The organism is Actinocatenispora comari (assembly GCF_017312725.1).
In the GTDB taxonomy this organism is placed as follows: domain Bacteria; phylum Actinomycetota; class Actinomycetes; order Mycobacteriales; family Micromonosporaceae; genus Actinocatenispora; species Actinocatenispora comari.
The window spans coordinates 1-57,671 of the sequence record NZ_BOPO01000146.1 but is presented as its reverse complement, the minus strand read 5'-3'; the positions used below and the strand labels follow the sequence as shown (position 1 = coordinate 57,671).

The 57,671-nt window shown below is 74.3% G+C and carries 46 protein-coding genes (1 of these 46 running past the window's edge); 18 read left to right on the top strand and 28 right to left on the bottom strand.

The window, feature by feature from the left end:
• Together NUM_RS34015 and arfB are read left to right on the top strand one after the other, a co-directional pair.
• Positions 1-503, top strand: partial view of a DUF6642 family protein gene (locus NUM_RS34015; protein WP_207129043.1) — the 3' portion only. It extends 79 nt beyond the left edge of the window; 503 of the gene's 582 nt are visible here — the last part of the coding sequence; its start codon lies beyond the left edge, outside the window; its stop codon occupies positions 501-503.
• A 52-nt stretch (positions 504-555) separates the two neighbouring features.
• Positions 556-981 carry an alternative ribosome rescue aminoacyl-tRNA hydrolase ArfB gene (arfB, locus tag NUM_RS34010; RefSeq protein WP_207129042.1) on the top strand — a complete coding sequence of 142 codons (426 nt, stop codon included), beginning with the start codon at positions 556-558 and terminating at the stop codon, positions 979-981.
• On the opposite strand, the gene cydC is transcribed toward arfB, so the two are convergent.
• From cydC to NUM_RS33990, 4 genes are read right to left on the bottom strand one after another with little or no spacing between them, the layout of a single operon-like run.
• Positions 950-2,617 (bottom strand): thiol reductant ABC exporter subunit CydC, encoded by a 1,668-nt coding sequence (gene cydC, locus NUM_RS34005; protein ID WP_207129041.1) that lies wholly within the window; start codon positions 2,615-2,617, stop codon positions 950-952. The genes arfB and cydC overlap by 32 nt on opposite strands.
• Entirely contained in the window at positions 2,614-4,452 is a 1,839-nt protein-coding gene (gene cydD / locus NUM_RS34000; RefSeq protein WP_207129040.1) for a thiol reductant ABC exporter subunit CydD, read from the bottom strand. The genes cydC and cydD overlap by 4 nt, the downstream gene beginning before the upstream one ends.
• Positions 4,452-5,387 carry a cytochrome d ubiquinol oxidase subunit II gene (locus NUM_RS33995; RefSeq protein ID WP_207129039.1) on the bottom strand — a complete coding sequence of 312 codons (936 nt, stop codon included), beginning with the start codon at positions 5,385-5,387 and terminating at the stop codon, positions 4,452-4,454. Before NUM_RS33995 ends, cydD begins: the two co-directional genes overlap by 1 nt.
• 13 nt (positions 5,388-5,400) lie before the next feature.
• Positions 5,401-6,627: a cytochrome ubiquinol oxidase subunit I gene (locus tag NUM_RS33990; RefSeq protein WP_207129038.1), complete on the bottom strand. Its 1,227-nt coding sequence runs from the start codon at positions 6,625-6,627 to the stop codon at positions 5,401-5,403.
• A 121-nt stretch (positions 6,628-6,748) separates the two neighbouring features.
• Here NUM_RS33990 and NUM_RS33985 point away from each other — a divergent pair, with 121 nt between their 5' ends.
• Complete coding sequence (locus tag NUM_RS33985) at positions 6,749-7,069, top strand: PadR family transcriptional regulator (protein WP_207129037.1); 321 nt, start codon at positions 6,749-6,751, stop codon at positions 7,067-7,069.
• Between the two features lie 22 nt (positions 7,070-7,091).
• On the opposite strand, the gene NUM_RS33980 is transcribed toward NUM_RS33985, so the two are convergent.
• From NUM_RS33980 to NUM_RS33960, 5 genes are all read right to left on the bottom strand, one after another.
• Positions 7,092-7,766, bottom strand: a complete 675-nt coding sequence (locus NUM_RS33980) for a permease prefix domain 1-containing protein (RefSeq protein WP_207129036.1) — start codon at positions 7,764-7,766, stop codon at positions 7,092-7,094.
• 168 nt (positions 7,767-7,934) lie between these two features.
• Positions 7,935-12,956, bottom strand: a complete 5,022-nt coding sequence (locus NUM_RS33975; RefSeq protein WP_207129035.1) for an NAD-glutamate dehydrogenase — start codon at positions 12,954-12,956, stop codon at positions 7,935-7,937.
• A gap of 254 nt (positions 12,957-13,210) precedes the next feature.
• The gene (locus tag NUM_RS33970; RefSeq protein ID WP_207129034.1) at positions 13,211-14,368 is read right to left on the bottom strand and encodes an arginase family protein; all 1,158 of its coding nucleotides are present in this window, start codon (positions 14,366-14,368) and stop codon (positions 13,211-13,213) included.
• A gap of 3 nt (positions 14,369-14,371) precedes the next feature.
• Entirely contained in the window at positions 14,372-15,298 is a 927-nt protein-coding gene (locus tag NUM_RS33965; RefSeq protein ID WP_207129033.1) for a tetratricopeptide repeat protein, read from the bottom strand.
• Between the two features lie 139 nt (positions 15,299-15,437).
• Positions 15,438-15,683, bottom strand: coding sequence for a winged helix-turn-helix domain-containing protein (locus NUM_RS33960; RefSeq protein ID WP_225919032.1), 246 nt, complete (start codon positions 15,681-15,683; stop codon positions 15,438-15,440).
• A gap of 153 nt (positions 15,684-15,836) precedes the next feature.
• On the opposite strand from NUM_RS33960, the gene NUM_RS33955 reads away from it, so the two are divergent.
• On the top strand, positions 15,837-16,082 hold the full coding sequence (locus tag NUM_RS33955; protein ID WP_207129031.1) for a hypothetical protein: 246 nt from the start codon (positions 15,837-15,839) through the stop codon (positions 16,080-16,082).
• A 4-nt stretch (positions 16,083-16,086) separates the two neighbouring features.
• On the opposite strand, the gene NUM_RS33950 is transcribed toward NUM_RS33955, so the two are convergent.
• The 3 genes from NUM_RS33950 to NUM_RS37800 form a co-directional block, all read right to left on the bottom strand.
• A complete protein-coding gene (locus NUM_RS33950; protein ID WP_207129030.1) occupies positions 16,087-17,175 on the bottom strand; it encodes a hypothetical protein in 1,089 nt (362 codons plus the stop codon).
• Positions 17,176-17,251: 76 nt separating this feature from the next.
• Positions 17,252-18,436, bottom strand: a complete 1,185-nt coding sequence (locus tag NUM_RS33945; protein WP_207129029.1) for an SPFH domain-containing protein — start codon at positions 18,434-18,436, stop codon at positions 17,252-17,254.
• A gap of 157 nt (positions 18,437-18,593) precedes the next feature.
• Positions 18,594-22,877 (bottom strand): S8 family serine peptidase, encoded by a 4,284-nt coding sequence (locus tag NUM_RS37800; protein WP_207129028.1) that lies wholly within the window; start codon positions 22,875-22,877, stop codon positions 18,594-18,596.
• A 131-nt stretch (positions 22,878-23,008) separates the two neighbouring features.
• Here NUM_RS37800 and NUM_RS33935 point away from each other — a divergent pair, with 131 nt between their 5' ends.
• Positions 23,009-24,055, top strand: coding sequence for a helix-turn-helix domain-containing protein (locus NUM_RS33935; protein ID WP_225919031.1), 1,047 nt, complete (start codon positions 23,009-23,011; stop codon positions 24,053-24,055).
• A gap of 135 nt (positions 24,056-24,190) precedes the next feature.
• Positions 24,191-25,132: a pyridoxal-phosphate dependent enzyme gene (locus NUM_RS33930; RefSeq protein ID WP_207129026.1), complete on the top strand. Its 942-nt coding sequence runs from the start codon at positions 24,191-24,193 to the stop codon at positions 25,130-25,132.
• Positions 25,133-25,149: 17 nt separating this feature from the next.
• Here NUM_RS33930 and NUM_RS33925 read toward each other — a convergent pair whose 3' ends face one another.
• Together NUM_RS33925 and NUM_RS33920 are read right to left on the bottom strand one after the other, a co-directional pair.
• Positions 25,150-26,844 (bottom strand): acyl-CoA mutase large subunit family protein, encoded by a 1,695-nt coding sequence (locus NUM_RS33925; RefSeq protein WP_207129025.1) that lies wholly within the window; start codon positions 26,842-26,844, stop codon positions 25,150-25,152.
• Positions 26,845-27,052: 208 nt separating this feature from the next.
• Positions 27,053-28,063, bottom strand: coding sequence for a potassium channel family protein (locus tag NUM_RS33920; RefSeq protein WP_207129024.1), 1,011 nt, complete (start codon positions 28,061-28,063; stop codon positions 27,053-27,055).
• Positions 28,064-28,143: 80 nt separating this feature from the next.
• Here NUM_RS33920 and NUM_RS33915 point away from each other — a divergent pair, with 80 nt between their 5' ends.
• Complete coding sequence (locus NUM_RS33915) at positions 28,144-28,878, top strand: nucleotidyltransferase domain-containing protein (protein WP_207129023.1); 735 nt, start codon at positions 28,144-28,146, stop codon at positions 28,876-28,878.
• 8 nt (positions 28,879-28,886) lie between these two features.
• Here NUM_RS33915 and NUM_RS33910 read toward each other — a convergent pair whose 3' ends face one another.
• The 9 genes from NUM_RS33910 to NUM_RS33870 form a co-directional block, all read right to left on the bottom strand.
• Positions 28,887-29,441, bottom strand: a complete 555-nt coding sequence (locus tag NUM_RS33910) for a MarR family winged helix-turn-helix transcriptional regulator (RefSeq protein WP_207129022.1) — start codon at positions 29,439-29,441, stop codon at positions 28,887-28,889.
• 23 nt (positions 29,442-29,464) lie between these two features.
• Positions 29,465-29,770: an MTH1187 family thiamine-binding protein gene (locus NUM_RS33905; RefSeq protein WP_207129021.1), complete on the bottom strand. Its 306-nt coding sequence runs from the start codon at positions 29,768-29,770 to the stop codon at positions 29,465-29,467.
• 10 nt (positions 29,771-29,780) lie between these two features.
• Positions 29,781-30,341 carry an Asp23/Gls24 family envelope stress response protein gene (locus NUM_RS33900; RefSeq protein ID WP_207129020.1) on the bottom strand — a complete coding sequence of 187 codons (561 nt, stop codon included), beginning with the start codon at positions 30,339-30,341 and terminating at the stop codon, positions 29,781-29,783.
• Positions 30,342-30,691: 350 nt separating this feature from the next.
• Complete coding sequence (locus NUM_RS37870) at positions 30,692-31,816, bottom strand: ATP-binding cassette domain-containing protein (RefSeq protein WP_308440608.1); 1,125 nt, start codon at positions 31,814-31,816, stop codon at positions 30,692-30,694.
• Positions 31,813-32,688: an ABC transporter ATP-binding protein gene (locus tag NUM_RS33890; RefSeq protein ID WP_225919030.1), complete on the bottom strand. Its 876-nt coding sequence runs from the start codon at positions 32,686-32,688 to the stop codon at positions 31,813-31,815. The genes NUM_RS37870 and NUM_RS33890 overlap by 4 nt, the downstream gene beginning before the upstream one ends.
• 166 nt (positions 32,689-32,854) lie before the next feature.
• The gene (locus NUM_RS33885; protein ID WP_207129019.1) at positions 32,855-35,962 is read right to left on the bottom strand and encodes an FtsX-like permease family protein; all 3,108 of its coding nucleotides are present in this window, start codon (positions 35,960-35,962) and stop codon (positions 32,855-32,857) included.
• The gene (locus NUM_RS33880) at positions 35,963-38,998 is read right to left on the bottom strand and encodes a hypothetical protein (RefSeq protein WP_207129018.1); all 3,036 of its coding nucleotides are present in this window, start codon (positions 38,996-38,998) and stop codon (positions 35,963-35,965) included. It abuts the gene before it with no gap.
• 273 nt (positions 38,999-39,271) lie between these two features.
• Complete coding sequence (gene meaB, locus NUM_RS33875) at positions 39,272-40,249, bottom strand: methylmalonyl Co-A mutase-associated GTPase MeaB (RefSeq protein ID WP_207129017.1); 978 nt, start codon at positions 40,247-40,249, stop codon at positions 39,272-39,274.
• Positions 40,250-40,252: 3 nt separating this feature from the next.
• On the bottom strand, positions 40,253-41,434 hold the full coding sequence (locus tag NUM_RS33870; protein WP_207129016.1) for an acetyl-CoA C-acetyltransferase: 1,182 nt from the start codon (positions 41,432-41,434) through the stop codon (positions 40,253-40,255).
• Positions 41,435-41,545: 111 nt separating this feature from the next.
• Here NUM_RS33870 and mce point away from each other — a divergent pair, with 111 nt between their 5' ends.
• The 4 genes from mce to NUM_RS33850 all read left to right on the top strand — a co-directional run bounded on the left by mce (position 41,546) and on the right by NUM_RS33850 (position 46,425).
• Positions 41,546-42,049 carry a methylmalonyl-CoA epimerase gene (mce, locus tag NUM_RS33865; protein ID WP_207129015.1) on the top strand — a complete coding sequence of 168 codons (504 nt, stop codon included), beginning with the start codon at positions 41,546-41,548 and terminating at the stop codon, positions 42,047-42,049.
• A gap of 549 nt (positions 42,050-42,598) precedes the next feature.
• Entirely contained in the window at positions 42,599-43,918 is a 1,320-nt protein-coding gene (locus tag NUM_RS33860) for a DivIVA domain-containing protein (protein ID WP_207129014.1), read from the top strand.
• A 205-nt stretch (positions 43,919-44,123) separates the two neighbouring features.
• Positions 44,124-45,623, top strand: coding sequence for a DivIVA domain-containing protein (locus NUM_RS33855; RefSeq protein ID WP_207129013.1), 1,500 nt, complete (start codon positions 44,124-44,126; stop codon positions 45,621-45,623).
• A gap of 28 nt (positions 45,624-45,651) precedes the next feature.
• On the top strand, positions 45,652-46,425 hold the full coding sequence (locus tag NUM_RS33850) for a trimeric intracellular cation channel family protein (RefSeq protein ID WP_207129012.1): 774 nt from the start codon (positions 45,652-45,654) through the stop codon (positions 46,423-46,425).
• A 181-nt stretch (positions 46,426-46,606) separates the two neighbouring features.
• Here NUM_RS33850 and NUM_RS33845 read toward each other — a convergent pair whose 3' ends face one another.
• Complete coding sequence (locus NUM_RS33845) at positions 46,607-47,473, bottom strand: sulfurtransferase (RefSeq protein ID WP_207129050.1); 867 nt, start codon at positions 47,471-47,473, stop codon at positions 46,607-46,609.
• 42 nt (positions 47,474-47,515) lie between these two features.
• On the opposite strand from NUM_RS33845, the gene NUM_RS33840 reads away from it, so the two are divergent.
• Together NUM_RS33840 and NUM_RS33835 are read left to right on the top strand one after the other, a co-directional pair.
• A complete protein-coding gene (locus NUM_RS33840; protein ID WP_207129011.1) occupies positions 47,516-48,211 on the top strand; it encodes a metal-dependent transcriptional regulator in 696 nt (231 codons plus the stop codon).
• Between the two features lie 102 nt (positions 48,212-48,313).
• Positions 48,314-48,937, top strand: a complete 624-nt coding sequence (locus NUM_RS33835) for a hypothetical protein (protein WP_207129010.1) — start codon at positions 48,314-48,316, stop codon at positions 48,935-48,937.
• 34 nt (positions 48,938-48,971) lie between these two features.
• On the opposite strand, the gene NUM_RS33830 is transcribed toward NUM_RS33835, so the two are convergent.
• Positions 48,972-49,574: a hypothetical protein gene (locus NUM_RS33830; protein ID WP_207129009.1), complete on the bottom strand. Its 603-nt coding sequence runs from the start codon at positions 49,572-49,574 to the stop codon at positions 48,972-48,974.
• A 223-nt stretch (positions 49,575-49,797) separates the two neighbouring features.
• Entirely contained in the window at positions 49,798-50,652 is an 855-nt protein-coding gene (locus NUM_RS33825) for an aldo/keto reductase (RefSeq protein WP_207129008.1), read from the bottom strand.
• Between the two features lie 170 nt (positions 50,653-50,822).
• Between NUM_RS33825 and NUM_RS33820 the strand changes: the two genes are divergently transcribed.
• The 4 genes from NUM_RS33820 to NUM_RS33805 all read left to right on the top strand — a co-directional run bounded on the left by NUM_RS33820 (position 50,823) and on the right by NUM_RS33805 (position 53,592).
• A complete protein-coding gene (locus tag NUM_RS33820; protein ID WP_207129007.1) occupies positions 50,823-51,443 on the top strand; it encodes a hypothetical protein in 621 nt (206 codons plus the stop codon).
• Positions 51,444-51,506: 63 nt separating this feature from the next.
• Positions 51,507-52,022 carry a MerR family transcriptional regulator gene (locus NUM_RS33815; protein WP_207129006.1) on the top strand — a complete coding sequence of 172 codons (516 nt, stop codon included), beginning with the start codon at positions 51,507-51,509 and terminating at the stop codon, positions 52,020-52,022.
• The gene (locus tag NUM_RS33810) at positions 52,019-52,348 is read left to right on the top strand and encodes a thioredoxin family protein (protein ID WP_207129005.1); all 330 of its coding nucleotides are present in this window, start codon (positions 52,019-52,021) and stop codon (positions 52,346-52,348) included. Before NUM_RS33815 ends, NUM_RS33810 begins: the two co-directional genes overlap by 4 nt.
• A gap of 110 nt (positions 52,349-52,458) precedes the next feature.
• The gene (locus NUM_RS33805; protein WP_207129004.1) at positions 52,459-53,592 is read left to right on the top strand and encodes a peptidoglycan recognition protein family protein; all 1,134 of its coding nucleotides are present in this window, start codon (positions 52,459-52,461) and stop codon (positions 53,590-53,592) included.
• Positions 53,593-53,601: 9 nt separating this feature from the next.
• Here NUM_RS33805 and NUM_RS33800 read toward each other — a convergent pair whose 3' ends face one another.
• The gene (locus tag NUM_RS33800; RefSeq protein WP_207129003.1) at positions 53,602-54,306 is read right to left on the bottom strand and encodes a peptidyl-tRNA hydrolase; all 705 of its coding nucleotides are present in this window, start codon (positions 54,304-54,306) and stop codon (positions 53,602-53,604) included.
• Between the two features lie 63 nt (positions 54,307-54,369).
• Positions 54,370-55,170: a class I SAM-dependent methyltransferase gene (locus NUM_RS33795; RefSeq protein WP_207129002.1), complete on the bottom strand. Its 801-nt coding sequence runs from the start codon at positions 55,168-55,170 to the stop codon at positions 54,370-54,372.
• 166 nt (positions 55,171-55,336) lie between these two features.
• On the opposite strand from NUM_RS33795, the gene NUM_RS33790 reads away from it, so the two are divergent.
• On the top strand, positions 55,337-57,671 hold a 2,335-nt coding region (locus NUM_RS33790), incomplete at its 3' end, for a Tex family protein (RefSeq protein ID WP_207129001.1).

Sequence of the window (57,671 nt, the reverse complement as noted above, 5' to 3'; positions counted from 1 at the left end):
TGGAGCTGCTGGAACGCATCCAGAGCATCAAGTACATCCACAAGGACGTCGCCACCGCCCAGGAGCTGGAGTACTACCTCGACCGCTGGACCCTCAAGCAGTACGACGACTTCAACGTCGGGTTCTTCGCCGTGCACGGTGAGCCGCAGCGGCTGCTGCTGACCGAGTTCAACCACCACGACAACACCATCGAGCTGGACGAGGTGGGCGAGATCCTGGCCGGCAAGTGCCCCGGCCGGCGGCTGTTCTTCGGCAGCTGTGCGGTGCTCAAGGCGCCCGACCGAATGCTGCGCGACTTCCTCGACCGCACCGGCGCGGCGCTGATCTGCGGATACACCAAGACGGTCGACTGGGTCGAGGCCGCCGCGTTCGAGACGGTGCTGCTCGACCGGCTGGTCAACGGCAAACGGGTCGACTCGGCGGAGTCGACGATGCGCTCGGCCCGGTTCGCCCCGTTCGCCGACCATCTCGGCTTCCGGGTCGTCTACCGCAACGGCCGCTGACCGCGCGGTAATGCGGTGACGTCGGTCGATGGGTACGGCATAGGCTGGGATCATGCCCGAGCCGCTCACCGTGACCCGTTCGATCTCCATTCCGGGGGCCGAGCTACGGTGGCGCTTCTCCCGCTCGGGCGGCCCCGGCGGGCAGGGTGTGAACACCGCCGACTCCCGGGTCGAGCTGTCCTGGGATCTGGTCAACTCGCCGGTGCTGTCGCCGACGCTGCGTGACCGGGCGGTCGAGCGGCTGGGCTCCCGGCTGGTCGACGGGGTGCTGACGGTGGCCGCGTCCGAGCACCGGGCGCAGCTGGACAACCGCCGCGCCGCCGCCCAGCGCCTCGCCGAGCTGGTCCGCCGGGCCGTCGCACCGCCGCCACCGACCCGCCGGGCGACCAAGCCGTCCCGCGGTTCGGTGACCCGCCGGTTGAACGCCAAGCGCCGCCGCGGCGACATCAAGAAGCTGCGCCGCGACACGAGCGACTGATCTGACGCGGCCCCACCGCCGCGCCGAGGTCGAGCAGCTGGTCGGCGTGGGCGCGGGCGGCCGGGTCGTGGCTGACCAGGATTGTGGTCCGGCCGGCGGTCGCGGTCAGCAGGTCGCGCAGCAACCGGTCCGCGTCGGCGGCGGGCAGCCCCTCGGTTGGCTCGTCCAGCAGCAGTACCTGCGGGTCGGCGAGCAGCGCCCGGGCCAGCAGCACGCGTTGCCGCTCGCCACCCGACAGGGTGCTGCCGTCCTGGCCGAGTTCGGTGGCCAGCTCGCCGGCGAACCGGTCACCCAGGCCGACCCGGCGCAGTACCGCCCGGAGCTGGTCGTCGGTCGCGTCCGGGTCGCCGAGCCGCAGGTTCGCGGCGAGCGTGGTGTCGAACAGGTACGCCTCCTCGCCGACGCCGCCGATCAGCCGCCGCACGTCGACCCCGGCGTACGCGTCGAGCGGGGTGCCGTCGAGCCGGATCGTGCCGGCCGCCGGCGCGACGAACCGGCGCAGCGCCGCGAGCAGGGTGCTCTTGCCCGACCCGCTCGGCCCGGTCACGACCAGCCGGCTGCCGGGCCGGACGTCGACGCTCACCCCGTCCAGTGCCGGCGCCCGGTCGTCGGCGTAGCGCACCCGCAGGTCGCGGATGGTGATCTCGACCGGCCCGGCCGGTACCGGCAGCGGCGTGGCCGGCTCCGCCACCGGCGCCGGTGCGGCGAGTACCGCGCGGACCCGGCGCAGCGCTGCCCGCGCGTCGACGAGCCGGCGGGCGGCCACCGGGAGGGCCAGCGACGGTTCCAGCGCCACCAGGGTGGTCAGCGCGACCACCGCGACGGCCGGTCCGCCGGCCCGCGTGGCCAGTACCGTCGCGGACGCGGCGGCGAGGCCCTGCAGGGCGATGCCGACCGCGGTGAGCAGGCCGGCCACCCGCGCCTCGGTGCGTTCCCGGCCGGCGCGGTCGGCGTGCGCGGCATCCGCGGCGGCGAGCGCGGCCGGCTCCGCGCCGTACGCGGCGAGTTCGGCCGCACCGTCCAGCAGATCGGTGGCGGTCACCGCCACCGCGGTGTCGTCGGCGCCGGCGGTACGGCGTCGGTGCCGGCCGGCGCACGCCGGCAGCACCAGGCCGGTCCCGACGAGCGCGGCCAGCAGCGGCGGCACCGACGATGGGGACAGCGCCGCCAGCACGACCAGGCCCAGCCCGCCGGCGAGCGCCGCGCCGGCAGCCGGGACGAGGCAGCGGACCACGAGATCCTGCACCGCCTCGGTGTCGGTGACCATCCGGTGCAGCAGCTGCGCCCGGCGCCACCCGGGCAGGCCGCCGGGCGCCAGCGGCACGAGCGCCGCGTACACCCGTTCGCGCAGCCGGGCCAGCGCCCGCAGCGCCGCACGGTGCCCGGTGAGCCGCTCGGCATACCGCAGGGTGCCGCGCAGCAGCGCGAAGGCGCGGACCGCGACGATCGCCACCGCCAGCGCCGCGAGTCCCGGCTGCTGTGCCGCCCGCGCCAGCAGCCAGGCCGCGGTCGCGAGCAGCGCGGTACCGGCGAGCTCCGCACCGGCGCCGGCCGCCGCGGCGAGCGCCACCGGCCACCACACCGCGCGCAACACACCACCCGCGCTCTTCCCTTGTCCCACCACGGATCCCGTCATGACCGAGACTCGACGAGTGCGGTGACCGGCGCGGTACCCGTCGGGCCGGATCGGCGTGCGACAGCAGCCTCGGTGGCGGGCCGCAGCGGTACCGGTCGGGCGGCGGCGATGGTGGCCGGGCGGTGCGCGACCGCGAGCAGGGTACGGTCGGCCGGCAGCCGGGTCGCCGCGGCCAGTACCGCTGTCTCGGTCGCCGCGTCCAGCCGGGCGGTCGGCTCGTCGAGCAGCAGCAGCGGCGCCTCCCGGCACAGCGCCCGGGCCAGCGCGACCCGCTGCCGCTGCCCGGCGGACAGCCCGTGCCCGTTCTCGCCGAGCCTGGTGTGCAGCCCCCCGGGCAGTCCGGCGACCACCTCGTCCAGGGCCGCGGCCCGGACCGCGCGGCGGATCCGCGCCTCGTCCGCGCCGGGAGCACCGAGTGCCACGTTGGCGGCGAGCGTGCCGGCGAACAGCCGAGGGCGCTGCGGCAGCCAGCCGAGCCGGTCCCGCCAACCGGCCAGCTCGGCCCGGTCCATGGCCGCGAGGTCGCGCCCGCCGAGCAGGACCCGGCCCCGCGCCGGCCGGACGAAACCCAGTACCAGGGCCAGGACGGTGCTCTTGCCGACGCCGCTGGGGCCGGTCAGCACCAGCCGGTCGCCCACCTCGACGGTCAGGTCGAACCCGCACAGCGCGGGCTCGTCCCGGCCCGGGTACCGCACCGTCACGTCCTCGCACCGCACCAGCACCGAGCGAGCTCCGGTACGGCGAGCCCGTACCGGCGGCGCGGCGGTGCCGGTGGCGACGGTGGCGACGGCAGTGTCGGCGGCCGCGGTGCCGGTGTCGGTGTCGGTGGTGGTGGCGCCGGTGTCGGTGGTGGTGCCGGCGGTGGCGGTGGCGGTGGCGGTGGCGGTGGCGGTGGTGTCGAGGATGGTGAAGGCGTCGTCGGCGGCGGCGAGTCCGGCCGCGCCGGCGTGGAAGCGGGCGCCGAGCGCCCGCAGCGGCAGGTACGCCTCGGGCGCGAGCAGCAGCACCACCAGCGCGGTACGCAGGTCGAGCTCGCCGGCCAGCAGCCGCAGCCCGATCGGCACCGCGAGCAGGGCCAACGACAGCGCCGCGACCAGTTCCAGGACCAGCGAGGTGAGGAAGGCGACGCGCAGCGCGCTCATCGTGGCGCGCCGGTGCGCGTCGGCGACCGAGCGCAGCCGTACCGCGTGCGCGCCGGCCCGGCCGAACGCCCGCAGCGTGGGCAGGCCGAGCACCGTGTCCAGGAAGTGTCCACTCAGGACGGACAGCCGGCGCCACTGGCGCCGGGTGGCGAGCCGGGCCTGCCGGCCGGCGAGCGCGCCGAACAGCGGAATCAGCGGCAGCGTCGCCGCCACCACCAGCGCCGAGGTCGGATCGGCCCAGCAGAGCCGAACCAGCACCGCGACCGGCACCGCCGCGGCCAGCGCGACCTGCGGCAGGTAGTCGCGCAGGTACGGGGTGAGCGCGTCGATGCCGCGGTCGGTCAGCGCGACCAGCTCGCCGGTGCGCCGCCCCGCCACCCACCGCGGGCCGAGCGCCTGCGCGGCGGCGAGCAGCCGGTGCCGCAGCGCCGCGGTGGCGCGCGCGGCGGTGCGACCGGCGAGCGCCTCCCGGCTCCCGGCCAGTACGGCGCGGGCCACCGTGACGGCCGCCAGCGCACCCGCGGGACCGGCCACCCCGGCGCCGTCGATCACCGCGACGATCAGCCGGGCCAGCAGTTCCAGCTGCGCGACGGTCAGCACGGCCAGGCCGGCGGCCGCCAGCCAGCCGACCGCCAGGTGCCGGCGCACCTCGGGCAGCCGGCCGACGCGGGCCCGGGTTCGGTTGCCGGACATCAGAAGAACGCGACCGTGCGGTCGGTGACCGGGCGCCGGAACAGCCACCACAGCAGTCCCTGGTGGGCGAGCACCACCGGTACCGCGGCGAGCAGCAGCACCGCCACCACCGTCGAGTCGCCGGCGATCGCGACCAGGTGCGGGGCCGCGCAGCCGAGTACGGCCAGCGCCGGCGCCGCGGCGGCGACTCCGGTACCGGCGACGGCCCGCCGACGCCGCCCGTGCCGCAGCGCGCGGCGGGCGAACAGCAGCCCGAGCGGGGCGAGCAGCACGAGGGCGGCGGGCGGCGCGAGCTGGGCGCGTACCGCGGGCAGGGCCAGGCCGGCGAGCGTCACCAGCAGGGTGGTCACGGCGGCGGGCAGCGCCAGCCGATCGGCCAGCCGTACCGCGCGGTCGGCGGCCGACGGCACCCGGACCGCGGTGACCGTGGCGCCGTGCGTGGCGAGCACGCCGACCACCGTCACCGCGCACGCCGGGCCGAACCAGGCGGTGGCCGGGTCGGTCAGGCCGAGCGCGGTCGGCAGGCCGAGGGCGAGGCCGCCGAGCAGCAGCCCCCAGCAGGCCGCGAACACCAGGCTGCCCAGCGCGTACGCGCCCTCCCAGCAGCGGCGCCAGCGGACCGCGTCGCGACGGCTCCGCAGCCACAGGCCGGCGTCGCGCAGCACCCAGGCCGCCAGGCCCGGGACCACCGCCGGCCAGGCGTCGGCCAGTACCCGCTCGGCGGCCGGGAACGCGCCGGCCACCAGCCCGGCGGCGGCGACCAGCCACATCTCGTTGGCCAGCAGCACCGGGCCGACACCGGTCAGGACCCGCCGGCGCGACCAGCCCGGCGGCGCCAGCCGGTGCAGCAGGATCCCGGTCCCCAGCCCGTACCCGTCGAGCACGAACCAGCCGGCCACCAACAGCAGCAACACCGCGGTCAGCGCAACGTCCATCTCTCGTCCCCTCTCACACCACGGCCGGTTCGGCCGCGGCGACCGGCTCGTCGTCGCCGAGCACCCGGCCCAGCGCCAGCCGGTGCGGGCCACGTCGCGCGAGCATCAGCAGTACCAGCCAGTTCGTCACCGCGAGGCCGACCACGACGACGCCGAACACGGCGAGCGACACCGCGACCTGGCCGGTCGGCAGCGAGGTGGCGTCCGCGGTGCGCAGCACGCCGTAGACGGCCCAGGGCTGCCGGCCGACCTCGCGCACCAGCCAGCCGCAGACCACGGCGACGAACGGCAGCGGGATCCACCAGGTCATCACCGAAAGCAGGAGCCGCCGGCGCACGATCCAGCGGCGGACCAGGAACGGCAGCAGGAACAGCCCGAGGTAGGTGGAGTACTCGCCGAACTGCTGCATGATCGAGAACGGCACCGAGATCCAGCCCGGCGGCCGGTCGGTGACCGTCCCGGTGCCCTTCGACGCCATGATCGCGTCGACCTTGCCGGGCTGGTCGGTACGCAGGTAGTCCAGCTGCGCCCAGCCGTACAGGAAGGTGAAGAAGGCTCCGGCGAGGCCGACCAGCACGCCGATCCGCAGCGAGCGCAGGAACACGTCGGTGTCGTCCGGGCGCCGGCGCAGCTGCCAGGCGCTGATCCCGGCGACGACCATGCCGCCGAGCATCAGCGCCGCCGGTACCAGGTGGCGCAGCGCACCGACCGCCTCCGGGTTGCCGAACAGCGCGCGCAGGTCGGTGACGCGCGCGGTGCCGTCGCGCAGCACGTACCCGACCGGGTGTTGCAGGAAGCCGTTGGCCACCATGACGAACACCGCCGAGGCGTACGCGGTGATCGTGACCAGGTAGAACGAGACCAGGTGCACGACCTTCGGCAGGGTGCCCCAGCCGAAGATCCAGATGCCGAGGAAGGTCGCCTCGGCGAAGAACGCGATGATCGTCTCCAGCGCCAGCGGCGCGCCGAACACCTGCCCGGCGACCCGGTTGACCCCTGTCCAGGCCAGGCCGAACTGGAACTCCATCACCAGCCCGGTGACGATGCCCAGGCCGTAGTTGACCACGTAGAGCTGGCCCCAGTAGCGCGTCATGGTCAGGTGCACGGCCCGGCCGGTCAGCACGTACCGGGTCTGCATGATCGCGATCATCGGCGTCAGGCCGAGGGTCAGCACCACGAACAGGAAGTGCACGTTCGCGGTGAGCGCGAACTGCACCCGCGCCAGGTCGACGGCGGTCACGAGCCCTCCCATGGGTTGACGACCTACGTGTAGACACGCTACATGTAGAGGGTCGACATGCAACCCCGAGATGACCCTGAGGTGGTGGGCGCCGGGATCGGCGGATGGGTAGGTTGACGGCATGAAGGCGGACCGGCTTCGCGGGCACCTCGACGCGCTGGTGCTCGCCGTCCTCGACGACGGCCCCCGGCACGGGTACGCGATCGCCGAGGCGCTGTCCGCGCGCAGCGGCGGCGCCGTCAGCATGCCCACCGGCACCCTCTACCCGGCGCTGCGCCGGCTGGAGCGGGCCGGCTACCTGCGCAGCGAGTGGGCGACGGTGGCCGGCCGCCAGCGCCGCACCTACTGGATCACCGACGCCGGCAGCCGCTTCCTCGCCGCCGAGCGGGCCGACTGGCGCGACTTCAGCGCCGTCATCGAAGGCGTCCTCGGCACCAGCTGACCGACCGCGCCACCGCCGGGAGTCAGGCCGGAAGCGGTGCGGCGGCGACGAACGAGCGGCGGGCGCTCCAGGCGATCAGCCCGGCCGGCACCGCGGCCGCCAGCACCGACGTGGTCACCGGACCGACGCCCGCCAGGCCCGGCGTGGCCACCGACATCACCGCGCAGGAGACCAGCATCGTCGCCGCGACGCCGAACCCGAAGACGCCGGAGGCGCGGGCCAGCAGGTCGGGGCGGGGCAGCACCCGCTGGCCGTAGGTGAACGCGACCAGCACCGCGCACAGCGCCAGCCCGGCCGGGATCAGCTGCAGCGCGTCCACCGTCCGGGCCAGCAGCCGGTACCCCGCGGACGGCGCCGCGCCCGACCACAGCTGGTGCTCCCCCAGCCGCCAGGACACCTCGGAGAACAGCCACACGTTGAGCTGCACCGCCGCGGTCAGCAGCAGCGTGCGGCGGCCCTGCGACAGCGCCAGCTCGGTGCGGTACTCGCCGGCCAGCTCGCGGACGGTGCCGAAGTCGGCGACCGCCAGCTGCTCGGCCTGCCACTCCGGGTAGCCGGCCTCCCGGTACGCGGCGGCCGCGTCGACCAGGCCGTCCCGGGCCTCGCCGACCAGGCTCGCCCGGGCCCGCGCCGGGCCGGGCAGCGCCGCGGTCAGCGCACGCACGTACTCGTCGATCGGGCCCACTTCGCCGCGCATCCCTCCAGGATGCCGCACCGCCGGGGGCGGCGCGTCCGGGATTCTCCCCCAGTCACCGCGCCGGGCCCGACGCATCGCGGAGCCCTGCGTCGGTGCCCGTCCCGGACTGGAGCTACCCGTCCCGGCGCCCCCGGCTGCGGCCGGTCGGGAACGCCGAGACGGAACCGATCAGTTCGCGGCGAGCGCCGAGGTGCGCACCACGGTACGGATCTGCCGCAGCAGCACCGACAGCGCGGCGAGATCCGAGCTGGTGCCCTGGAACTCGCCGATCGCCGACAGCGCCCGGCCGATCGGGGTGGCGTTCTGCTGCGCCCACGCGTCGACCCGTTCGGTGGCCGGCAGCGACTCGTCGGTCGCCGCCAGCGCCTCGGCGGTCAGCGCCGCGAGTGCCGCGTACAGGTCGTAGCGCAGCGCCTGCCGGGCCTGGGTCTGCCACCGGTCGTGCCGGGGCAGGTTGGAGATCTTGTCCAGCAGCTCGTCCACCCGGAACCGCTCCGACATCGCGTAGTAGACGTCCGCGATCTCCGCCAGCGGCCGGCCGGTCGCGTGCCCCACCTCGACCACGTCGAGCAGGCCGAAGCCCCACAGCACCCGGGTGGCCCGGTCGGCGAGGTCGGCCGGTACGCCCTCGGCGACGAGCTCGTCACGGTGCCGGGCGTACGCCTCCTGCTCGGCACCGCGGTAGAGGTCGCCGATCTTCGGCAGCAGCTCGGCCATCCCGGGCGCGAACCGCTCGATCTCGTCCGGTACCGCCAGCGGGCTGCGCCGGTTCTGCAGGATCCAGCGCACCGCCCGGTCCAACGCCCGGCGGGTACGCAGCAGCGCGTCGATCTGCGCCGCCGCCGGCACCGTGTTGTCCAGCGCCTCCAGCTCGCGCCACAGCGGCGCCAGCCCGAACACGTCCCGGGTGATCACGAACGCCCGCAGCACCTCGGCGGCGCTCGCGCCGGTCTCCTCCATCGCCCGGTACACGAACGAGATGCCGCCGCGGTTGACGGTCTCGTTGACCAGCAGCGTGGTGACGATCTCGCGGTGCAGCGGGTGCTCGGCCATCTGGTCGGCGTAGCGCTCGCGCAGCGCGGTCGGGAAGTAGTCGACCAGCGTCTGCGCGGTCCACGGTTCGTCCGGCAGGGTGGAGTCGAGCAGCTCGTCCTCCAGCGCGATCTTCACGTAGGCGAGGATCACGCAGAACTCCGGCGAGTACAGCCCGAGGTTCTGCTTGTCCCGGGCGGCGAGCTCCTCGTCGGTCGGCAGCCCCTCCAGCACCCGGTCCAGCCGGCCGGACCGCTCCAGGTCGGTGATCAGCCGCCGGTGCACCGGCAGCAGCGGGTACGCCTGGGCGCGGGCGCAGCCCAGCGCGGTGTTCTGGTCGTAGTTGTCGAGCAGGACGTGCTCGCCGATCTCGTCGGTCATGCTGGCGAGCACCTGCCGGCGCTCGTCCTCGGTCAGCTCACCGGCCGCCTTCGCCCGGTTGAGCAGCACCTTGATGTTCACCTCGTGGTCGGAGGTGTCCACCCCGGCCGAGTTGTCGATGAAGTCGGTGTTGATCCGGCCACCGGCGGCGGCGAACTCGACCCGGCCGAGCTGGGTGCAGCCCAGGTTGCCGCCCTCGCCGACGATCTTGCAGCGCAGCTGGCCGCCGTCGACCCGGACCGCGTCGTTGGCCTTGTCGCCGACCTCGGCGTTGTTCTCGGTGCGGGCCTTGACGTAGGTCCCGATGCCGCCGTTCCACAGCAGGTCGACCGGTGCCAGCAGGATCGCCCGGATCAGCTCCGGCGGCGACAGCGAGGTCACGTCGTCGGCCAGCCCCAGCGCGGCCCGGGCCGGACCCGAGATCGGGATCGACTTCGCGGTACGCGGCCACACCCCGCCACCGGCCGAGATCGTCGACGTGTCGTAGTCGGCCCAGCTGGACCGCGGCAGGTCGAACATCCGCCGCCGCTCCGCGTACGAGCGGGCCGGGTCCGGGTCCGGATCCAGGAAGATGTGCCGGTGGTCGAACGCGGCGATCAGCCGGGTCGTCTCGCTGCACAGCATCCCGTTGCCGAACACGTCGCCGGACATGTCGCCGACGCCGACCGCGGTGAACGGCTCGGTCTGGCAGTCCGTACCGGCCTCCCGGAAGTGGTACTTGACCGACTCCCAGGCACCGCGCGCGGTGATGCCCATCTTCTTGTGGTCGTAGCCGACCGAGCCGCCGGAGGCGAACGCGTCACCGAGCCAGTAGCCGTAGTCGGTGGCGATCTGGTTGGCGATGTCGGAGAACGTCGCGGTGCCCTTGTCGGCGGCCACCACCAGGTAGGTGTCGTCGCCGTCCTGGCGCACCACGTCGGCCGGGTGCACCACCGCACCGGACGGGTCGATGTTGTCGGTGATGTCCAGCAGCGCCGAGATGAACATCTGGTAGCAGGCGACGCCCTCGGCCTGGAAGGCTTCCCGGTCACTCGCCGGCGGCGCCTGCTTGAGCACGAAGCCGCCCTTCGCGCCGACCGGCACGATCACCGCGTTCTTCACCATCTGCGCCTTGACCAGGCCCAGGATCTCGGTGCGGAAGTCCTCCCGGCGGTCCGACCAGCGCAGCCCACCGCGGGCCACCGCGCCGAACCGCAGGTGCACGCCCTCGAACCGGGGCGAGTACACGAAGATCTCGAACCGGGGGCGCGGCTTTGGCAGCATCGACAACCGCTGCGGGTCGAGCTTGACCGCCACGTACGACTTGGGCCGGCCCGGGCTGCGCTGGAAGAAGCTGGTGCGCAGGGTCGCCTCGATCAGCGTCAGCAGGTTGCGCAGGATCCGGTCGGCCTCCAGGCTGGCCACCTCGTCCAGTTGCGCGGTGATCGCCTCGATCAGGTGCTGGCCGTGCTCGGCGCGCGCGTCGTCGGACAGCTGGATGCGCGGATCGAACCGGGTCTCGAACAGCGCCACCAGCAGCGTCGCGACGCCCGGGTAGGCCACGATGGTGTCCTGGATGTACTCCTGGCTGAACACCGTGCCGGCCTGCCGCAGGTACTTCACGTACAGCCGGAGGATGACGATCTGGCGCCAGGTCAGGCCGGCCCGCAGCACCAGCTGGTTCAGACCGTCCACTTCGGACTCACCGCGCCAGGCGGCGGAGAACGCGTTCTCCACCTTGGCCCGCACCTGGGACATGTCCAGCGCGTCGGCCGGCGGCCGCAACCCGAAGTCGTACAGGTAGATCGTGCCGTCGGCGCGCCGGATCTCGTACGGCCGCTCGTCGGCGACCGCCACCCCGAGCGAGTGCAGCACCGGCAGCAGCGCCGAGAGCATCATCGGCTCACCGAGCCGGAACACCTTGAACCGCAGGTCATCGTCGTTCTTGCGGCGCCGGTACAGGTGCATCGCGAGCTCGCCCGGCTCGTCCAGCAGCTCCAGCTTCGCCAGGTCCTTCGACGCCTCGTACGGCGTGTGCTCGTCCTTGTAGGTCTGCGGCAACGCCGACGCGTACCGCTCGTACAGGTAGCGGGACTGCTCGTCGCCGAGCTTGGCCCCCAGCACCAGCCGGAAGTCGTCCTCCCACAACCGGGTCGCGTCGGCCAGCTCGTGCTGGATCGCCTCCACGTCCAGCTCACCGGGCGGGTTGGTCGGGTCGGTGCGCACGGTGACGTGGATGCGGGCCAGCTGCCCCTCGGTGACCCGGGTCGAGTAGTCCAGCCCGACACCGTTGAGCCGGTCCATCAGGATCTGCTGGATGCGCAGCCGGTTGCGGGTGGAGAACCGGTCCCGCGGCAGGAAGACCAGGCAGGAGATGAACCGCCCGTACGCGTCGCGGCGCACGAACAGCCGCAGCTGCCGGCGGCCGGCCAACCGCAGCACGCCCATCACCGTGCGGTAGAGCTCCTCGGTGGAGATCTGGAACAGCTCGTCGCGCGGGTAGGTCTCCAGGATCTCCATCAGGTCGCGGCCGGAGTGGCTGCGCGGCGACAGCCCGGACCGGCGCAGCACCTCCGACACCTTGCGCCGCACCACCGGCAGCTGCCGGGTCGACTGCACGTACGCGGCGGAGGTGAACAGGCCGAGGAACCGCTTCTCCCCCACCACGTTGCCGGCACCGTCGAACGTCTTGATGCCGATGTAGTCCAGGTAGGCGTTGCGGTGCACGGTGGCCCGCGAGTTCGCCTTGGTGATCGTCAGCAGCCGTTGCTCCAGCGCCTTCGCCTCCGCCTCCGGCGCCATCGACGACAGGCTGCGCGGCTTGCCCGGCGTGCCGCGCAGGATGCCCAGCCCGCTGCCGTCCACCGGCGCCAGCAACTGCTCGCCGTCCCGCTGCGCCAGCTGGTACTCGCGGTAGCCGAGGAAGGTGAAGTGGTCGTCGGCCAGCCACTGTAGCAGCTCGACCGCGTCCTCGATGTCCTTGTCCGGCACCGGAAGCTGGGCGGTGCGCAGCGCACCGGCGAGCTGCCGGGCCTTCTCGACCATGTCCGGCCAGTCCTCGGAGACCTCCCGGACGTCGGTGAGCACCCGCTCGATGTCGGCCGACAGCGACGCCAGCGCCGCCTCGTCCTGCTGCCGGTCGACCTCGAAGGTCATCCAGCTCTCCACCGTGTCGTCCGGGCCGGCCTGGTCGGCCTCCAGCCGCGGCAGCACCGCCACCAGCTCGCCCGCGGCGTCCCGGCGCACCACCACCTGCGGGTGCACCACCAGGTGGATCTCCAGGTCGTGCGCGACCAGCGCGGCGGTCACCGAGTCGACCAGGAACGCCATGTCGTCGGTCACCACGGACAGCACCGTGTGCCCGCTGTCGTCCGGGTTGCGCAGCTCGACCCGCGGCGCACCGCTGCTGCGCCGCTGCGCGAGCGTGCGGTGCCGGCAGGTCGTCTCGTACAGCTCGGCGCCGGTGCGGCCGACCAGCTCCTCGTCCGGCACCAGCCGCCAGTACAGCCGGACCAGGTCGGCCATCTCGTCCGGGGTGGTGCCGGCCGCGGGCTCGGCGGCGGCCAGGCCGGCCGCCTCGGCGAGCAGCGCCTCGCGGTTCTCCACCGCCTCGGCCAGCGCGGCGTCGTCGGCCGCCTCGTCCAGGCCCGTGCCGGTCGGCTCACCCGCCGTCGGTGGCGCCGCCTCGCGCCCGGTCGGAAGATCCGAGCCGATCGGATCGGCCCCCTCCGACGTCTCGTCCGCTCCGGTCCGGCCTGCCCCGGCCGTCGAAGGATCCGTCGCCGAACGGCGATTCATGGGTAGCCACTCCCCTCGCCCCACCACGCTGTGGGTCATCCGGCTCCACCCTATGACCTTCGTGCGGCGTGGAGCCATCCGGTGCGGCCGGATGCGCAGCGTACGCAACGCGACTACACACGGGCGGATGACGGCGCACCGGACATACCGGCGCCGCTGTGCCCAACCGCCGGCAGCGACCGTGGTCACGTGGGTACGCCGCACAGTGATCCAGCCCATGTGTCCGACCGGCCGGGCGAGCGTCGCCAGCGGGACTATTCGGGCCAACCGAGCCGGGACGAGACGCCGATCCCGGGCTCCGCCACCGGTTCGTCCCGCGGCCAGCCCAGCCCGGTCGACCGGCGAGACACCGCGCCGTCGGCGGCCGGCGGCGCGGCGAGCGCCACCGTGATCGTCGCGTGCCGGTTGCCGGAGCCCGCGGCGAGCGGCGTCGACCGCCCGGCCGGTTCGGCGGCCGCTTCCGGCTGCCCCGGCGCCGGGCGGCGGTCCCATCTCGGCCGCAGCCCCGCCACCAGCGCGTCCACCAGCTCACCGGCGAAGCTGCCGTCCGGGTCGTAGTCCGGGTCGAACACGGTGACCTCGATGCCCAGGCAGCCCGGCACCGCGACCAGATCGGCCAGCAGGTGCTCCAGCTCGCCGTAGCCGATGCCGCCGTCGCTGGGCGCGTCGACCGCCGGCAGCACCGTCGGATCCAGCACGTCGGTGTCCAGGTGCACCCAGAACCCGGCGGTGTCGGACAACAGCGACGCCGCCCACGCGGCGGTCCGCGGCATCCCCTCGGCCCGCAGTACCGGCACGGTGCGGTGCGGGATGCCGGCGGCCGTGATGTCCATCCGGTACGCGTCGTCGTCGCGGATGCCGAGCACCACGATGTCGGACTCCCGCAGGTACGGCTTGAGCCCGTCGATGTTGGTCAGCCGCGCGTCGCCGCGCCCGGTGACCAGCGCGAGCTCCTCGCCACCGGCGGCACCCACGTAGTCGGCGTTGCCCGGGTGCCGGAAGTCGGTGTGCCCGTCGATGAAGACCAGCCCGTACCGGGCGCCGTCCTCGGCGCCGCGCCGGCGCAGCGCGAGCGCCGACCCGAGCAGGATCGAACAGTCACCGCCCAGCAGCACCGGGAAGGCGTCGTCGGCCAGCAGCGGAGCCAGCCGCTCGGCCAGCTTCACCGCGTAGTCGGCGACCTGGTCGGCCTGGTTCACCCCGTCGCCGGGCGCCCACTCGCCGGGGTCGTAGCGCGGTGGCACGACGCAGCCGGCGTCGTGCGCGTCGAGCCGGGCGAGCAGGTCGTGGTCGCGCAGCGCACCGGGCGCCTTGGCGCAGCCGGGAACCGCGCCCGCCGTCGGGGGCGTCAGCCCCAGATTCGACGGTGCATCCAGCACCGTGACCGGCTTGGCCCCCCGCTCGCCCGCCATCCGCTAGAACAACGCCGACGCCAGGTCACGGCGGGCCGCGGCGACCGCGGGGTCGTCCGGCCCGGCCACGTCGAACAGGCCGAGCAGGTGCTTGCGCACCGCGTCACGCTCCGGGCCGCGCAGCCGGCGCACGGTGTCGACCAGCCGCTGGTACGCCTCCTCGGCCCGGCCGTTCATCACCTCGACGTCGGCGGCGAGCAGCTGCGCGCTCGCGTCGTCCGGACGCTCCTGCGCGTCGGCCAGCGCGCGCCGCGAATCGACCGTCTGCACCCGGCGCATCAGTGCCACCTGGGCCATCCCGGAGGTGGCCAGCGGGTCGTTCGGCCGCTCGGAGAGCACCTGGGAGAACAGCTCCTCGGCGGCGTCCAGGTCGCCGGCGGCCAGGTTGTCGTCGGCGTCGATGATGCGCGGGTCGACCTCCGACTCGGCCGGGGCGGCGCCACCCGCCGCGCGCACCGCGTCGATCCACTGCCGCAGCTGCTGCTCACCGATGCCGCCGGTGAACCCGTCGACCGGCTGGCCGCCGACGATCGCGTACACGGTGGGGATGGACTGCACCCGGAACGCCTGGGCGAGCCGCGGGTTGGCGTCCACGTCGACGGTGGCGAGCACCCAGCTGCCGCCCGCCTCCGCGGCGAGCTTCTCCAGCAGCGGGGACAGCTGCTTGCACGGCCCGCACCACTCCGCCCAGAAGTCGACCACGACCGGGACCTGCAGGCTGCGTTCCAGCACCTCGGCCTGGAAGTTGGACTCGTCGACGGCGACGGACACGCCGGCCGGTGGCGCCCCCGCGGCCGGGCCGGTGGTGTCGGTGGACGGGGCCGGCTGCGCCGGCGCGGACGGGCTGGCCGCGGGCGGCCGCAACGCGCCGAGGTCCACCGCTCCACGGGTGAACGACGACGGAATCGAACGGGGGTCGAGCTGACTCATGCCACCTAGTCTTCCACCTGGATGCGCGTAGCCGCCGCCCGGCGCCGAAGGTAGCGGACCGTTCACGCGGTACGCACATATTGCCGAAAACGTCCGCCCCGGTCATGCTCCGCCACGCCCGCGGCGACCAGGGAATTCGCTACTCGCCGTGCCGCCGCACCGGCGTCGCGACGAAGGTGCCGCGCTGCGGCAGCGTGACCACCAGGCCCCGCTCCCGCAGGTCGACCAGCGCGCGCCGGACGGTGTTCTTCCCGACCCCGAGATCCCGCGCCAGGTCACCCTCGCTCGGCAACCGGCCGGAGTACACACCGGCGGCGATCCGGGCGGCAATCACGTCCGCCGCCTGCCGCCACACGTACTCCGGCTTCCCCGGATCGATGCTCACGCCGCAATCGTGCCCACCCCGGTAAGCCCAGCGAGGATGGTGTGTACCAGGGTTCACCCGGTTACAGTAGGAATCAGTAGGGTTTAGTATCAGGACGATCCGCATCGATTACGGGCGCCGATCAACGCCCGGTACACGAATGGAGCGCTGCCGATGGCTCGTCATCTGTTTCACCGCACTGCGGAGGTGCCTCGGGCCGGGTCGGAGGTGTGGATCAGCCCGGCGGCCGGGGTGCACGGCCGCGGCTCGTTCTGGGCGATGGTCGTGTCGACCACTCCGGCGCTGGTCGCGGGCGCGGCCTACCTGCGGGTGGTGCCCATCAACGACATCGACGGCGACCCCGTCGTCCGCACCTACTACGTCCGCCTCACCGGCCTGCTGGTCCGCGAGCCGAACTGAACGATCAGTGCTGGGACAGCACGAACAGGGTGATGATGGCGGCGATGAGCAGGACGCCGGCGGTGATGGCGGCGGCGATCTTGGCCGCGCTGTACGGCCGCTCGCCGTGCACCTCGCCGCTGCGCGCGTTGATCATCACGTGGTAGGTCTTGCCGCCGTAGACGTAGTTCGCGAGCCACACCGGCAGCAGCATCAGCTTGTACATCAGCTGCGCGTACTGGGTGTCGAACCAGTCGATGCGTTGCACGTCGCCGCCGATGTCGCGGCGGATGTCGCCCTTGATGACCACGGCCATCTTGCCCTTGGCGACCTCCAGCCCCTGCTCCGGCTCGACGTCGTAGCGCAGCGTCTGGTAGCCGGCCAGAAACGCCGGCTGGTAGGGCACCGACTGCTGCAGCGGCCACGGCTCCAGCTTCTCGGTGCGGGACGCGTCGAGCTGCCGGGTACCGACCACGAGCACGTCGTCGAAGAACCGCCGCACCTCACCGGACGCCGGGTACCACCGGGTGTGCTGGACCTGGCGGGTCTGCTGGTTGCCGTTGGAGTCGGTGTAGGTCTCGGTGGTGTAGTAGTGCTCGCCGCGGGCGCCGGTGTAGCGGGACGCGGTGTGCGCGTCGTAGGTCCAGTGCGGCAGGTAGGTGCCCTTGGTCGACTCGGCGGTGGCCACCTTCTTCAGCGCACTCGGCGCGAACCAGCGGGACGAGGTCCACTTGCGCAGCGCGCCGCGGGCCGCCTTCTCGTCCAGCTGGAACGGCAGCACCGCCTCCGGCACGACCTGCTCGCCGCCGGCCAGGTCGGCCACCATCGGCGCACCGCAGAACTGGCAGGACTGCGACAGCGTGGTGCCCTGGGTGCGGGCGCCGCACTTGCGGCAGACGTACTGCTGGGGGGCGAGCTGCGCGACCGGCTTGCGCGGCAGCGTGGCGAGCTCCTCGATGTGGTGCTCCAGCACCTGCCGCTGGGCCTGCGGGATCGCCTGCTCGTGCCCGCAGTACGGGCAGCGCAGCGTGTTGGTGCCCGGGGCGAACTCGACCCGCGCACCGCACGAGGCGCAGGGGAAGGCGTGCGGCGTCGAGGTGGCTTGTTCGGTCATGAGGGGCCCTACTCGAACAGACGGTCGGACGGGGGTGTGTCGTCCGGGCCCGCCGTGACGGCCGGCCCGGGCGGGGTCAGGACTGCGGCGGCAGCGGCGGCGGAACCGCACCGAACAGGGTGGCCAGCTCACCGACCTGGCTGGCGGCGGTCCACTGCGCCATCCCGTTGCGCCACACCAGGGTGTCGCGGGTCAGCGCGCCGGCCGACACCTGGCCGGACAGGCCGGCGGCGTCGAACGGGCCCTGCTGGGCGCCGTTGACCGCGATGTACCACTGCGGCTGCGGGGGCAGCGGCGGCGGGCCGGCCGGGGCCGGCGGCTGCTGGTAGCCCTGCTGCGGCGCACCCTGCGGCGGGTAGCCGGGCGCACCCTGCGGCGGGTATTGCTGCTGGGGATAGCCCTGCTGCGGGTTGATGTTCTGCGCGAAGCGCTGGCCGGCGGCGACACCCATGCCCAGGCCGAGGCCCTCGCCCATGCCGCTGCCCGGGGTGCCGGCGGCCTCGGCGATCGCGTTCGCCGTCTGGTACTTGGTGTACCTGTCCAGGTCGCCGACCACGCCCATCTCGGTGCGCTTGTCCATCGCCTTCTCCACCTCGGGCGGCACCGAGATGTTTTCGATGATGAACTTCGGGATCGCGATGCCGACCTCGGCGAGCTCCTGGCTGAGCGCGCCGGCCAGCCGGTCACCGATGTCCTGCTGGTGCGCGGCCAGGTCCAGCATCGGCACCTCGGCCTTGGCCAGCGCGCCGGACAGCCGGCCGACCAGCATCTGGCGCAGGTATTCCGACACCTCCTCGGTGCGGAACTGCGGGTCGGTGCCGACCAGCTCGGTCAGCAGCCGGCGCGGCTCGACCACCCGCATCGAGTAGGCGCCGAAGGCACGCAGCCGCACCATGCCGAACTCCGGGTCACGCACCATGACCGGGTTCTGGGTGCCCCACTTCATGTCGGTGAACTGCCGGGTGTTGACGAAGTAGACCTCGGCCTTGAACGGCGAGTGGAAGCCGTACTTCCAGCCCTTGAGGGTGGACAGGATGGGCATGTTCTGGGTCTGCAGCTCGTAGGTGCCCGGCCCGTACGCGTCGGCGATGCGGCCCTCGTTGACGAACACCGCGACCTGCGACTCGCGCACGACGAGCTTGGCGCCCATCTTGATCTCGTTGTCGTACCGCGGGAAGCGCCACACGATCGTGTCGCGCGTCTGGTCGAGCCACTCGACGATGTCGATGAACTCGCCCTTGATCTTGTCGATCAGCCCCATGAGCTTCCCTTCACGCACGCACCACCCGGTCGAGCCGCCGCTCAGCGTAACAACGGCACGCCAGAGCCCGGATCGACCGTACGCCGGGTGGGCGCGCGGTCGATCCGGGCTCTGGCCACTGCGGCTCACCCGTGCGGGTGGAGCCGGCGCTGGTAGGTCAGCCGTGCAGGCGGAGCCGGTGCACGCCGCCGTCCGCGGTACCGGCGAACAGCCACCGGCCGTCCGGGCTGCCGGCGAGGCTGGTCACCGCGGTGCTGCGCAGCCCGCCGGACACGTTGTGCCAGGTGCGCCCGTTGTCGGTACTGCGCAGTACGCCCCGACCGCCCTGCGGCAGCCCGTTCGTCGCGTACGAGGTGGTCGCCGCGTACAGGGTGTGCCCGGCGCCGGGCGGCGCGTACAGGTCGCTGACCCGCATCGGCAGCCCGCCGGTGTCGGCGGTGGCGAAGTGCTTCCCGCCGTCGGTGCTGACCCGGATCGACGAGCCGCCGACCACGATGCGCGAGCCGGTCACCAGGATCGACCCGACGCTGCCGCCGGCCACCTTGACCGCGGTGACGCCGCCGTCGTCGGAGCGGTACAGCCCGTCCGCGGCGCCGAGCCAGAGCCGGTCGGCGTCGCGCGGGTCACCGGCGATCGCGGTGTACGCCCGCGGGTGGTACAGGTTCTTCCAGGTGTGGCCGCCGTCGGCGGTGACCCGCAGCCCGTACCCGTGGGCGTAGCTCTTCATCGACACCACCACCCGGTCCGGGTCGGCCGGGCTGGCCAGCACCGCGTACGCGACGCCGTTGGTGCGGTCCGCGCGGATCCAGGTACGCCCGCCGTCGGTGCTGGTCTGCAGCTCGTAGCTGTCCACCGCCGGGTAGCCGAGCGACTTCCAGGCCAGCCCGGGCCGCTTCGGCGACACCCCGTAATGCGGCGCCGAGTAGTTGTAGCCCTCCTGCGCCGGACCCCACTCCGCGGTACCGGCGTCGATCCGCCCGGTCGGCAGCGGCGTGCTGTAGGTGTCCGCACCGGGTGCACCCGCGAGCAGGTGCGGCGCACCGTCGCCGTCGCCGGCCACCGCCAGGTCGGACACCTCGGCGCCGGGTACGCCGATCCGGCGGTAGCTGGCGCCGTGGTCGGAGGTGGTGTAGAGGCCACCGTTCTCCTGCGACACCAGCAGCGCGTCGTCGCCCGGCCAGGCGTCGGCGTCGGTGTCGACCGGGCCGCGGTTCGGCCGCGGCATGGTCGTCCAGCTCGCCCCGTGGTCGGCGCCGAGGTAGTCGACCTCGCCCAGCGCTGCCAACCAGATCGTGCCGTCGACCAGTGACAGCCCGCTCGGGTACGAGCTGGGCAGGGCGAACTTCTTCGTCCAGCTGGCGCCGCCGTCGGTCGAGCTGTAGACCACGCCGTCGTCGTCGGCGTAGACCACGGCCGTGCCGTCCGCGACCAGGCCGGAGACGAACGTGCGCGAACTCTCGTCGTACACCTCGCGGACCACCGTGGCCGGCGCCGGCTGGGCCGCGTCGAACCCGGCCACCTTGACGATCCGGCGCAGCGTCCCCACGTACAGGTCGTGCCCCGACACCGCCGCCCACTGCGGCGCGTCGCCCCAGGCCACCGGCTCGGTGCGCCAGCTGTCACCGTGGTCGTGGCTGATCAGTACGCCGGTGTCGGTGACCGCGGCGAGGGTGCCGCCGTCGGCGTCGGCGACCAGCGAGTGCACCTCGGTGTCCGGGAAGTCCAGCGTGGTCCAGGTCCTACCCCGGTCATCGGTGCGCAGGATCTTGCCCTGGTAGGTCGGGTCGAACACGGTGCGCAGCGTCTGCCCGCTCGCCCCGTTGACGGCGAGGTAGAGCCGGCTCGACCGGCGCGGGTCGACGACCACCTGGCCGTCACCGCCGGCGGCCACCGGCAGCCGGCCGGCCCGGGTCCAGGTCGCGCCGCGGTCGGTGGTGATCCACGGCGCCGGGCTGGTCCACTCCAGCAGCACGCCCATCCGCTCGTTCGCCGGCGTGGTCGTCAGGTGCCAGGCGGTCGAGTTGGGGCCGACCGGCTGCCACTTCGCCGCCTGGTTGCGCGCGGTGACCTCCAGCGCGCCGGCACCGGCGAGGCGCTGGCCGCCGGTCGCCCAGCCGGTCACCCCGACCTGGTACGCACCCGCCCTGGTCAGGTGCACGTCGGCGCGGTACCACTCGTCGTGGTCGCGCCGCGCGGTCACCGTCACCGGCCTGCCGTGCCGGCCGGCCACCCGTACCTGCGGGGCGCCGTTCAGCGGCGTCGGGCTGTAGACGAACACGGTGCTGGTGCCGTCGCTCGGGTCCGGTGCGGCGCGCACCACCAGCGGTCGCTCCGCCAGCAGGTACGGCACCCGCAGCGCCGGGCCGCCCGCCGGGGCGGCGGTGACCCAGCCGGACACGTTCGTGTCGGCGGACAGGTCGCGCTTCGCCGACACCGTGACGGTGACCGTCGCGGTACCGCCGGCCGGCACGCTGACGCGCTCCGGCGAGACGGTGGCGGTACCCGGAGTGCCGTCCGCCGCGGCCGACCGCAGGGTCGTGGTCGCCGCGGTGCTGCCGTCGTTGTGCAGGGTCAGCGTCGCGCTGCCGCGCACGGTGTCGCCGGACAGGTCGGCCAGCCCCATCGACAGGCTGCTCGGCTGCGCGGTCACGTTCGCCGCGGCCGCGCGGGCCACGTCGAGCCGGCCGGCGCCCTGCACCGTCGGGTCCACGTCGGCCAGCCCGTGCGCGGTACCGACCAGGGCGGCGGCGATCGCCGCGGCCGACCGGTCCGGGTGCGCCTGGCGCAGCAGCGCGGCGGCGCCCGCCACGTGCGGCGCGGCCATGCTGGTGCCCGACATCCGGTACTCGCCCGGGCCGTACAGCGAGGTCGGCACGGTGGAGCGGATCTCGACGCCGGGGGCGACCAGGTCCGGCTTGAGGCCGAACGCGGCGGTCGGGCCGCGGGAGGAGAACGACGCCATCGTGTCGGTGACGTCGGTACCGCTGATCGTGATGCGCAGCGAGTCGGTGCCGCCGATCCGGCCGAGCTCGGCGTACTGCGAGTCGTCCATGCCGAGCACGACCAGCTTGTCCATCCGCAGGCTGTCGCCGGAGTCCAGGCCGTGCGCCGGCAGGTCCACCGTGGCGGATCGCGGGGCCAGCTGCGGACCGGAGCTGCCCTGCTCGTACCCGATGACCGCGAGCGCGCCGCGCTTCTCGTCCGCGCGGGCCGCCGCGATGTCGGCGGAGCTGATGTGGTCGGCGCTGGGCGGTACCCGCCAGCTGCGCAGCACGATCTTGCCGCGCACGTCGCCGACCCGCTCGTAGTCCGCGTCGGTACCGGCGCCGACGTCGACCACCGGCGCGGTGACCGGCTCGGCCGGCGGGTTCGCCGACAGCGGGCTGCGCTGCACCTGCAACGGCTCGTGCTTCGGCGCGGTCAGCGTCGCCGCCGGCAACCGCACGCCGGAGGTGGACGCGCCGACCGCGAGCACGCCCGGCGCGTCACCCGGCGAGCTCAGCGTGCCGGCACCCGGTCCGTCGTTGCCGGCCGCCGCGACCACCACGACACCGGCGGCCACCGCCGCGGATGCCGCCCGGCCCAACGGATCCGTACCGTCGCCGGGGGCGCCGAGGCTGAGGTTGACGACGTCCGCGCGGTGCTCGTTCGCCGGGTCGACCGCCGCCTCGATGCCGGCGATGATGTCGGAGGTCCAGCCGCTCCCCCCGTCGTCCAGCACCTTGTACGCGGTGAGCGTCGCGTCCGGCGCGACCCCGGTGACGCCGCCCGGCTTCGCCGCGCTGCCGGCGACGATGCCGGCCACGTGGGTACCGTGCCCGTTGTCGTCGGCCGGGTCGGCGTCGTCGTTGGCGAAGTCGTAGCCGGCGACCACCTTGTGCCCGGGCCCGAACCCGCCGCCCAGGTCGGGGTGGGTGTAGTCGACGCCGGTGTCCACGATCGCCACCGTCACGCCGGTACCGCGCTCCGGCCGGCCCTGCGCGTCGTGCTGCTGCCACACCTGCGGCGCGCCGACCAGCGGCACGCTGGTGTCGGTACTGGCGTGCGCGCGCACGTCCGGCAGCACCGCAATGACGCCCGGCAGCGTGCGCAACGTGGCCACCTCGGACGCCGGTACCCGCAGCGCGATCGCGTTGTCCAGCAGGGTCAGCGACCGCTGGTCGTGCACCGCCACGCCGGCCTTCCGCGCCCGGGACAGGAACGCCCGGTGGTCGGCGGCGAGCTTGCCGCGGGCCGAGTCCACCTTGGCCCGGCCGGCCGCGGCGAACGCCCGGGTCGGTGCGGCGGCGATCGCCGGCTTGCCGGACAGTTCCACGATCACCCGCTGGTCCGGGCCGGACGGGGCGGCCGGCGCGGCGCCACCGCCGGGGCCCAGCAGCCCCGCGGTGGTGACCAGCGCGGCCGCCGCCGCGGCGGCCAGCCGGAATCGATGGCGTCTCATCGTCGTCACTCCTCGCGGCCGGCATGAGGGGGATGCACCGGCCGCCTAGATTCCAGCCGCCCGGGCCGCCGGCCACAACGCGTACGAGTGGCCCATTGCGGTCGGTGGCACCGATGGGCCACGATCCTGCGATGACGGTCACCTCCCTCGGCGCCGCCGGCATCGGCGAACTCGACGAGTCGGTCTACCGGTACGTGCTGGCGCACGGCGACGTGACGCCGGCCGCGGTGGCGGTGGCACTCGACATCGGCACCGAGCGGGCCGCCCGGTCCCTGGACCGCCTGCGTACCGACGGGTTGCTGCACCGGCTCGGCGGCCGGCGCCGGCGGTACGGGCCGAGCGAACCGCGGGTCGCGGTGGAGGCACTGCTGCGCGCCCGGACCGCCGAACTGGACGCGACCCGGGCCGCGGTCGACGAGCTGGTCGACCTGTTCCACAATGGACAGTCACCGGGCCCGGACACCGACGCGATCCAGGTGTTGCACGGAGCGGAGGCGCTCGGCCACTGGTTCGTCCGGCTGCAGCAGGAGGCCCGCGACGAGGTGCTGTCGCTGGACCGCCCGCCGTACGCGCTGACGTTCACCAACCCGATCGAGCCGGTCACGCTCGGCCAGGGGGTGCGCTACCGGGTGGTGTACGCGCCGGAGGCCCTCGACCAGCCCGGCGGGCTGGACGAGATCCGCCGCCAGGTCGCCGGCGGCGAGCAGGCCCGGGTGATGCCCGGGCTGCTGCTGAAGATGACCGTCGCCGACCGGCGCCGCGCGCTGCTGCCGCTGAGCCTGGACTTCACCGAGGTCCGTGCCGTCGTGGTGCACCGCTCCACCCTGCTCGACGGCCTCGTCGACCTGTTCGAGTCGTACTGGCGCCGCGCCGTACCGCTGTCGCACGTGCTCGCCGACCGCGCGGCCGTCGAGCGCGCGGCACCGCTCGCCGACGGTACCGGTCCGGGCACCCAGCGCGCCGAACCCGCTCCGCTCGGCTCCGACGACGGCATCGATCACGACGACCGGGAGCTGCTCGCGATGCTGGTCAGCGGGCTGAAGGACGAGGCGGTGGCGCGCCAGCTGGGCTGGTCACTGCGCACCATGCGGCGCCGGGTGCAGCGGCTGCACCAGCGGCTCGGCGCCACCAACCGGTTCCAGGCCGGCGTCCAGGCCGCCCGCCGCGGCTGGATCTGACGCCCCGCCGCACGGGTGCGGGCACGCGCCGGACGCCGCGGCGACGGGTGCGGGCACGCGCCGGACGCCGCGGCGCGGACCGGCCGATCGCCCGGCCGGCGGCACCGAACCCGGCCGGCGTGAGACGGTGGATGCATGATCGCACTCACCGAGATCGAGGCGGCGGCGAACCGGATCGCACCGTACGTGCTGCGCACCCCGACGGTGGCCTCCCCGGGCCTGTCGGCGCTGCTCGGCGTGCCGGTCACGGCGAAGCTGGAGGTGTTGCAGCGCACCGGATCGTTCAAGGTCCGCGGCGCGACGAACACCCTGCTCCAGCTCGGCGACGCGGACCGGGGCGCCGGTGTCGTCGCGGTCAGCGGCGGCAACCACGGCATCGCCGTCGCCGTGATGGCCGGCGAGCTCGGCGTCAAGGCGACGATCGTGATGCCGCGCTCGGCCTCCGAACACGCCCGCCAGGCCGCCGCCGCGGCCGGCGCCACGGTACGGATCACCGACGACATGGCCGGCGCGTTCGCGCTCACCGCGGCGCTGCGCGAGGACGGCCTCGTCGCCGTGCACCCGTTCGACGATCCGGCGGTACTCGCCGGGCAGGGCACCGTCGGCCTGGAGCTGGCCGCCGACGCCGGCGAGCTGACCGACGTACTGGTCAGCATCGGTGGCGGCGGCCTCATCGCCGGCATCGCCGCGGCGCTGCGCGCCCGGCGCCCCGGGGTCCGGGTCTGGGGCGTGGAAACCGAAGGGGCGCAGGCGATGTCCGCCGCGCTCGCGGCCGGCGGCCCGGTCGACGTCGAGCTGTCGTCGATCGTGACCACGCTGAGCGCGCCGCGCGTCTCGCAGCTGACCTACGACCACGTCGCCGAGCTGGTCACCGACGTGGTCGTGGTCTCCGACGCGGACGCGGTGCGCGGCACCCTGGACATCGCCGACCACGCCAAGGTGTGGACCGAGCCCGCCGCCGGCTGCCTGCTGCCCGCCGCCCGGCGCGTCCTCGACCGGGTCGGCCCACAGGCCCGGCTCGGACTGGTGCTGTGCGGCGGCAACGCCACCACCGCCTCGCTCGGGGTGGGCCGCTGACCCCGAGCCGGCAGCGGTCAGAAGCGGGCCGGTTCGGTGTAGGCGCCCCAGGTGTCGCGCAGCGCGGAGCAGATCTCGCCGAGCGTCGCCTCGGCCCGGCAGGCGGTCAGCATCGCCGGGATCATGTTGCCGTCGCCGCCGGCGACCGCGACCAGCTCGGCCAGCGCCGCCCGTACCGCGGGCTCGTCCCGGCCGTCGCGGCGGCGGGCCAAGAGCGCCTTCTGCTCCACCTCGACCTCGTGCGACACCCGCAGGATGTCCAGCTCCCTGCTGACGGTGTTGAGGTGGCTGTTGACGCCGACGATGCGCTTGTCGCCCTTCTCCAGCGCCTGCTGGTAGGCGAACGCGGACTCGGCGATCTCGCCGGTGAACCAGCCGTCCTCGATGCCGCGCAGGATGCCGGAGGTCATCGGACCGATGGCGTGCTCGACGTCGTCGCCGCCGCCCATGGTGAGGATCCGGGCGAAGATCTGCTCGGCCTGCTGCTCGATCCGGTCGGTCAGCGCCTCCACGTACCACGAGCCGCCGAGCGGGTCTGCCACGTTGGTGACGCCGGTCTCCTCCATCAGCACCGCCTGGGTGCGCAGCGCGATCTCGGCGGCCTGCTCGGTGGGCAGCGCGAGCGTCTCGTCCAGCGCGTTGGTGTGCAGCGAGTTCGTCCCGCCGAGCACCGCCGCGAGCGCCTCCACCGCGGTGCGCACCACGTTGTTGTACGGCTGCTGCGCGGTCAGCGAGACCCCGGCGGTCTGCGTGTGGAACCGCAGCCACTGCGCCTTCTCGCTGGTCGCGCCGTACCGGTCGCGCAGCCACCGGGCCCAGATGCGCCGCGCGGCCCGGAACTTCGCGATCTCCTCGAAGAAGTCGACGTGCGAGTCGAAGAAGAACGACAGTCCCGGCGCGAACGTGTTCACGTCCATCCCCCGGGACAGCCCCAGTTCGACGTAGCCGAACCCGTCGGCGAGGGTGAACGCCAGCTCCTGCGCGGCGGTCGACCCGGCCTCCCGGATGTGGTAGCCGGACACAGACAGCGGCTTGTACCGCGGGATCTCGGCGTTGCAGTACTCCATCAGGTCGCCGATCAGGCGCAGGTGCGGCTCGGGCGCGAACAGCCACTCCTTCTGCGCGATGTACTCCTTGAAGATGTCGGTCTGCAACGTGCCGTCCAGGGTGGCCAGGTCGGCGCCCTGCCGCTCGGCGGCCACCAGGTACATGCAGAACACCGGCACCGCCGGCCCGGAGATCGTCATCGAGGTGGTGACGTCGGCCAGCGGGATGCCGTCGAACAGCACGTCCATGTCGGCGGCCGAGTCGATCGCCACCCCGCAGTGACCGACCTCGCCGAGCGAGCGCTCGTCGTCGGAGTCGCGGCCCATCAGCGTCGGCATGTCGAACGCCACGCTGAGCCCGCCGCCGCCGGCGCCGAGCAGCATCTTGTACCGCTGGTTGGTCTGCTGGGCGTTGCCGAACCCGGAGAACTGCCGGATCGTCCAGGTGCGCCCGCGGTAGCCGGTGGAGTACAGCCCCCGGGTGTACGGGAACTCGCCCGGCCAGCCGATCCGCTCGAAGCCGGGCACGTCGGCGCCGGCCGGCGGGCCGTACACCGGATCGACGTCGTCGCCGGACAGCGTGCTGAAGTCGGCGTCGCGCCTGCGCGCCGCGTCGTACCGCCGCTGCCAGCGCTCGCGGCCCGCCTCGATGTCGGCCGAATCCATCAGCACTCCTCGTGTCCTTAACGATCCTTCAGTCACACGATACTAGGACGCCCAACTATCCGCCCGCCGCCCAGTCCGGTCGGCAAAGGACGCGATCGCGTCGAGGAGGGGAACCTTCGATCAACCGCGCGATCCCGTGACCAACCGGGCAGCGCAGGGCGCGGCGGGACGCGCCGGGGTCGGGTGATCGCCGGGCGGGGAGACGGCGTCAGTTGTCCGGGAAGCGGACGAAGACCAGGGCGTCACCGCGCGCCAGCGGCGCCGTCGCGGCCGGCAGCGGTACCGGCTCGTCCGAGCCGGCGCGCACCACCGCGAGCACCAGGTCGGGCAGCTCGGCCGCGCGGCGGCCCACCTCGTCCGGCGCCACCGGGCGCTGTTTGAGGTCCAGGCCGTGCCCGTAGGAGAACAGGTCCTGCGCGATCGTCGCCACCGACGGCTTGCACGCCGACAGCCCGACCAGCCGGCCGGCCGTCTCGGACGAGGTGACCACGGTGCGGGCGCCGCTCTGCCGCAGCAGCGGCACGTTCTCCTGCTCGCGGACCGAGGCGAACACGTCGATGGTCGGACTGACCTGCCGGACGGTCAGCGTGATCATCGCCGCGCTGTTGTCGTCGTGCACCGTCACCAGCACCGATGCCGCCGACTTCAGCTCGGCCTGGTGCAGCGTCTCGGTACGCTCCGCGTCCGCCTGCACCACCGCGAGGCCCATCGCCTCGGCCGCCGTCACCGCCTCCTGCCGCGGATCGACCACCACGATGCGCCGCGGGCTGGTGCCGTCGGCGAGCAGCGCCCGCGCCGCGGCCCGGCCCTTGGTACCGAACCCGCAGATGATGGTGTGTCCGCGCACCGACGACCTCCAACGCGAGACCCGCAGCTGCTCGCGCCCCCGCTCGGTCAGCACCGCGAGGGTGGTGCTGACCAGGATGACGAGGAACAGGACCCGCAGCGGGGTGATGAGCAGGATGGTGAGCAGCCGGGCCCCCGGCGTGAACGGCACGATGTCGCCGTAGCCGGTGGTGGTCAGGCTGACCGTGGCGTAGTACAGCGCGTCCAGGAAGCTCAGCGGGCCGCCGGCCGAGTCGTGGTAGCCGCCGCGGTCCAGGTAGACCACCACCGCCGACAGGAACAGCAGCGCGAACGCGAGCAGCACCCGCAGCCCCACCTCGACCAGTGGCGGTCGTTCCCGGCGGGGTAGCCGTACCAACGGGCGACGCCACACGCACCAGACAGTACGGTGCGCCGACCACGACACCGAGCCGCCCCACCGGGCGGGTCGCGGGTGCGTGCCATGCTGCCGGTATGTCGACATCGCCGGTGGAACCGCTGCTGGACCAGTTCGTCACCGCACTGCGCGAGGCGGTCGGGCCGGTCGCGGTGTGGGCGCACGGCTCGCTCGCGCTCGGCGACCACCAGCCCGGCCGCTCCGACCTCGACCTGCTCGCCGTTGTCGACAGCGCACCCGACCGCGACCGGGTCGGCGCGCTGCACCGGCGGCTGGACCCGGAGCCGTACGCGGACAAGCTGCACTGCTCCTACCTGCGCCGCGACCAGCTCACCGACCCCGGACAGCGCCACCTGACCTGGGCGCACCGGCACCTGCTGGAGCGGCCCGTGACGCCGGTGACCCGGCGCGAGCTGGCGGTCGGCGGCCGCACCCTGTACGGCCCGGCCCCGGCCGAGCTGATCCCGGACGTGACCGACGCGGCGCTGGCCGAGTTCGTCCGGGCCGACCTGGCCGGGTTCTGGCGGCCGGCGACCCGGCATCCGACCTGGTGGCTGCGCGACGTGTGGGTCGACCTCGGCCCGCTCACCGTGGCCCGGGCGCGCGTCACGCTGGAGGAGGGGCGGCTGATCAGCAAGGGCGAGGCGCTCCGGCTGCTGGCCGCGACCGGTGCGCCCGCGCAACTGTGCGACGACATCCGCCGCCGGCGGTACGAGAACGCCGCGCGGCTGGGCCCGCTGGCCCGGCTGCGCCGCGCCCAGCTCGCCCGCCACCTGGTCCGGGACCGCATCGACGCGCTGCTCGCCGGCTGACCCGCGGCCTACTCGGCGGGGTCGGGGTGCTGCGTCCCGGCCGGACGGCCGGGGTGGTCGGCGACGAAGTCGCCGGCGGCGAGCCGTACCCGGCGCAGCGCGGCGAACACCGCGTCGCGCTCGGTCTCGGCCAGCGCGTCCAGCCCGAAGCCGGCCGCCATCAGCTCGTCGGTGGCCTCGGCGGCGACCCGGCGGCCGGTGGCGGTGATCGCGGCGAGCACGCCGCGGCCGTCGGTCGGGTTGCGCCGGCGGGTCACCAGGCCCTGCCCGACCAACCGGTCGACGATGTTCGTCGCGCTGGTCGGATGCACCATCAGCCGCTCGCCGATCACCCGCATCGGCAGCTCACCGTGCCGGGCGAAGGACAGCAGCACGAGCGCCTCGTACCGGGCGAAGGTCAGCTCGTAGCGCTTCAGCAGGGCGTCGAACGAGGCGAGCAGCAGCTGCTGCACCCGCATGATCGAGGTGGCCACCATCATCGGGCCGCTCGGACCGAACTCGGTCTGCCACCGCGCGCCGGCCCGTTCGATCGGGTCGAACGGCAGGTTCAGCTCTTTGCCCACCGGCCCACCGTAGCCAGCGGCGGTCACCGGTCGGCGAGGCGCTCCTCGACCCGCTGCACCTTCGTCTCGATCGCGTTGCTGACGCCGTCCCGGATGTCCGCCTTGAGCACCAGCGAGACCCGCGGCGAGCGGGCCCGGACCGCCTCGGTCGCGCGCCGGACCACGTCCATCACCTCGTCCCACGACTCGCCCTCGATCGTGGTGAACATCGAGTCGGTGCGGTTGGGCAGGCCGGACTCGCGCACGATCCGCACCGCCTCCGCCACGTACTCGGCGACCGAGCCGTCCACCCCGCTCGGCGCCACCGAGAACGCCACCAGTACCGACATGGCCCGCCCCTCAGTCCTCGACGTGGATGTCGTCGATGATCACGTTGCACTCGCCGACGTCGGTGGCCATCATCGTCTCCACCGCGGCGATCACGTTCTCCCGGACCTGCTCGGCGACCTGCATCGCCGGATGGCCGAACTGGACGACCAGCGTCAGCGTGATGCGCAGCTGCTGCTCGGTCAGCTCGACGTGCACGCCGCGGCGCGAGCTGCCCTCACCGATCGCGAGCGACTCCCGCACCGTCGAGATCGCCCGGGCCACGTCGCCACCCAGGTCGTACACCCCGTCGACCTGCTCGGCGGCGAACGCCGCGATCTTCTCCACCACGTCACCGGCCACCGCGGTGGTACCGCGCAGTCGCGCCGGCCGATCCCCCACGGCCTCGGCGCCCGCCGCGGGCACCGGCGCCGGCTCCGCCGTCGCGTGCGAGCGGCCCGGTCGCGGTGCCGGTACCGGCGCGACGGCGGCCGGTGGCGGACCGTCGGCCGGGATCCGCGGAATGATCGTGGTCGAGTCGTTGTCCGACAGCGCCGGCAGGTCGGCGACCGCGGTCGCGGCCGATCCGTTCATTCGTCGGTCCGGATCGTCCGCGGCGTGCGCCGGCTTCCCCCCGCGCGGTCCCGCCGCATGCGATCCCGCGTTACGCCCAGCTTCGGTCTCGGTCATGCCCTCTCCGTCTGATCTCTGCCCGCCCCCGTCGGCACGGTGATACGCGAACGCGAGGGTACCGGCCCCGGCATGTCGACCCAACCGGCCGTGCCGAGTGTCGTCCGGCCGTCGGGTGACACGCCCGACACCCGGCGCCGGGTCGGCACGATCGGTGGCGCCGCGCACCGGCACCGGTCCCCGCCCACGTCAGTGTCCAACGACCGGCGCGGTCCTCGGCCACCGGTAGAGATCACCGAATTGTCGCCGGCGGGTCAGTCACCGCCCCGGACCAGCTCGCCCCTGCCGTCCCGCAGGTGCAGTTCGGCGTCGCAGGCCGCGGCGGCGTCCGGGTCGTGGGTGGCGAACACGACGGTGGCGCCGTGCCACGCCTGCTCGCGCAGCAGCTCGACCACCCGCTGCCGGTTCTGCGCGTCCAGTTCGCTCGTCACCTCGTCGGCGAGCAGCACCCGGGCGTTCGCGGCCAGGCCGCGCGCGATCGCGACCCGCTGCTGCTGACCGCCGGACAGCTCCTCGACCAGCTGGTCGGCCTGGCCGCCGAGCCCGACCGCCGCCAGCATCCGCTCGGTGCGGGCCACCGCCTCGTCCGCCGGCACCCCGGTGGCGAGCAGCGGTACCAGCACGTTCTCCTGCGCGGTGAGGATCGCGGCGAGGCCGTTGTCCTGCGGGATCAGTGCGACGCCGGCGGCGACGGTCTGGTCCCGGTCGCGTACCTGCTGCTCGTCCAGCCGGACCGCGCCGGTGTCCGGGGCGACCAGGCCGGCGATCGTCCACAGCAGCGTGGTCTTGCCGGCGCCCGACGGGCCGGTCACCGCGAGCAGCTGACCGGGCATCGCCCGTACCGACACGTCGGCGAGGACGGGGTGACCGCCGTAGCTGATCGTGATGTCCTCGACGCCGACGACCTGGCCGGCCCGGCTGCCGGCGGATCCGTCCGTACCGGCGTCGCCGTCGGCCACCACGGACGGCCCGCGCGACCGGTCACCGGTCCCCCGGGTGTCACCGGTCCCCCGGGCGTCGCCGGCTTGCGCACCGTTGCCGACGCCCGCAGCGTTGCCGACACCCGCGGCGTCGCCGGTTCGTGGGCCGCCGCCGGTGGCCGCGGCGCCGCCGCCGAACACGGGCGACGCGTCGCCGCCGAAGTCGGCGATCGCCTCGTCCCGGTAGCCGCCGAGCTCGGGGCGGTAGCGCGGACCCGGGTCGAACCGGGCCAGCGGATCCGCGCCGGCCACCGCACCGGACCGCCCGGCGCCGACGTCGCCCCCCGTTTCCGCGACGTCGGCGGGGTGTCCGGTGCGGTGGCCGGCGACCCCGGCGGTGGGGTCGGCATCGGTGCGGTCGGCGGGTTCGCCGGTACGGCCGGTGTCGATGGGTTTCACCGCGGCTCCTCTCGGGATGCGTCCTGCGCCGGGGTCAGCCGGACCGCCGTACCGTCGATCAGCTCCACCCGCAGCAACGTGCCCGGCACGATCTCGTCGAGGACGTCCGGCGGCAGGTGCACCGACCCGTCCCGGCCGACCACCGAGTACTCCTCGCCGCGGCGGCCCTCGGCGCCGACCCGGCCGTCCCGGATGGTGACGGTGCGGCCCATGCTGCCGCCGACGTCCGGGTCGTGCGTGACCACCACGACGGTGCGGCCGGCACGGTTGACCGCCGACAGCACGTCGAGCACCTCGTCCCGGGCGGCGGTGTCGAGCTGGCTGGTCGGCTCGTCGGCGAGCAGCAGCCCGGCGCCGTTGGCCAGCGCGGTGGCGATCGCCAGCCGCTGCCGGGCGCCCGGTGCGAGATCCGGTGGTCGGGTGTGCGCCTGGTCGGCGAGGCCGACCATGTCCAGCAGCTCGCGCGGCCCGGCGAGCCCGGCCCGCCGCGCCTTCGGCACGCCGGACTGGGCGAACCGCACGTTCTCGACCGCCGACACGTACGGCAGCAGGTTGCGCATCGCGCCCTGCAGCATCACGCCCACGTCGGTGGACCGCAGGTACGACAGCTCCGCGGCGCCGGCGCGGGCCAGGTCGTGCTCGCCGACGGTCAGCCGGCCGGCGGCCGGGGTGAGCAGTCCGGCCAGCAGCGACAGCAGCGTCGACTTGCCGGCACCGGACGGCCCGAGCAGCGCCACCGACTCGCCCGGTTCGATGTCCAGGTCCACCCCGGACAGCGCGACGACGTCGTAGCCCTCCAGCCGGTAGATGTAGACCAGCCCGCGGCAGGTCACCCCGATCCCGGCCACCCGGGTCACGCTGGCGGTACTCACGACCGTCCTCCTCTGCCGAGACTCGTGGACGCTGCTGCGTCGGACCGCCCACGAGGCACCCAGGCACGATGCGCTCGCGCCCGCCCGCTCGTGGACGTTGCTCCTCCGTCGCGACGCCCACGAGGCACCAGCGCGCGATGCCCGCGATTCGCTCGCCCACGCTCGCTCATGTCGATCCCTCCCGGAGTCGCTCCGGCCGGCCGCGGCGCACGGCGGCGCCCACCGCCACCGCCGCGGCGAACCCCAGCAGCAGTACCGAGGCGGCGAGCGCACCGCCCGGCCACCACGGCCCGGGCAGCCACAGCGGTGGCGGCCCGCCGTTCGCGCTGACCTGGGGCAGCCGCGGTACCGCCAGCGCCGCGCCGACGCCGCCGGCCAGGGCGCCGACCAGCACCGCGGTACCCAGCAGCAGCGTGTACTCGCGCCAGCCGGCCCGGCGCAGCAGCCGCCGGGACAGGCCGACCACCCGCAGCGCGGCCAGCTCGTACCGCAGCGGCCGGGCGGTCAGGTGCGCGGTGACCAGCACGGCCGCCGCGGCGAGCAGCAGCGCCACGAACGCGGCGACCAGGTACAGCCGCAGCGCGAGCGCCGGGCCCTGCCGGGCCAGCCGGGCCTGGTGCGCGGCGAGCGTGTCGGTGCCGGTGATGCTCAGCCCGGCGGCGGTCAGCCGGGATCGCAGGCTCGCCGGCGCACCGGCGGCCGCCCACACCTGGTAGACCATCGGGGTGTCGAGCGACGAGCCGTCCGGCGCGGAGCGGTCCGCGTAGGTCAGGTCGACCAGCAGGCCGTTGCGGATCGCCGGCACGGTCTGCGCCCGGGCCACCACCCGGTACGGCTGGTCCAGCCCGTACAGCCCGGGTCCGGTGCCGCGGCCCAGGTGCCGGCCGATCCGGCCGGTGCTCACCGCCGGCAGCGGGTTCGGCGCGTCGACCCGCAGCACCCGCAGGTCCTCGCCGCCGGTGGTGTCGAACCGCACGGTGGTGCCACCGGAGCCGACGGAGACCGTACTGACCGGCTGGTCCATGGTCGGGTCCACCCCGCGCCAGCTCCCGGACCGGTTCATCGGGGCGAGTTCGCGGCCGGCGGCGAGAAGCCTCGTGACAGCGAAGTCGCCGCGGATACGCGCCGGTGCGTCCGGCCCGCGGTACAGGTCGAACCCGACCACCCGGCAGCCGCTGCCGCACCCGCTCAGCCGCCCGGTGAGCCGGTACCGGCCGGTGTGCAACCCACCGAGCCGGACGACGTGCTGGCCGCGCCGGTCGTCGGACAGCAGCGCCACCAGGGTGATGTCCTTGCTGATGGCGCGGACGGTCACGTCGACGCCCAGGGTGCCGTCCCGGGCGGTGAGCATCGGCGGCGCCGACGGCCGCAGCAGACCGGCGAGGCGCGCCGGCGAGTCCGCCGCGAACGACGACTGCCAGTAGGCGACGTCCGCGAGCCGGCCGGAGTCGACGGCGAGCACCTCGGTGGTCTTCGCGCCGTTGCCGAACAGCCCGCGCGCCACTGCCATCGCCTGGTGCCCGGACGGGTCGGCCCGGCGGACCGCGTCGCGCAGCCGCTGCGCCGAGGCGACCTGGACCGAGTAGACGGTCGGGGCGCCCAGCTCGGCGCCGGCCCGCTGGGCCTGGTTGCGGCCGGCCACGTCCCACACCACCGAGCCGTAGCACAGCAGCGCGACCGCCACCGTGGTCAGCGCGACGGTACGGGGCACCTGCCCGCGCCGCGCCACCCGCGCCGCCGCGAGCAGCGCACCGATCCGGCCCCGCCGGCGGGCCCGGGCCACGCCGCGCCGCATCGCCAGCGGTACCAGCCGGCCGGCGAGAATGCCGGCCACCACCGCGACCAGCCCGCCGGCGAGCAGGCCCAACCGCCCGCCGGCGCCGGTCAGCAGCTCGTAGCAGGCGGCGACCGCGATCGCGACCAGGGCGCCCTCGGCGATGCCGGCGCGCAGCCGGCCGGACCGCGGCGGCACCCGGCGCAGCAGCTCGATCACCGGCGTCGCGACGGTACGCCGGGCGGCCAGTGCGGCGGCCACGAACGCACCGGCGAACGCGCCGGCCGCGGCGGCGAGCACCGGCCAGCGCAGCTCCGCGTGTGCCCCGGCGGCGAGCCCGACCCGGGCGTAGATCTCGGTACCGGCGAGGCCCAGCAGGATGCCGACCGGCACCGCGGCGACCACCAGAACCCCGACCTCGGCCAGCCCGAAGCCGGTGACGCCACGACTCGGCAGGCCGCGCAGCTTCGCCAGCGCCAGTTCCGGTACCCGCTCGTCGATCGCCGCCCGCACCACGCCGAACAGCACGAACCAGCACAGCAGCACCAGCTGCACCGCGACCAGCAGCGCGGCGGTGACCACCTCGCCGCGTTCGTGCTCCACATCGGACAGCACGCCGGTCAGCGGTGCGTTGGTGCGCAGCCCGGCCGCCTCGATCCGGGTGGTGCCGGCGGCCAGCCGCGCCTTCAACGTCGGTACGTCGTCCAGCCGGACCCGATCGACCAGCAGCCGGAAGTCGACGACGTTCTGGAACTGGGCGACGCCGATCGACCGCACGGTCGCCTCGGTGCCGAAGAACGAGTCGACCCGGCGGACCTCCTCCTGCTGGTCCATGTACACCGCGGCGTCGAAGTAGCCGTGGTCGAACCAGTAGTCGGCCGCGCCGCCCGGCACCCGGTACCGGCCGGCCACCCGCACCGTGGTCTTCCCCGGCGTACCGGCGTCCGCGCTGGTCACACCGCTCGCGGAGACCCGGATGCGCTGCCCCACCCGGTACGACGAGCGGCTGCTCACCAGCACCTCGCCGGTCGCCGCCGGGCAGTGCCCGGAGGTGATGGTCAGGTGCCGGCAGTAGCCCTGCCGGTACACCATCCGGCCGGTGGTGCGGTCGCCGGAGATCCTCGGCAACGCCAGCGAGGTGACCACGCCGCCGATCGGCGGCGCGTAGAAGTGCTGCGCCTGCATGGTCCGCGCGGCGTGCCGGGTCAGGTAGTCGACCGGGATCCGGGCCAGCGCGTCCGACGACGGCGAGGTACCGCTGCCGCCGGCCACGACGGCCGGGGACTGGTCGCCGGCGGTACCGATGGACTCGACGGAGAAGCCGGTCAGCCAGCTCGGCGCGGCGCGCAGCTGGTCGAGCAGGATCGACTGCTCGGCCGCGCGGGCGCAGGCCGGCCCGATCACCGCGGCGGCCACCGCGACCGCCGCGATCAGCCCCACCACCACCGACCGGGCGCCGCGGTACCGCAGCCCGGCGAGTGCCAGCCGCAACGTGTGCATCTAGCGGGCCCCTCCTCGTAGCAGCGCCGGTTCGACGCGCTCCAGCAGCCTGGTGGCCAGTACGGTCACCGCCACCATCGCCGCCGCGGCCGCGAGCACCGCGCCCGGCAGCCAGAACGGGCCGAGCGCGTAGCTGCGGTGCACCCCGGCGTCGGTGGCGGTCACCAGCTTGATCACCGGCAACAGCAGGACCGCGCCCAGCGCCCCGGCCACCAACCCGGCCAGCAGCGGAATGCCCAGTACGGCGCGGAACTCGGTGCGCAGCGCGCGGCGCAGCTGCGCCGCCGGCACCCCGGCGACCGCGAGCGCGGCCGCCTCGTACCGTCGGGCGTTGGCGCCGGCGTAGCAGCTCAGCAGCACCGCGCCCAGCGCCAGCAGCACCGCGGCGACCCCGGCCACCAGGTACAGGTGCAGGGCGAGGCCGGGCGCCTGCCGGGCCAGCCGGTGCTGTTCGTCGGCGAGGGTGGCGGCGCCGGTCACCGGTACCCCGGCGGCGGCCAGCCGGGCCCGCAGGCCGGTGGGCGCGTCCGGGCCGGCCCACACCTGGTAGGTCGGGGTGGTGTCGGCGGTGGCGTCCGGGGTGACCGCGACCAGCCGCTGCAGCCCGGTCAGGTCGGTCAGCAGCGCCCGCCGGCCGGCCCGCGGGATCTCGCGGTCGTGCCCGACGACGGTGAACGGGAGCGGGGTGCCGCCCAGCGCCGGGAACTCGAACCGGGTCGCGTCCGGCTCGTCCGCCGGCGCCGGCCCGGCCAGTACCGCCGGCAGCCGGCGCGGGACGCTCGCGTAACCCAGCAACGCGTCGGCGTCCTGCTCGCCCGCGTACCCGAGCACCAGACCGTCGGAGGTGGACGGTTCCAGGGTGAACCCGGAGTCGGCGCCCATCGCCCGCCACCGGCCGTCCGTGCCGAGGCCGGCGTCGAGGGCGGCGCCGTGGTCGGTCAGCGCGGTGATCGCGAGCCTCGCCCTGACCTGGGTGGCGTCGCCCGGGTAGCGGGCGATGCCGAGGCCGACCAGGTCGCATCCGCGCGCGCACCCGGGCAGCGTCGCGGAGTACGGGTGGGTCCCGGCGCGCAGCGTGCCGAGCTGGACCGTGCGGGCGGCGCCGGCCGCATCGGCGACCTGCGCGGTCAACGTCAGGGCGTGGGCACCGGTCGGCGCGTCGTCGACCCGTACCGTCGCCACGAACGGGCCGCGCACCGCGAGCGGCGCGGCGGTGTGGCTGGGCAGCGCGGCGACCATCGACCGCAGCGACCCGGCGGTACGGCCGGGCCAGGTGGCCGCGGCCGGCAGCCGGCCGGAGTCGACCGCGAGCACCGACACGGTGCCGTCGCCGTAGTGCACGCTGGTCTGCATCGCCGCCATCAGGCCGTGCCCGCCGGGATCGACCCGCCGCACCGCGGTGAGCAGCTGCTGCGCGCTGCCGGCCCGCACCGTGTACACCGCGTCCGCGCCGACCCGGTCGGCGGCCACCACGGAGCGGTTGTGCGCGGCCACGTCCGTCGCCACCACGGCGAAGCCGAGCAGCGCGACGGCTACCGTGACGGCCAGCACCAGCCGCTGCGCGATCGGCCGCCGGGCCAGCTGCGCCCGCGCCAGCAGCCGGTACGGGCGGACCCGCCCGGCCCCGGCCGCCCGCCGGCGACCGGCGAGCACCGCGGTCAGCCGGGCCGCGGCGAGCCCCACCACCAGCGCGATCAGCGGCGGAGCGAGCAGCCCCAGCTGCGAACCCGGATCCGACAGCACCTGGTACAGCGCCGCGGCGGCGAGCGCCGCGATCGCACCCTCCAGCACGTTCGCCCGCCACCGGCCGCGCGCCGGCACCCGGCGCAGCAGCGCCAGCGGCGCCGCCCGTACCGTGTGCCGGGCCGCCACCGTGGCCGCCGCCGCGGCGCCCGGCAGCGCCAACCCGGCCGCGGCGAGGATCGGCAGCGACAGCGCGACGTGCGTGCCCGGCGCGAGCACCAGGGCGGCGAGCAGCTCGGTGCCGCCGAGCCCGGCGAGCAGCCCGACCGGCACCGCCAGCACGATCACCAGCAGCGTCTCGGCCAGCCCGAACCGGGCCGCGCCGGCGCCGCCGAACCCGCGCAGCTTGGCCAGCGCGATCTCCGGACCGCGCTCCTCGGTCACCGCGGCCACCGCGAGGTAGAGCACGAACAGGCACAGCAGCACCAGCGGGACCACCACCACCGGCACCGACGACAGGATCGCGGTACGGTCCCGGCCGGCCGCGCCGATCGCCGCCGGCAGTCCGGTGCTCAGGTGGCTGCCGTCCTGTTCCAGGACCACGCCGGCGTCGATGGTCGCGGTGCGCAGCGGCGCGGCGTCGGACAGCGAGATCCGCTCCGGCAGCACCTCGATGTCGATCTCGGCGGCCTTGTCGCGCAGGCCGGGGAAGGCGGCCGACCTCGGGTTGGTGGACAGCAGCGGTTCGGTGTCCAGCGCGCCGAACAGGCCGCCGCCCCACCAGTAGGTCGCGCCGGCGTCGGGCAGCCGGTACAGCCCGACGATGCGGTGCAGGTACCGGCCCGGCTGCTCGCCCTTCGGGTCGTCGTCGCCCCGCTGGAACCGGACGGTGTCCCCGACCGACAGCCCGTACCGCCGGGCGGTGCTGGCCTCGGCGAGCAGGCCGGTGTCGTGGCTCGACGGGCAGTGCCCGGCGGTGAGCCGCAGCTGGCCGCACAGTCCGGACCGGTACACCAGCGCCGCGTCCGGCAGGCCCGGCTGCGAGGCGAGGCTGACCGTGCCGGACGCGCCCGACCAGCGGCGGCCGGTGACCGCGGCCAGTCGCGGGGTGTCGCGCAGCATCCCGTCCGCGGCGGCGGCCAGCGCGTCCGGCTCGTCGCCGGAGACCGTCAGCCCGATCGACGCCGCCGGCCGCGACCGCAGCTGGTCGGTGAGGGCGGACTGCTCGGCGGCGAGGGTGTAGCCGGGTACCAGCACGACCGCGGTGGTGGCGACCACCGCCAGCACGAACACCACCAGCGACCGGCCCGCGCGGTACCGGATCCCGCGCACAGTCACCCCGACGGCAGCCACCGCACCTCCCCGGCACCGCACGGCCGCGCGGGTCGCGGCCATGCCCTGACTGCTCGACCCGCGAGCGGGCCGGCCGGTTCAGCCCGGCGCGGGGTCCGTGACCCGATCGTTGCCGGTACGCGGTTCCGTGATGTGCCCGTGTCCACCCCGCAACGCACCGGTACGGGCCGGCGACGATCACCGCGCGGCACCCGGCGTGCCGTCGTCGGGTGCCGCCCCGGCGCCTGGCCGCACCGCGTCGGCGGCACCGGGGCGGATCGCGTCCCGGCAGGCTCAGCGGCCGGTGAGGGTGTGCACCAGGGTGTCGGCCGCCGCGTACGGGTCGAGTTCGCCAGCGACGACCCGCTCGGCCAGCGCGGTCGCCGAGGCCGCCGGCGACAGTTCGTCCAGCCGCCGGCTCAGCTGCCCCGTCGCGATCGCCCGTACCTCCGCCGCGGCCCGGGCCGCCCGGCGCCGGGCCAGCTCGCCGTGCTCGGCCAGGTGCGCCCGGTGCTTGTCCAGCGACTCGACCAGCTCGTCCAGCCCGTCGCCGGTGGACGCGACGCAGCGCAGCACCGGCGGGCGCCACTCGTACGGCTCGCGGCGGGCCAGCGCGAGCATCCCGCGCAGGTCCCGCGCGGCGGCGTCGGCGCCGTCCCGGTCGGCCTTGTTCACCACGAACACGTCCGCGATCTCCAGCACGCCGGCCTTGACCGCCTGGATCGCGTCACCCATGCCCGGCGCGGTGAGCACCACCGTGGTGTCGGCCAGGCTGGCGATCGCCACCTCCGCCTGACCGACGCCGACCGTCTCCACCAGCACCGTGTCGCAGCCGGCCGCGTCCAGGATCCGTACCGCCTGCGGGGTGGCCGCGGCGAGGCCGCCGAGCTCCCCGCGGGAGGACATCGAGCGGATGAACACGCCCTCGTCGAGGGCGTGTTCCTGCATCCGGACCCGGTCGCCGAGGATCGCCCCGCCGGTGAACGGTGAGGACGGGTCCACGGCGAGCACACCGACCCGTTCGCCGCGCGAGCGCAGCGCACCGACCAGTGCCGAGGTGGTGGTCGACTTGCCGACGCCGGGAGCGCCGGTCAGCCCGACGACCCGGGCGCCGCCGGTGTGCGGGGCGAGCGCCGCGGCCACCTCGCGCAGCTCCGGCGCGCCGTCCTCGACCAGGCTGATCAGCCGGGCCACCGCCCGCGGCCGGCCGGCCCGCGCCGCCTCGACCAGCTGCGCCACGCTGGCCCGTGGCGCCGCGGACCGATCAGGCACCGGTCACTCCCCCACCGACAGCAGCAGCGCGTCGCCCTGCCCGCCGCCACCGCACAGCGCGGCCGCGCCCAGGCCGCCACCGCGGCGGCGCAGTTCCAGCGCGAGCGTCAGGGCCAGCCGGGCGCCGGACATGCCGATCGGGTGGCCGAGCGCGATCGCGCCGCCGTTGACGTTCACCCTGTCGGCGTCGACGCCGAGCTCCTTGCCGGACTGCACCGCGACCGCGGCGAACGCCTCGTTGATCTCCACCAGGTCCAGGTCACCGACGGTCTTGCCGGCGCGGTCCAGGGCCCGCTTAATCGCGTTCGCCGGCTGCGACTGCAGCGAGTTGTCCGGCCCGGCGACGGTGCCGTACGCGCCGATCTCGGCCAGCCAGGTCAGCCCCAGCTCCTGCGCCTTGCGCTTGCTCATCACCACGACCGCGCAGGCGCCGTCGGAGATCTGCGAGGCGGTACCGGCGGTGATCGTGCCGTCCGGCAGGAACGCCGGCCGCAGCTTTGCGAGCGTCTCGGCGGTGGTGTCCGGCCGGATGCCCTCGTCGGCGGCGAACTCGATCGGCTCGCCCTTGCGCTGCGGCACCGACACCGGGGTGATCTCCTCGGCGAACACGCCGTTCTTGACCGCGGCGGCGGCGAGCTGGTGGCTGCGGGCGGCGAACGCGTCCTGCTCGGCCCGGCCGAGGCCCAGCCGGGTGTTGTGCCGGTCGGTCGACTCCCCCATCGCGACCTGGTCGTACGCGTCGGTCAGGCCGTCGAGCGCCATGTGGTCGCGCAGCGTCACGTCGCCGTACTTGTACCCGGTGCGCTGGCCGGTGAGCAGGTGCGGCGCGTTGGTCATCGACTCCATCCCGCCGGCCACCACGATGTCGAACTCGCCGGCCCGGATCAGCTGGTCGGCGTGCGCGATCGCGTTCAGGCCGGACAGGCAGACCTTGTTGACGGTCACCGCCGGGGTGGTCATCGGGATGCCGGCGGCGACCGCGGCCTGCCGGGCCGGCAGCTGCCCGGCGCCGGCCTGCAGCACCTGGCCCATCACCACGTACTCCACCTGCTCCGGCGTGATGCCGGCCCGCTGCAGCGCGGCCGAGATCGCGACGCCGCCCAGCGCGGTCGCCGGGAAGCTCGCCAGGCCGCCGAGCAGCCGGCCCATCGGGGTACGGGCGCCGTGCACGAGCACGCTTGTCATGGTGATGTCCCTCCACGTCTCACACCGCCGCGGTGTGCCGAGCCGGTCGGTGGGCGACCCGGCCCGGCGGTACCGCTGGCTTAACGACCGTTCACCAGCCAGACTACCGACATGCCCACCGATCACGAACCGCGCAGTAACGCCGACGACCATCTCACCACCGGCGCGCCCGGCGCCGACGAGCTGGGCGTGCTGCGCGTCGACCACGTCGGCATCGCGGTACCCGACCTGGACGCGGCGATCACCTTCTACACCGGCACGTTCGGGATGACCTGCGTGCACACCGAGACCAACGCCGACCAGGGGGTACGGGAAGCGATGCTGCGGGTGGGCGACGACCGCACCGGTGCCCAGCTGCAGCTGCTCGCCCCGGCGTCGCCGGACTCCTCGATCGCCCGGTTCCTGGACCGGCGCGGGCCGGGCGTCCAGCAGCTCGCGTACACCGTCCGGGACGTCACCCGCGCCGCCGCCACGCTGCGCGAACGCGGGCTGCGGCTGCTCTACGACGAGCCCCGGACCGGCACCGCGGGCTCCCGGATCAACTTCGTCCATCCGGCCGACGCGGGCGGCGTCCTGGTCGAGCTGGTGGAACCGGCCGACGACCACGCATCGTGATCGGACGTGTCGGCAGGGTACCGGTACCGCTCAGGCCGTCCCCTTCGGCGCGATCGGTCGTTGTCAGTGTCGGACCGACCGCTGTGCCGTGCCCGCCGCGGTGTGGCACGAACCGCCGCCCGCACGGGTGGAGCAATCCGAAGCACAGGCCTAAAGTGGCGCACACGGATGCACGTGGCCAAGGTCACTGATCCGACCCGAGACACCCGTCCAGACGTTGGGGGACTATGTCGGCTGACGCGACGAACCGTACCGCTGGTGACGCCGCAACTCCGCATGGTCCTTTCGGCTCACCAGGCCGTGCACGGGACGGCGGCAGCGCACCGACACCCACCGGTCGGGCGTGACGCCCGGACGCGGAGTCCGGCATTTCCACCTCGGCACGACAGACCCTGGGCTAGTACGATCGGCCCGGCGGATAACCCCACCAACCATCGGCAAACCGACAAATGACATCCCCCCGAAACGTCGGTGGTCGCCGTTCTCCCCCCGTACGGACCGGGACCTGCGGCCTCCCTCGGCAGCCCGGGGGTCTGCGAGGATGTGTCCATGGCCCAGCAGCAGCCCTCCCTGAACTTCTTCGACCAAGCCAACAGTCAGCCCGACTTCACCGTCGTGCTGCGCGGCTACGACCGTGCCCAGGTCGACGACTTCGTCCAGCGCCTCAACGCCGCGCTCAGCCAGTCCGAAGGCAACCGCGGCGAGGCCGAGCAGCGGATGAACGACGCGCAGCGCCGGCTGCGCCAGGCCGAGCAGCGCAACGCCGCGCTGGAGCAGAAGCTCGGCGACCAGTCCAAGCAGCTGGAGGAGAACAGCCGCCCCACGCTGTCCGGACTCGGTACCAAGGTCGAGCACATCCTGCGACTCGCCGAGGAGCAGGCCAACGAGCACCGCGCCGAGGCCAAGCGGGAGGCCGAGGGCATCCTGTCCGCGGCCCGGCTGGAGGCGCGCGAGATCACCGACAAGGCGCGGGCCGAGTCGGCCGCGGTCAAGTCCGGCGCCGAGCGGGAGGCCACCGCCACCAAGACCGCCGCCGAGCGGGAGGCCTCCGAGACCCGGGTGCAGGCCCGCCGCGAGTCGGACAACCTGCGCGCCGACGCCGAGCGCGAGACCAAGCAGCTGCGCACCGCCACCGCGCACGAGATCGCCGAGACCAAGGCGACCGCCGAGCGCGAGGTGTCCACCATGCGGGCCACCGCCGAGCGGGAGATCACCCAGCTTCGGGCGAAGGCGATGCGCGAGGCCGAGGAGCGCCGGGCCGAGGCCGCGAAACTGCTCGCCGAGGCGAAGGACAAGCGCGACAAGGAACTCCAGGCGCTGGCGCTGGAACTGGCCGAGCGGCGGGAGAAGTCCGAGCGCGAGGAGTCCGAGCGGCACACCGCCGCGGTCGCCCAGACCCAGAAGCTGGTCAGCGAGGCCGAGCAGCGGGCCAAGGCGGCGGAGGAGCGGGCCAAGGAGATCGAGCACCGCGCCGAGGCACGCCGGCAGGAGTCGGAGCGTACCGCCAACGAGACCGTCGACAAGGCCAAGGCGCTGGCCGACAAGACACTCTCGGAGGCGCAGGCCGAGGCCACCCGGGTCACCTCGGAGGCCCGGTCGGAGGCCGACATCACCACCACCGCGGCCCGCCGCGAGGTGGAGGACCTGACCCGGCAGCGCGACCAGATCACCGCACAGCTCGGGCAGCTGCGCGAGATGCTGGGCGGCTTGGCCAACTTCGGCGGCGCGCCGGCGGCCGCGGCCGCCGCGGCCGCCGAGGGTGCGGACAGCAAATCCGAAGCGAGTTCGGAGAAGGCGTCCGGCAAGTCGGGCGGCAAGTCCGGCAGCGACGACCAGACTCAGCGCATCCCCGCCACCAGCGGAAGCTGAGAATCCTTACCCAGTACGGAAAATCGCACCGGACGACACCCGCGTCCGGTGCGATTTTTTCGTTCGGGCACGCCTGTGTACTCTCGTCGGGTCGGCCGCCGGAGGCAGGCGTGCCGACCAGAATCCAGCAGGCCGAACAAAACGCGACCCCCGTCACTGTGCTGCCTTCCGTGTGTGACGGGCCGTCACGTGTGAGGATGGGACCATGGCGCACGGCGGGGAACAGGGTCTCTTCTCGTTGACCGACGGTGGCTCGCGCGGCGAGGCGAGCTTCGAGATGGTGCTGCGCGGATACGATCGGCGCCAGGTCGATCGGTTCGTGGCACAGGTCGAAGCCGACCTCACCGCACTGGCCACCGAACGAAACGACGCGTACACCCAGTTGCAGCAGGCCGCCGGTCAGCTGCAGCAGGTGCAGACCGAGCTGATCGACCTGCGCCGCCGCGCCGCCGTCGACGAGCAGCCCTCCTACCGCCACCTCGGCCCCCGCGTCGAGCAGATCCTCGCACTCGCCGAGGAAGAGGCGGATGCGATCAAACACGGCGCCGAGAAGGAGATCGCGGACAACCGCGCCCAGGCCGAGCAGGTGCTCGCCGAGGCCAAGGAGAAGGCCGAGCAGGCCCGGCACGACTTCGAGACCGCGCTGGCCGCCCGCCGGGCCGAGACCGAGGAGGCCGAGGAGGCGCACCGGGCCGAGGTCGAGGCCGAGTTCGCGGAGAAGTCCGAGCGGGCCGAGCGGCTGCTCGCCGAGGCCGAGCAGCAGGCCGCCGCGCTGCGCGCGGCCACCGAGGAGCATGCCGCGAAGCTGCGCGAGCAGACCGAGCAGGAGATCACCGCGCAGCGCGCGGAGGCCGAGCAGGAGCGGGCCGCGGTCGCCGAGGAACTGCGCACGCTGAAGGAAGAGACCACCAGCTACGCGAGCCGGGTCCGCAGCGAGGCCGAGCAGATCGCCCAGCAGACCACCGCCGCCGCCGAGCAGAAGGCGGCCGAGCTGCGCACCGCGGCCGAGACCGAGGCCGAGCAGATCCGGCACGACGTCGCCGCACACGACGCGAACGTCCGCGGCGACGCCGACGCGTACGCGCAGAAGACCCGGCAGGACGCCGACTCGTACGCCGAACAGGTGCGCACCGAGGCGGAGCTGGCGGCGCAGCAGCTGCGCACCGCGGCCGAGGAGCACTCCCAGACGGTCCGCAGCAAGGCCGAGGAGTCGGCCCGGCAGGCGAACGAGTCGGCCCGGCGGGACGCCGAGGCGATCCTCGGCACCGCCCGGGCGCAGGCCGACCGGATCGTGGCCGAGGCCGGCCGCAAGGTCAGCGAGCTGGACGAGCGGCGCAAGGTGATCAAGCGCGACATCGGCAAGCTGCGCGAGACGCTGACCCGGCTCACCGGCGCCAGCGCCGCGCTGCTGGACGATGACGACGACGAGGACGTGCCGCCGACACCGCTCGCCGAGACGGACGAGCCGACCCGGGTCAACGGATCGGCCGCGGCGGACGAACCGGCCGAGCCGGCCGCCACCGCGGACGACACCGCGGTGCTCACCGACAGCACCACCATCCTGGAGCCGATCACCGCCGACCCGGGCCCGGACCACAACAACGGCAACGGGTCCCGCGCCAACGGCAACGACCGGCAGAACAACCGCACCCCGCGCCGGGCGCAGTACCTGCAACCGCAGCAGCCCGGCCAGGGCCGTCGCTGACCCGGTGCGCTGACCCGGCGGCGGGCCGATGGCCGCGCTGAGCGCCGACACCCTGTCGGAGGTCACCCGGGCCATCGACCTGGCCGGGGTGTTCGCCAACGCGGTGCTGGGCGGCGCGCTCGCGGCCCGGGAGCGGCTGGACGTGGTCGGCCTGGTCACCCTGGCGGTCATCTCCGGTACCGGCGGCGGGCTGATCCGGGACACGCTGCTGCAGCGCGGTACCCCGGTCGCGCTGACCGACTACGCGTACCTGCTGACCGCGCTGGCCGGCGCCGGGGTCGCCTTCCTGATCAAGGTGGAGGGCTCCGCGTGGCGCCGGCCGCTGCTGTTCGTCGACGCGCTGGCGCTCGGCTTCTGGGCGGTCGCCGGCGCGCAGAAGACGCTGGAGAGCGGGCTGGGCTGGCTGCCGGCGGTACTGCTCGGGCTGATCACCGCGGTCGGCGGCGGCGTGGTGCGCGACGTACTGATCCGGCGGGTCCCGGTGATCTTCGGCGGCACCCTGTACGCGGGTGCCGCACTCGTGGCGAGCATCGTGGTCGTGGTCTGCACCCGGCTCGGCCAACCGACACTCGGCGTCGCCGCCGGCGTGCTGGTGGGTGCCGGGCTGCGGCTGCTGAGCATCCAGTTCCACTGGACCCTCCCGCAGGGTCGCAACTGGACCCTGCGGGACGGGCGGGAGTGGTGGGCGCGCAGCAACCCGCTGGTGCGCCCGGCCCGCGATCAGCAGCGGACGAAGCGGTGGGAGTCGTGGCGGGCCACCCGGCTGTCCCGGCGCGGCGGCCGGGACCACCCGAAACCGTGAACCCGGGTGGCCACCGAGCCCGGTGGGAAGAGCGCGGGCGGCCCGCCGGCCTGCCGGCAGCGCGCGGCCGGCTGGGCGACGCGCGGCTCCGGAAGCGGCCGGTTGACCGGCTCGGGCACCTGCGGGCGCCGGGCTCGGCCTCGGCCACGTACGGGCGCTGGGCCGGCTCGGCGGCGCGCGCCTAGGGTGTCTCGCCGGTGGCGATCGGGCGGGTCGGGTCGGAGATCCAGTCGCTCCACGACCCGACGTACAGCGCGGGCCGGAAGCCGGCGACGGTCAGCGCCAGGGCGGTGTGTGCCGCGGTGACGCCGGATCCGCAGTACGCGCCGACCGGTACGTCCTCGCGCACCCCGGCCGCCGCGAACAGCTCGCGCAGCCGCGCCGGGTCGAGCAGCCGGCCGTCCGGCCCGACGGTGTCGGTCTTGGGCACGTTGACCGCGCCGGGGATGTGTCCGGCGACCGGGTCGACCGGCTCCCGCTCGCCCCGGTAGCGTTCCGCGGCCCGCACGTCCAGCAGTACCCCGGTGGCGGGCAGCGCCGCGGCCGAGCCGGCGTCCAGCGTGGGCAACTGCCCCGGCCGTACGGTCACGTCGCCGGGCGTGGGCTCGGGGACGGCCGTCTCGACCGGGCCGCCGGCGGCGAGCCAGGCCCGGTAGCCACCGTCGAGCACCGCCACCCGGTCGTGCCCGGCCCAGCGCAGCGTCCACCAGGCCCGGGCGGCGGGCAGCCCGTCGCCGTCGTCGTACACCACCACGGTGGAGTCGGCGCGGACGCCGGCGGCGCGCAGGACCGCCTGCAGCCGGGCCGGGTCGGGCAGCGGATGCCGGCCGCCGGTCGGACCATGACCGGTCAGATCATCGGACAGCTCGACGAACACGGCGCCGGGCACGTGTCCGGACAGATGGTCCGGACGGGCCGAAGGCGCGCCGAGCCGCCATCGGACATCCAGGATCGTCAGGGGGTACTGGTAGGAATCCGCTGGGGGTTCGGCCTGGTCGAGGGCCGCCCGCAACCAGGCGGGATCGACCACGGTGCCGGGAGTCGTCATGGGCGTCACGACCCCAGTGTTCCGCAATCATTTTCAGGTAGCATGGTGCCCCGGGAGGGTGTGTTGAACGATCTGGTTGACACCACAGAGATGTACCTCCGCACGATCCTTGAGCTCGAGGAGGAGGGCGTCGCCCCGCTGCGCGCCAGGATTGCGGAGCGCCTGCACCAGAGCGGCCCCACGGTGAGCCAGACGGTCGCCCGGATGGAGCGCGACGGTCTGCTGCGGGTCGAGGGTGACCGGCACCTGGCGCTGACCGATGCCGGCCGGGAGCACGCGGTCGCGGTGATGCGCAAGCACCGGCTCGCCGAGCTGCTGCTGATCAACGTGATCGGGATGAAGTACGAGGCGGCCCACGACGAGGCCTGCCGGTGGGAGCACGTGATGAGCTCCGACGTCGAGCACCGGGTCTACGAGCTGCTCGGCCGGCCGACCCACTCGCCGTACGGGAACCCGATCCCCGGGCTGCACGTGTTCGATCCGGCGGCGGTCGAGCCGGCCGCGAGTGACGAGCACAACCTGGCCAGCGCGAGCGTGCGCGGCTCGGTGACGGTGGGGCGCATCTGCGAGAGCGTGCAGACCGACGCGGCGCTGCTGGAGCGGTTGCATGCGGCGGGCATCGACCCCGGTGCGAAGGTGCACGTCGAGCAGGACGGCGACACCGTCACCATCACCCATGAAGGCGCGGAGCTGCGACTGCCCTCGTCCGTCGCGAGCCGGGTGTTCGTCACCGCCTGAGTGGTCCGGCCCGCGGGCATCCGCCGCCGTGGTTGCTCCGTGCGGTTCGACTTTCCCGGATTCGGGCTGGTGCCAACGGTTTTGCGTGGTACCCAGAAATGGATGAGCGCACCGGTGCGCCCGGCGGACGGCCAGCTGTTCCAGCCGGGAGAAGAGATCTTGTGGTGGCTGCGGCCGACCGAGGCCGGCAGCCGCGGCGGCTACCTGGTCCGCCGGTTCTCGCGTGCGGTCGCGGCGTTCGCGACCGCCGGGGTGGCCAGCGTGCTGACCTTCGGGGTGGTGCTGCCGCTGCTGTCGTCGGTCCGGCCGGACGTCACCGCCTGGCTGCTGCCGCTGCTGGCCGGTGCGGCGCTGGTGGTCGCCGGCGGCGTGCTGCTGCTCGCGGTCGGCGTGCTCGCCCTGCTGGTACCCGAGCCGGCCTGTCCCCCGCCGCCCCGGGTGGTGTCCGACCTGCTGTACGTGATCACCGACCGGCGGCTGCTGGTGGTGCGGACCTCCCGCGGCTCGGGCCGGGAGTACCGGCCGGACGACCTCGCGCCGACCGGCCAGGTGCCGCCGACCTACCGGATCGACGAGGTCGAGCCGGGCGTCGGCAACATCCTGATCGGGGCGCAGTCGCCGAGCGGCTGGATCCCGCGGATGAGCCTGTGGTCGGTGCCGGAGCCGGCGAAGGTGGTGGCCCGGATCCAGGAGTGGGCCGGCGGCACGGTCCAGCCGGCGGACTGAACCCCCGGCCGCCGGGGCAATCGGTTCGGTGGCCTCAGCGCTTGGCTTCGAGCGTGCGGGCGTAGTCGGCGAGCTTGCCGACGTTCTCGCGCGCGGTGTGCGCGCCGACGTCCCGGGGATAGGTGTAGCGCAGCGTCACGATCTGCTGGTGCTTGCCGAGCCAGGCGATCTCGACCGCCGGGCCGGCGCCGTCGCCGGCGGCGAGGATCCGGCTGTACGCGGCGGAACCCAGGTTGGACAGGTCGTCCGAGTCGCTCGGCGCCGCCTTGTCGAACGCCTTCGCGTCCGCCTGGGTGCCGATCACGCTGAGCACCAGCGACGGGTAGTCGGAGTAGAGCACCTGCAGCGCGCAGGCCTTCGCGCCGGAATTGCTGCTCGCCGCCGCGACCTGGAACTCGGTGCCGGTGGCGGCCTGCACGCTGGCGTAGTCGAGCAGGGTGCAGGTGCCGCCCGCCTTGCTCGGCGGGGTGGGTGACGCGGACGGGGTCGGCGCCTTCTCGAACTCGCCGGCGCCCACCGGTGCCGGCGTCGCGGTCTTCGGCTCGTTCGCGGTCGGGTGCTCCAGCCGGGCGCAGCCGGACAGTGCCGCCACGCCTGCCAGCAGGGCACCGGCGAGCGCGACGTGTCTGGTACGCATCGTGTCGGTCTCCCCGGGTCGGTCGGCCGCGCCGCGCGATCGGCTCGTGCGGCGGGCGGTGCGCGTGACCGGGTACGGCCCGGCCGGCTCCCCACCGTACGCGGCGGGTGCTCGCCGGGACGGACCGCACGTGCGTGAGCTGGGCCGCATCGGCACGAACATTCACCAGTTTCCAGGACGAAAACGCCCAATATTCCGACGCCGCGCCAGTCACGCTCCGTACTCAGTCGGCGGACAGTTCGCGCAGCTCGTCGTCGGTGAGCATCAGCTGCGCGGCCGCGGTGTTCTCCGCCACGTGCGCGACCGAACCGGTGCCCGGGATCGGCAGCATCACCGGCGAGCGGGCGAGCAGCCAGGCCAGCGCGACCTGGGCCGGCGTCGCGCCGTGCGCGGCGGCGATCCTGCCCACCGCGCCGGACAGCTCGCCGGCCGCGATCGGGTACCACGGGATGAACCCGAGGCCCTCCGCGGCGCAGTAGTCCAGCACGTCGGCCGACCGCCGCTCCATCAGGTTGTACAGGTTCTGCACCGACACGATGTCGACGATCTCGCGTGCCTGCTGGATCTGCTCGACGCTCACCTCGGACAGCCCGATCAGGCCGATCTTGCCCTCCTGCTGCATCATCCGCAGCTCACCGAGCTGGTCGCCGAGCGGTACCGCGGGGTCGATGCGGTGCAGCTGGAGCAGGTCGAGGCGCTCCACCCCGAGCCGGCGCAGGCTCATCTCGACCTCCTGCCGTAGGTACTTGGGGTGGCCGACCACGTGCCACTCGTTCGGGCCGGTGCGCACGAAACCGGCCTTGGTGCCGATCACCAGGTCGTCCGGGTACGGGTGCAGCGCGGTGCGGATCAGCTCCTCGGAGACGTACGGCCCGTACGAGTCGGCGGTGTCGATGAAGGTGACACCGAGCTCCACCGCACGGCGCAGCACCCGTACCGCCTCGGCCGGGTCGGCGGGTGGGCCCCAGATGCCGGGGCCGGTGATGCGCATCGCGCCGAAGCCGAGCCGGCGGACGGTCAGCTCGCCGCCGAGGACGAACTCGCCGCTCGCCGCGGCGACGGGACTGCTCTGGGTCACGGTCTGCTCCTCGGATGCTCGCGTCGGCGGTACGCCTTCGACCCTAACGACGGCGGGTCGGCCGGACGGGGTGAAACGGGTCGCGGTAACGCCGGGGGCCGCGGGCCGTTAGACACCGCGGAGTGAGCGCAGCACGACGCTGCGCCGATCGAACCGTGTTAGGAGACCTCGTGCGCGCCACCGTGGCCCTCGCCGCCCTCACCGCCGCCGCAGCCCTGGTACTGGCCGGCTGTGGCAGCGCCCCCGACAAGCACGCGGCGGCGAAGGCGAGCGGCTCGGCCAAACCCAGCGCCAGCGCCAGCCGGTCGAAGCCGGCGTCGCCGTCCCCGGCGCCGACCCGCTCGGGCGGGCCGCGCAGCCTGCTCGCGGTCAGCGAGGCGCCGATCGACCTGTCCGAGGCGCAGCAGCCGCCGGCCGACGCGGTCGTGCAGTACTGGACCCGCTACGGCACCGCGGTCTCCACCCGGGACCTGAAGGGCTCCGGGCTCGCGGAGGTGGTGACGAGCAAGACCGGGGTCGCCGGTACCGGCAAGCTGGTGGACGCGCTGGCCGCGAAGAACCAGCGGTACCAGGGCAAGCTCGTGGTGAACATCCGCAGCGTCGGGATGGGCGGCGACACCGCCACCGTGGACGCCTGCATCGACCAGAGCCGGTCCCGGCTGACCGACGCCGACGGCAACAAGGTCGACGAACCCGGCAAACAGAACATCCTGCCGATCGCGCACACGCTGGTGCACGAGCACGGGCACTGGCTGGTCGACCGGATCCAGCAGGGTGGGTTCACCTGCTGATCCGCCGGCGACGCACCTGCCGGGCTGGCGTTGACAGCGGTGTGCATCGCTAGCGTGGGTGGCATGCGGATCGGCGAACTGGCGCAGCGGTGCGGTATCAGCACCAGGATGCTGCGCTACTACGAACAGCAGGGGCTGCTGGCCGACCGGCGCGACAGCCTCGGCTACCGGCGCTACCACGAGTCGGACGCCCGGCTGGTGCAGGAGATCCTTGCGCTGCAACGGATCGGCTTCACCCTGGCGGAGGCGAGACCGTTCGTGGAGTGCCTGCGTTCCGGGCACGACAGCGGCGACGCCTGCCCGGCCTCGCTGGAGGTGTACCAGCGCAAGCTGGCCGCGCTGGACACCGGCATCGCCCGGCTCACCGCCGCCCGCGACCAGGTCCGCGGCCAGCTCGCCGCGGCGCTGGCCCGCCGTACCGCCGCGCTCGCCGAACCGTGCTGCGAGTTCAGCGCCGCCGAGCCGGCGGTACCGGTCCGAGCGGAACGGTCCAGCGCCGCCGAGGGCGCGGTGGCGATCCGAGCGGGAGAGTCCAGCGCCGCCGAGCAGACGGTGCCGAGCCGAGAGGGGCAGTCATGATCGACACCGGCCGGGTCCGACCCGTCACCGACGCCACGTTCGCCGCCGAGGTGCTCGGCGCCCCGCTGCCGGTACTGGTCGACTTCTGGACCGACTGGTGCCCGCCGTGCAAGCGGCTCGCTCCGGTGCTCGCCGAGCTCGCCGACGAGTACGCGGGCCGGGTGGAGTTTCGCAGCATGGACGCCGACGACCAGCCGGAGACGGCGCGCTCGCTGCACGTACTGGCGTTCCCCACGCTGGCGCTCTACCGGGACGGCGAGCTGATCCGTACCGTCGTCGGCGCGCAGCCGCGGCACCAGTTGCGCAAGCTGCTCGACGCCGCCTGACCGCGGCGGCGACCACGACCGGTCCGGCGGGTCGCGCACCGTCTGGTACGGCAATATCCTTCTTTGGTCAACGGACGGCAGAAAGTCATCAACGGATGGAGTTCGCCACGATGACCGACGATCACTCCGCGCTGGACCGGCGCACCCTGTTCAAGGCCACCCTCGGTGCCGCGACCGTCGCGGTCGTCGGTACCGAGCTGGCCGGCACCGCGGCGTCGGCCGCACCGGTCGCGCCGGCGGCCGACGGGTTCGACTTCGTCATCGGCTGCGACGAGTGGGGTGCCCGCCCACCCTCGAGCCCGATCCAGTTGAGCGGCAACGTCACCAACAAGATCATCGTGCACCACATGGAGTTCCCGAACAGCACCGACTACTCGCTGGAGCACGCGAAGCAGCTCGCCCGGGACTGCCAGGACCTGCACATGGACACCAACGGCTGGGCCGACACCGGCCAGCACTTCACCGTCAGCCGGGGCGGGTACGTGCTGGAGGGCCGGCACCGCAGCCTGGAGACCCTGGAGGGCGGTCAGCAGCAGGTGATCGCCGCGCACTGCCCCGGCGAGAACGGCAACGCGATCGGCATCGAGAACGAGGGCACCTACTTCACCGAGACGCCGCCGCAGGCGCTGTTCGACGCGCTCACCACGCTGTGCGTCACGGTGTGCCGGCAGTACCGGCTGCACGCGTACGACCTGTTCGGGCACTGGGACTTCCGGGACACCGACTGCCCTGGTGCCGCGTTCTACCGTGAGTTCCCGCAGCTGCGGCGCGCGGTGCAGGCCGGGCTCGGCGAGTCCGCCGCCGGCGCACCGCCCCGCCGCTGGCCGGACATCTGGCAGTTCGTCGGCGGACCCGTCGTCCAGCTCGGTCAGTACCTGCTGATCGCGGGCGGGGCGAGGCTGACGGCGAGCGGCACGTTCGACCAGAAGACGATCAAGGCCGTGCAGAAATGGCAGTCCCAGCACGGCATCCCGGTCGACCCGGACGCCACCTTCACCACCGCGACCTGGGAGACGCTGGTACCGGCGCTCGCGCCCGGCGCGACCGGCGCCGCGGTCACCGGCGCGCAGACCATCCTCGCGCACAAGGGCTGCGCGGTGAGCGCGACCGGCAGCTACGACGCGGCGACCCAGACCGCGGTCACCGCAATCCAGCAGCTGCACGGGCTGCCCGCGACCGGCTCGCTCGACGTCACCACCTGGTGTGCCGTCGCCGGCGGCACCGTCCGCGAGTCGCTGTCCTGACCGCGGCGGTCAGTGGCGCAACGCCGGGTGGTCGCCGATCACGGTGGCGGAGTTGGCGGGGACCTCGGTGAACCCGGCGTCGTGCACCACCGGCAGCGCGGCCACCGCGAGCCGGTGCCACGCCGCCGGGGTCGCGGTGCGTACCGCGAGCGGGAAGCCGGCGTCGGCCCAGATCTCCCGGGCCGCCGCCGGCAGCGCCGCGTAGGTCAGCTGGGCGCCGTGGCCGGTCTGCGCCATCGCCTTGCCCGCGGTCATCGACAGCGCGGGGTTGAGCCACAGCACCGGCGTACCGGCGGCCGGCGCGGCCGGCGGCTCGGTGTCGTCGAAGTCGGTACCGCCGACCTGCAGCCGGGCCAGGTCGGCCGGCCAGCCGTCCAGCGGTACCGGCGGGAACACCCGCACGGTCGCGCTGCGGTGCTGCAGCGTCAGCCCGGCAAGCGCCTCGGCCCGGCGCCACTGCGCGCCGCGGGCCCGGCGTACCACCTTGCGGATCCGGCCGTCGGTCCACGCGGTCACCGCGTCGTGCCACTCCCCCGCCGGCTGGGCGCTGCGCGGGTCGGACAGGAACGTCAGCACCGCCCGGGCGGCGGCCTCCAGCGCGTCGGTGCGCTCCGGCGGCGCGTCCCGCTCCAGCCGCACCACCAGCGGCAGCACGTACTGCGGGGCAGCGTCACGGGGATCGGTGTCGCCAGTGTCGGTCGCCGCGTCGTCCACGGCCCGCAGCATGCCACGCGGCGGTGCCGGACGAGCCGCCGACACCCAGCGGCGCGGCCCGGGTCACCGACCGCCCGGCCGGTACGCGACGGTGATCAGGTGGCTGGAACTGCCCAGCAGGCTCGGCTCCGCCTCCACCCGGCGCAGCTGGTCGAGTACCAGCCGGATGCCGTCCGGGTCGGCCAGCAGGTCGGTGAGCCGGTCACCGAGCTGCCACAGCGACCCCTCCACCGCCAGCACCCGTTCGGCGGTCAGGCCGGCCTCCCGCGCCTCGTCGGCCGGCTCCTCCGGCCGGTGGAAGTACGCGTCGGTGAACCAGCCGCGGCCCGGCTCGGTGTTGCGGTGCACGCCGGTGGCCAGGGCCCGGTCCACGATCGGCGCGAACCGCGGGTCGGCGTAGTACCCGCGGACGAAGCCGTCGTGCAGCGAGGCGAACCGGCTGATCGTCGCGGCGAGCACGACCCCGCCCGGGCGCAGCACCCGGGCCGCCTCCCGCCACGCCGCCAGCCGGTCGGCGCGGGACAGCAGGTGGTAGAGCGGGCCGAGCAGCAGCACCGCCTCGACGCTCGCGTCGGGCTGCGCCAGCGCGCGGGCGTCACCGACCTCCGCGGTCACCCCCGGCAGGGTCGCGGCCCGCTCGACGTGCTCGGGTACCAGGTCGACCACGTGCACCGGGTGCCCGGCGGCGGCGAGATCGCCGGCGTACGCACCGGTCGCGCCGCCGACGTCGAGCACGCTCGCCGGCGGGGCCGGCAGGTACCGGGCCAGGATGTCACGGGTGCGCAGCGCCTCCAGCAGGCCGGCGCCGGCGTCGAGCCGGGTCCGCTCGCCGCCGCGCCGGTAGTACTCCAGGATGTCGGCCATCCACGGATGGTCACCGGTCCGGCTCGCGACGGCAACCGGATAGCTGGTGCGGGAGGACCGCTCGCTCGCCCGCGGCCCCGACGACCTCTCGGCGGGTTGGGCGCGGGGGTGTCGGTGGCGGGCGGCAGAATGCTTCGCAACACGACGTCGTACGAAGGTGGCTCTCGTGGCAGTCAGTGTCAACCAGCGGATCGCCGAGGAGCTCGGGGTGCGCGACGGCCAGGTGGCCGCCGCCGTGCAGTTGCTCGACGCGGGCAGCACCGTGCCGTTCATCGCCCGGTACCGCAAGGAGGTGACCGGCGCGCTGGACGACGCGCAGCTGCGCACCCTGGAGGAACGGCTGCGCTACCTGCGCGAGCTGGAGGAGCGCCGCGCCGCGGTGCTGGACGAGATCCGCGGCCAGGGCAAGCTGGACGACGCGCTGGAGCAGCAGATCCTCGCCGCCGACTCGAAGGCCCGGCTGGAGGACATCTACCTGCCGTTCAAGCCGAAGCGGCGGACCAAGGCGCAGCTCGCCCGCGAGGCGGGGCTGGAGCCGCTGGCCGACACGCTGCTCGCCGACCCGACCCAGGACCCGCAACAGGTGGCGGCCGGCTTCGTCGCCGAGGGGGTCGCGGACGCCGCGGCGGCGCTGGACGGGGCACGGGCCATCCTGGTGGAGCGGTTCGCCGAGGACGCCGACCTGATCGGCGAGCTGCGCGAGCTGATGTTCACCCGCGGCCACCTGGTGTCGAAGGTGCGCGAGGGCAAGGAGCAGGACGGCGCCAAGTTCGCCGACTACTTCGACTTCGCCGAGCCGTACCCGAAGCTGCCCTCGCACCGGATCCTCGCGCTGCTGCGCGGCGAGAAGGAGGAGGTGCTGGAGCTGTCGTTCACCGCCGACGCGCCGCCCGCCGAGGGTGCCGCACCGGCGCCCGGCCCGACCACGTACGAGCAGCGCATCGCGGCGCGGTTCGGGGTGCGCGACGAGGGCCGGGCGGCCGACCGGTGGCTGGCCGACTCGGTGCGCTGGGCCTGGCGGACCAGGATCCTGGTGCGGCTGGGCATCGACCTGCGCACCCGGCTGTTCGCGACCGCCGAGGAGGAGGCGGTGCGGGTGTTCGCGGCGAACCTGCGGGACCTGCTGCTCGCCGCGCCGGCCGGCGAGCGCGCCACGATGGGCCTCGACCCGGGCTTCCGCACCGGCGTGAAGGTCGCCGTCGTCGACGCGACCGGCAAGGTGGTCGACACCGCGACGATCTACCCGCACGTACCGCAGCGCAAGTGGGACGCGTCGCTCGCGACGCTGGCCGCGTTGTGCGCCAAGCATTCCGTCGAGCTGATCGCGATCGGCAACGGCACCGCCTCCCGGGAGACCGACCGGCTCGCGATCGACCTGATCAAGCAGCATCCGGAGCTGCCGCTGACCAAGGTGGTGGTGTCCGAGGCCGGCGCGTCGGTCTACTCCGCCTCCGCGTACGCCTCGTCCGAGCTGCCGGAGCTGGACGTGTCGCTGCGCGGGGCGGTGTCGATCGCCCGCCGGTTGCAGGACCCGCTGGCCGAGCTGGTCAAGATCGACCCGCAGTCCATCGGCGTCGGGCAGTACCAGCACGACCTGTCGTACGGGAAGCTGTCCCGCTCGCTCGACGCCGTCGTCGAGGACGCGGTGAACGCGGTCGGGGTGGACGTCAACACCGCCTCCGCGCCGCTGCTGACCCGGGTGTCCGGCATCGGTACCGGGCTGGCCGAGAACATCGTGCTGCACCGCGACGCCAACGGCCCCTTCGCCTCCCGCGCAGCGCTCAAGTCGGTGCCGCGACTCGGCCCGAAGGCGTACGAGCAGTGCGCCGGGTTCCTGCGCATCCGCGGCGGCGACGACCCGCTGGACGGCTCCGCGGTGCACCCGGAGGCGTACCCGGTGGTACGCCGGATCATCGAGCGCACCGGCTCCGGGGTCACCGAGCTGCTCGGCAACGGTCGGGTGCTGCGGGCGCTCCAGCCGGCCGACTTCGTCGACGACACGTTCGGGGTGCCGACGGTCACCGACATCCTGGCCGAGCTGGAGAAGCCGGGCCGGGACCCGCGGCCGGAGTTTCGTACCGCGACGTTCGCCGAGGGTGTCGAGACGCTCGGCGACCTGAAGCCGGGCATGGTGCTGGAGGGCACCGTCACCAACGTCGCCGCGTTCGGCGCGTTCGTCGACATCGGCGTGCACCAGGACGGCCTGGTGCACGTGTCGGCGCTGTCGAACACGTTCGTGTCCGACCCGCGCGACGTGGTCAAGTCCGGCGACGTCGTCAAGGTCAAGGTGCTGGACGTGGACATCCCGCGCAAGCGCATCTCGCTGACGCTGCGGCTCGACGACGAGCCCGGCGCCGCCGGCGAACGCCGGGGCGGCGGTGGCCCGCGCCGCGGCCAGCAGGGCGACCGGTCCGGCCAGCGCAGCCAGGAGTCCGGTCAGCGCGGCCAGGGCGCCGGGCAGCGGAGCGACCGGCGGCAGTCCGGCGGCCGAGGGCGGCCCG

Coding starts and splice junctions, on each gene's coding strand:
- NUM_RS33935 (WP_225919031.1), top strand. CDS start 23,009: ATGACGGTCACCTCCCTCGGCGCCGCCGGCATCGGCGAACTCGACGAG.
- NUM_RS33975 (WP_207129035.1), bottom strand. CDS start 12,956: ATGAATCGCCGTTCGGCGACGGATCCTTCGACGGCCGGGGCAGGCCGG.
- arfB (WP_207129042.1), top strand. CDS start 556: ATGCCCGAGCCGCTCACCGTGACCCGTTCGATCTCCATTCCGGGGGCC.
- NUM_RS33840 (WP_207129011.1), top strand. CDS start 47,516: ATGGTGCCCCGGGAGGGTGTGTTGAACGATCTGGTTGACACCACAGAG.
- NUM_RS33810 (WP_207129005.1), top strand. CDS start 52,019: ATGATCGACACCGGCCGGGTCCGACCCGTCACCGACGCCACGTTCGCC.
- NUM_RS37800 (WP_207129028.1), bottom strand. CDS start 22,877: ATGAGACGCCATCGATTCCGGCTGGCCGCCGCGGCGGCGGCCGCGCTG.
- NUM_RS33980 (WP_207129036.1), bottom strand. CDS start 7,766: ATGCGCGGCGAAGTGGGCCCGATCGACGAGTACGTGCGTGCGCTGACC.
- NUM_RS33905 (WP_207129021.1), bottom strand. CDS start 29,770: ATGTCGGTACTGGTGGCGTTCTCGGTGGCGCCGAGCGGGGTGGACGGC.
- NUM_RS33850 (WP_207129012.1), top strand. CDS start 45,652: ATGGCCGCGCTGAGCGCCGACACCCTGTCGGAGGTCACCCGGGCCATC.
- mce (WP_207129015.1), top strand. CDS start 41,546: ATGCCCACCGATCACGAACCGCGCAGTAACGCCGACGACCATCTCACC.
- NUM_RS33915 (WP_207129023.1), top strand. CDS start 28,144: ATGTCGACATCGCCGGTGGAACCGCTGCTGGACCAGTTCGTCACCGCA.
- NUM_RS33845 (WP_207129050.1), bottom strand. CDS start 47,473: ATGACGACTCCCGGCACCGTGGTCGATCCCGCCTGGTTGCGGGCGGCC.
- NUM_RS33835 (WP_207129010.1), top strand. CDS start 48,314: ATGAGCGCACCGGTGCGCCCGGCGGACGGCCAGCTGTTCCAGCCGGGA.
- NUM_RS33965 (WP_207129033.1), bottom strand. CDS start 15,298: ATGAGTCAGCTCGACCCCCGTTCGATTCCGTCGTCGTTCACCCGTGGA.
- NUM_RS33995 (WP_207129039.1), bottom strand. CDS start 5,387: ATGGACGTTGCGCTGACCGCGGTGTTGCTGCTGTTGGTGGCCGGCTGG.
- NUM_RS33945 (WP_207129029.1), bottom strand. CDS start 18,436: ATGGGGCTGATCGACAAGATCAAGGGCGAGTTCATCGACATCGTCGAG.
- NUM_RS33830 (WP_207129009.1), bottom strand. CDS start 49,574: ATGCGTACCAGACACGTCGCGCTCGCCGGTGCCCTGCTGGCAGGCGTG.
- NUM_RS33900 (WP_207129020.1), bottom strand. CDS start 30,341: ATGAACGGATCGGCCGCGACCGCGGTCGCCGACCTGCCGGCGCTGTCG.
- NUM_RS33795 (WP_207129002.1), bottom strand. CDS start 55,170: ATGGCCGACATCCTGGAGTACTACCGGCGCGGCGGCGAGCGGACCCGG.
- NUM_RS33950 (WP_207129030.1), bottom strand. CDS start 17,175: ATGACCGAACAAGCCACCTCGACGCCGCACGCCTTCCCCTGCGCCTCG.
- NUM_RS33860 (WP_207129014.1), top strand. CDS start 42,599: ATGGCCCAGCAGCAGCCCTCCCTGAACTTCTTCGACCAAGCCAACAGT.
- NUM_RS33925 (WP_207129025.1), bottom strand. CDS start 26,844: ATGGATTCGGCCGACATCGAGGCGGGCCGCGAGCGCTGGCAGCGGCGG.
- cydD (WP_207129040.1), bottom strand. CDS start 4,452: ATGTCCGGCAACCGAACCCGGGCCCGCGTCGGCCGGCTGCCCGAGGTG.
- cydC (WP_207129041.1), bottom strand. CDS start 2,617: ATGACGGGATCCGTGGTGGGACAAGGGAAGAGCGCGGGTGGTGTGTTG.
- NUM_RS33885 (WP_207129019.1), bottom strand. CDS start 35,962: ATGCACACGTTGCGGCTGGCACTCGCCGGGCTGCGGTACCGCGGCGCC.
- NUM_RS33855 (WP_207129013.1), top strand. CDS start 44,124: ATGGCGCACGGCGGGGAACAGGGTCTCTTCTCGTTGACCGACGGTGGC.
- NUM_RS33955 (WP_207129031.1), top strand. CDS start 15,837: ATGGCTCGTCATCTGTTTCACCGCACTGCGGAGGTGCCTCGGGCCGGG.
- NUM_RS33870 (WP_207129016.1), bottom strand. CDS start 41,434: ATGACAAGCGTGCTCGTGCACGGCGCCCGTACCCCGATGGGCCGGCTG.
- NUM_RS33970 (WP_207129034.1), bottom strand. CDS start 14,368: ATGGCGGGCGAGCGGGGGGCCAAGCCGGTCACGGTGCTGGATGCACCG.
- NUM_RS33985 (WP_207129037.1), top strand. CDS start 6,749: ATGAAGGCGGACCGGCTTCGCGGGCACCTCGACGCGCTGGTGCTCGCC.
- NUM_RS33805 (WP_207129004.1), top strand. CDS start 52,459: ATGACCGACGATCACTCCGCGCTGGACCGGCGCACCCTGTTCAAGGCC.
- NUM_RS33930 (WP_207129026.1), top strand. CDS start 24,191: ATGATCGCACTCACCGAGATCGAGGCGGCGGCGAACCGGATCGCACCG.
- NUM_RS33815 (WP_207129006.1), top strand. CDS start 51,507: ATGCGGATCGGCGAACTGGCGCAGCGGTGCGGTATCAGCACCAGGATG.